The organism is Peteryoungia algae, assembly GCF_030369675.1.
Lineage (GTDB): Bacteria > Pseudomonadota > Alphaproteobacteria > Rhizobiales > Rhizobiaceae > Allorhizobium > Allorhizobium algae.
The window spans coordinates 3,242,501-3,300,171 of sequence record NZ_CP128477.1; the positions used below are offsets into that span (position 1 = coordinate 3,242,501).

At 59.1% G+C, this 57,671-nt stretch carries 45 protein-coding genes, 1 tRNA gene, 2 rRNA genes and 4 pseudogenes (2 of these 52 running past the window's edge); 24 read left to right on the forward strand and 28 right to left on the reverse strand.

Translation table 11 applies throughout. From position 1 onward, the window contains the following. The 3 genes from QTL56_RS15360 to QTL56_RS15370 form a co-directional block, all read left to right on the forward strand. A 23S ribosomal RNA gene (locus QTL56_RS15360) occupies positions 1–1,186 on the forward strand; it begins 1,607 nt to the left of the window's first position. 140 nt (positions 1,187–1,326) lie between these two features. After that, positions 1,327–1,441, forward strand: a 5S ribosomal RNA gene (gene rrf / locus QTL56_RS15365). A gap of 219 nt (positions 1,442–1,660) precedes the next feature. Further along, positions 1,661–1,737 (forward strand) — tRNA-Met (locus QTL56_RS15370). Between the two features lies 1 nt (position 1,738). On the opposite strand, the gene QTL56_RS15375 is transcribed toward QTL56_RS15370, so the two are convergent. From QTL56_RS15375 to QTL56_RS15385, 3 genes and pseudogenes are all read right to left on the reverse strand, one after another. Beyond that, entirely contained in the window at positions 1,739–2,158 is a 420-nt protein-coding gene (locus QTL56_RS15375; protein ID WP_245135532.1) for a hypothetical protein, read from the reverse strand. A 54-nt stretch (positions 2,159–2,212) separates the two neighbouring features. Next, positions 2,213–2,687 (reverse strand): annotated as a pseudogene (locus QTL56_RS15380) (transposase); the annotation flags it as partial. A gap of 716 nt (positions 2,688–3,403) precedes the next feature. Continuing rightward, positions 3,404–4,531: a helix-turn-helix transcriptional regulator gene (locus QTL56_RS15385; RefSeq protein WP_245133900.1), complete on the reverse strand. Its 1,128-nt coding sequence runs from the start codon at positions 4,529–4,531 to the stop codon at positions 3,404–3,406. 214 nt (positions 4,532–4,745) lie between these two features. Here QTL56_RS15385 and QTL56_RS15390 point away from each other — a divergent pair, with 214 nt between their 5' ends. Genes QTL56_RS15390 through QTL56_RS15400 form a run of 3 tightly spaced genes read left to right on the forward strand, consistent with a single transcriptional unit; the run spans position 4,746 to position 11,507 of the window. After that, positions 4,746–6,572: a ShlB/FhaC/HecB family hemolysin secretion/activation protein gene (locus QTL56_RS15390; protein WP_245133901.1), complete on the forward strand. Its 1,827-nt coding sequence runs from the start codon at positions 4,746–4,748 to the stop codon at positions 6,570–6,572. 10 nt (positions 6,573–6,582) lie between these two features. Then, entirely contained in the window at positions 6,583–10,977 is a 4,395-nt protein-coding gene (locus tag QTL56_RS15395; RefSeq protein WP_245133902.1) for a two-partner secretion domain-containing protein, read from the forward strand. 11 nt (positions 10,978–10,988) lie between these two features. Then, complete coding sequence (locus QTL56_RS15400; protein WP_245133903.1) at positions 10,989–11,507, forward strand: invasion associated locus B family protein; 519 nt, start codon at positions 10,989–10,991, stop codon at positions 11,505–11,507. On the opposite strand, the gene QTL56_RS15405 is transcribed toward QTL56_RS15400, so the two are convergent. Beyond that, positions 11,467–11,676 carry a hypothetical protein gene (locus tag QTL56_RS15405; RefSeq protein WP_245133904.1) on the reverse strand — a complete coding sequence of 70 codons (210 nt, stop codon included), beginning with the start codon at positions 11,674–11,676 and terminating at the stop codon, positions 11,467–11,469. The two genes, QTL56_RS15400 and QTL56_RS15405, sit on opposite strands and share 41 nt — an antisense overlap. Before the next feature lie 346 nt (positions 11,677–12,022). On the opposite strand from QTL56_RS15405, the gene QTL56_RS15410 reads away from it, so the two are divergent. Together QTL56_RS15410 and katE are read left to right on the forward strand one after the other, a co-directional pair. Beyond that, positions 12,023–12,526 carry a YciE/YciF ferroxidase family protein gene (locus tag QTL56_RS15410; RefSeq protein ID WP_245133905.1) on the forward strand — a complete coding sequence of 168 codons (504 nt, stop codon included), beginning with the start codon at positions 12,023–12,025 and terminating at the stop codon, positions 12,524–12,526. A 99-nt stretch (positions 12,527–12,625) separates the two neighbouring features. After that, positions 12,626–14,770 (forward strand): catalase, encoded by a 2,145-nt coding sequence (gene katE / locus QTL56_RS15415; RefSeq protein ID WP_245133906.1) that lies wholly within the window; start codon positions 12,626–12,628, stop codon positions 14,768–14,770. 106 nt (positions 14,771–14,876) lie between these two features. On the opposite strand, the gene QTL56_RS15420 is transcribed toward katE, so the two are convergent. Further along, on the reverse strand, positions 14,877–15,878 hold the full coding sequence (locus tag QTL56_RS15420; RefSeq protein WP_245133907.1) for a sensor histidine kinase: 1,002 nt from the start codon (positions 15,876–15,878) through the stop codon (positions 14,877–14,879). A 241-nt stretch (positions 15,879–16,119) separates the two neighbouring features. Between QTL56_RS15420 and QTL56_RS15425 the strand changes: the two genes are divergently transcribed. The 8 genes and pseudogenes from QTL56_RS15425 (at position 16,120) to QTL56_RS15460 (ending at position 21,906) form a co-directional block, all read left to right on the forward strand. Continuing rightward, a complete protein-coding gene (locus QTL56_RS15425) occupies positions 16,120–16,437 on the forward strand; it encodes a PepSY domain-containing protein (protein WP_245133908.1) in 318 nt (105 codons plus the stop codon). Positions 16,438–16,466: 29 nt separating this feature from the next. Continuing rightward, positions 16,467–17,078: a general stress protein gene (locus tag QTL56_RS15430; protein WP_245133909.1), complete on the forward strand. Its 612-nt coding sequence runs from the start codon at positions 16,467–16,469 to the stop codon at positions 17,076–17,078. Positions 17,079–17,184: 106 nt separating this feature from the next. Continuing rightward, positions 17,185–18,270 (forward strand): extracellular catalytic domain type 1 short-chain-length polyhydroxyalkanoate depolymerase, encoded by a 1,086-nt coding sequence (locus tag QTL56_RS15435; protein ID WP_245133910.1) that lies wholly within the window; start codon positions 17,185–17,187, stop codon positions 18,268–18,270. A gap of 337 nt (positions 18,271–18,607) precedes the next feature. Continuing rightward, positions 18,608–18,834: pseudogene (locus tag QTL56_RS15440) on the forward strand (hypothetical protein); the annotation flags it as partial. Positions 18,835–19,034: 200 nt separating this feature from the next. Continuing rightward, a complete protein-coding gene (locus QTL56_RS15445) occupies positions 19,035–19,268 on the forward strand; it encodes a DUF6894 family protein (protein ID WP_245133911.1) in 234 nt (77 codons plus the stop codon). A 241-nt stretch (positions 19,269–19,509) separates the two neighbouring features. Further along, complete coding sequence (locus tag QTL56_RS15450) at positions 19,510–20,595, forward strand: AI-2E family transporter (protein ID WP_245133912.1); 1,086 nt, start codon at positions 19,510–19,512, stop codon at positions 20,593–20,595. A gap of 165 nt (positions 20,596–20,760) precedes the next feature. Then, positions 20,761–21,373: pseudogene (locus tag QTL56_RS15455) on the forward strand (tyrosine-type recombinase/integrase). 188 nt (positions 21,374–21,561) lie between these two features. Further along, positions 21,562–21,906: an HNH endonuclease gene (locus QTL56_RS15460; protein ID WP_245133913.1), complete on the forward strand. Its 345-nt coding sequence runs from the start codon at positions 21,562–21,564 to the stop codon at positions 21,904–21,906. 325 nt (positions 21,907–22,231) lie between these two features. Here the strand turns inward: QTL56_RS15460 and QTL56_RS15465 are convergent, their stop codons facing one another. The 15 genes and pseudogenes from QTL56_RS15465 to QTL56_RS15535 all read right to left on the reverse strand — a co-directional run bounded on the left by QTL56_RS15465 (position 22,232) and on the right by QTL56_RS15535 (position 37,674). Beyond that, entirely contained in the window at positions 22,232–23,026 is a 795-nt protein-coding gene (locus tag QTL56_RS15465) for an iron ABC transporter ATP-binding protein (RefSeq protein ID WP_245133914.1), read from the reverse strand. Continuing rightward, positions 23,023–23,967, reverse strand: a complete 945-nt coding sequence (locus QTL56_RS15470; protein WP_245133915.1) for an iron chelate uptake ABC transporter family permease subunit — start codon at positions 23,965–23,967, stop codon at positions 23,023–23,025. The genes QTL56_RS15465 and QTL56_RS15470 overlap by 4 nt, the downstream gene beginning before the upstream one ends. Continuing rightward, positions 23,960–24,937, reverse strand: a complete 978-nt coding sequence (locus tag QTL56_RS15475) for an ABC transporter permease (RefSeq protein ID WP_229576907.1) — start codon at positions 24,935–24,937, stop codon at positions 23,960–23,962. The genes QTL56_RS15470 and QTL56_RS15475 overlap by 8 nt, the downstream gene beginning before the upstream one ends. After that, complete coding sequence (locus QTL56_RS15480; protein WP_245133916.1) at positions 24,937–25,848, reverse strand: siderophore ABC transporter substrate-binding protein; 912 nt, start codon at positions 25,846–25,848, stop codon at positions 24,937–24,939. Before QTL56_RS15480 ends, QTL56_RS15475 begins: the two co-directional genes overlap by 1 nt. A 77-nt stretch (positions 25,849–25,925) precedes the next feature. After that, the gene (locus QTL56_RS15485; protein WP_245133917.1) at positions 25,926–28,232 is read right to left on the reverse strand and encodes a TonB-dependent receptor; all 2,307 of its coding nucleotides are present in this window, start codon (positions 28,230–28,232) and stop codon (positions 25,926–25,928) included. A 138-nt stretch (positions 28,233–28,370) separates the two neighbouring features. After that, positions 28,371–29,342 (reverse strand): FecR family protein, encoded by a 972-nt coding sequence (locus tag QTL56_RS15490; RefSeq protein ID WP_245133918.1) that lies wholly within the window; start codon positions 29,340–29,342, stop codon positions 28,371–28,373. A gap of 193 nt (positions 29,343–29,535) precedes the next feature. Further along, complete coding sequence (locus QTL56_RS15495; protein ID WP_245133919.1) at positions 29,536–30,051, reverse strand: sigma-70 family RNA polymerase sigma factor; 516 nt, start codon at positions 30,049–30,051, stop codon at positions 29,536–29,538. A 480-nt stretch (positions 30,052–30,531) separates the two neighbouring features. Then, positions 30,532–30,851 (reverse strand): annotated as a pseudogene (locus tag QTL56_RS15500) (aldehyde dehydrogenase family protein); the annotation flags it as partial. A 146-nt stretch (positions 30,852–30,997) separates the two neighbouring features. Next, a complete protein-coding gene (locus QTL56_RS15505) occupies positions 30,998–31,909 on the reverse strand; it encodes a dihydrodipicolinate synthase family protein (protein ID WP_245133921.1) in 912 nt (303 codons plus the stop codon). Further along, positions 31,906–33,078 (reverse strand): L-rhamnonate dehydratase, encoded by a 1,173-nt coding sequence (locus QTL56_RS15510; protein ID WP_245133923.1) that lies wholly within the window; start codon positions 33,076–33,078, stop codon positions 31,906–31,908. Before QTL56_RS15510 ends, QTL56_RS15505 begins: the two co-directional genes overlap by 4 nt. Before the next feature lie 13 nt (positions 33,079–33,091). Beyond that, the gene (locus tag QTL56_RS15515) at positions 33,092–34,108 is read right to left on the reverse strand and encodes a 4-hydroxythreonine-4-phosphate dehydrogenase PdxA (RefSeq protein ID WP_245133925.1); all 1,017 of its coding nucleotides are present in this window, start codon (positions 34,106–34,108) and stop codon (positions 33,092–33,094) included. Continuing rightward, a complete protein-coding gene (locus QTL56_RS15520) occupies positions 34,105–35,385 on the reverse strand; it encodes a TRAP transporter large permease (protein WP_245133927.1) in 1,281 nt (426 codons plus the stop codon). The genes QTL56_RS15515 and QTL56_RS15520 overlap by 4 nt, the downstream gene beginning before the upstream one ends. Continuing rightward, on the reverse strand, positions 35,382–35,945 hold the full coding sequence (locus QTL56_RS15525; protein ID WP_245133929.1) for a TRAP transporter small permease: 564 nt from the start codon (positions 35,943–35,945) through the stop codon (positions 35,382–35,384). The genes QTL56_RS15520 and QTL56_RS15525 overlap by 4 nt, the downstream gene beginning before the upstream one ends. A gap of 66 nt (positions 35,946–36,011) precedes the next feature. Next, on the reverse strand, positions 36,012–36,242 hold the full coding sequence (locus QTL56_RS15530; protein ID WP_353958560.1) for a type 2 periplasmic-binding domain-containing protein: 231 nt from the start codon (positions 36,240–36,242) through the stop codon (positions 36,012–36,014). Between the two features lie 4 nt (positions 36,243–36,246). Continuing rightward, entirely contained in the window at positions 36,247–37,674 is a 1,428-nt protein-coding gene (locus QTL56_RS15535; protein WP_245133931.1) for a bifunctional helix-turn-helix transcriptional regulator/alpha/beta hydrolase, read from the reverse strand. 204 nt (positions 37,675–37,878) lie between these two features. On the opposite strand from QTL56_RS15535, the gene QTL56_RS15540 reads away from it, so the two are divergent. From QTL56_RS15540 to QTL56_RS15555, 4 genes are all read left to right on the forward strand, one after another. Continuing rightward, positions 37,879–38,832 (forward strand): helix-turn-helix transcriptional regulator, encoded by a 954-nt coding sequence (locus QTL56_RS15540; protein WP_229576894.1) that lies wholly within the window; start codon positions 37,879–37,881, stop codon positions 38,830–38,832. 193 nt (positions 38,833–39,025) lie between these two features. After that, on the forward strand, positions 39,026–40,012 hold the full coding sequence (locus QTL56_RS15545) for a hypothetical protein (protein WP_245133932.1): 987 nt from the start codon (positions 39,026–39,028) through the stop codon (positions 40,010–40,012). Between the two features lie 133 nt (positions 40,013–40,145). Next, the gene (locus QTL56_RS20900; protein ID WP_245135447.1) at positions 40,146–42,995 is read left to right on the forward strand and encodes a vWA domain-containing protein; all 2,850 of its coding nucleotides are present in this window, start codon (positions 40,146–40,148) and stop codon (positions 42,993–42,995) included. A 3-nt stretch (positions 42,996–42,998) separates the two neighbouring features. After that, positions 42,999–43,856: a hypothetical protein gene (locus QTL56_RS15555; protein WP_245133934.1), complete on the forward strand. Its 858-nt coding sequence runs from the start codon at positions 42,999–43,001 to the stop codon at positions 43,854–43,856. A gap of 378 nt (positions 43,857–44,234) precedes the next feature. Here the strand turns inward: QTL56_RS15555 and QTL56_RS15560 are convergent, their stop codons facing one another. Beyond that, entirely contained in the window at positions 44,235–45,443 is a 1,209-nt protein-coding gene (locus QTL56_RS15560; protein WP_245133935.1) for an MFS transporter, read from the reverse strand. Positions 45,444–46,212: 769 nt separating this feature from the next. Here QTL56_RS15560 and rnk point away from each other — a divergent pair. The 4 genes from rnk to QTL56_RS15580 all read left to right on the forward strand — a co-directional run bounded on the left by rnk (position 46,213) and on the right by QTL56_RS15580 (position 48,305). After that, entirely contained in the window at positions 46,213–46,632 is a 420-nt protein-coding gene (gene rnk / locus QTL56_RS15565) for a nucleoside diphosphate kinase regulator (RefSeq protein ID WP_245133937.1), read from the forward strand. A gap of 140 nt (positions 46,633–46,772) precedes the next feature. Then, on the forward strand, positions 46,773–47,312 hold the full coding sequence (locus QTL56_RS15570) for a GreA/GreB family elongation factor (protein ID WP_245133944.1): 540 nt from the start codon (positions 46,773–46,775) through the stop codon (positions 47,310–47,312). Between the two features lie 67 nt (positions 47,313–47,379). After that, on the forward strand, positions 47,380–47,994 hold the full coding sequence (locus tag QTL56_RS15575) for a DMT family transporter (protein WP_245133946.1): 615 nt from the start codon (positions 47,380–47,382) through the stop codon (positions 47,992–47,994). A gap of 38 nt (positions 47,995–48,032) precedes the next feature. Beyond that, positions 48,033–48,305 carry an EamA family transporter gene (locus QTL56_RS15580; RefSeq protein ID WP_245133948.1) on the forward strand — a complete coding sequence of 91 codons (273 nt, stop codon included), beginning with the start codon at positions 48,033–48,035 and terminating at the stop codon, positions 48,303–48,305. Between the two features lie 642 nt (positions 48,306–48,947). On the opposite strand, the gene QTL56_RS15585 is transcribed toward QTL56_RS15580, so the two are convergent. The 7 genes from QTL56_RS15585 to QTL56_RS15620 form a co-directional block, all read right to left on the reverse strand. After that, entirely contained in the window at positions 48,948–49,895 is a 948-nt protein-coding gene (locus tag QTL56_RS15585) for an ABC transporter permease (protein WP_245133955.1), read from the reverse strand. A 1-nt stretch (position 49,896) separates the two neighbouring features. After that, positions 49,897–51,375 (reverse strand): sugar ABC transporter ATP-binding protein, encoded by a 1,479-nt coding sequence (locus QTL56_RS15590; RefSeq protein ID WP_245133956.1) that lies wholly within the window; start codon positions 51,373–51,375, stop codon positions 49,897–49,899. A gap of 104 nt (positions 51,376–51,479) precedes the next feature. Further along, positions 51,480–52,418, reverse strand: coding sequence for a sugar ABC transporter substrate-binding protein (locus QTL56_RS15595; RefSeq protein WP_245133958.1), 939 nt, complete (start codon positions 52,416–52,418; stop codon positions 51,480–51,482). Between the two features lie 886 nt (positions 52,419–53,304). Further along, positions 53,305–54,048, reverse strand: coding sequence for an SDR family NAD(P)-dependent oxidoreductase (locus tag QTL56_RS15605; RefSeq protein ID WP_245133960.1), 744 nt, complete (start codon positions 54,046–54,048; stop codon positions 53,305–53,307). Between the two features lie 65 nt (positions 54,049–54,113). Continuing rightward, complete coding sequence (locus QTL56_RS15610; RefSeq protein WP_245133962.1) at positions 54,114–54,995, reverse strand: NAD(P)-dependent oxidoreductase; 882 nt, start codon at positions 54,993–54,995, stop codon at positions 54,114–54,116. 38 nt (positions 54,996–55,033) lie between these two features. Continuing rightward, positions 55,034–55,366, reverse strand: a complete 333-nt coding sequence (locus QTL56_RS15615; protein ID WP_245133965.1) for a cupin domain-containing protein — start codon at positions 55,364–55,366, stop codon at positions 55,034–55,036. 34 nt (positions 55,367–55,400) lie between these two features. Further along, positions 55,401–57,671: the 3' portion of a heparinase II/III domain-containing protein gene (locus QTL56_RS15620; RefSeq protein WP_245133966.1), read on the reverse strand. Its footprint extends 69 nt past the window's final position; the window shows 2,271 of its 2,340 coding nt (coding positions 70–2,340); its start codon lies off the right edge, out of view — the gene reads right to left on this strand; the stop codon is at positions 55,401–55,403.

Consider the following 57,671-nt stretch of genomic DNA (forward strand, 5'->3'; position numbering starts at 1 on the left):
CAAATTGCACGCGTAACTTCGGAAGAAGCGTGACCCCTTTATACGCAAGTATGATGGGGTGGCACAGACCAGGGGTAGCGACTGTTTATCAAAAACACAGGGCTCTGCGAAGTCGCAAGACGACGTATAGGGTCTGACGCCTGCCCGGTGCTGGAAGGTTAAGAGGAGAGGTGCAAGCTTTGAATCGAAGCCCCAGTAAACGGCGGCCGTAACTATAACGGTCCTAAGGTAGCGAAATTCCTTGTCGGGTAAGTTCCGACCTGCACGAATGGCGTAACGACTTCCCCGCTGTCTCCAACATAGACTCAGTGAAATTGAATTCCCCGTGAAGATGCGGGGTTCCTGCGGTCAGACGGAAAGACCCCGTGCACCTTTACTATAGCTTTACACTGGCATTCGTGTCGGCATGTGTAGGATAGGTGGTAGGCTTTGAAGCGGGGACGCCAGTTTCCGTGGAGCCATCCTTGAAATACCACCCTTATCGTCATGGATGTCTAACCGCGGTCCGTCATCCGGATCCGGGACAGTGTATGGTGGGTAGTTTGACTGGGGCGGTCGCCTCCGAAAGAGTAACGGAGGCGCGCGATGGTGGGCTCAGACCGGTCGGAAATCGGTCGTCGAGTGCAATGGCATAAGCCCGCCTGACTGCGAGACTGACAAGTCGAGCAGAGACGAAAGTCGGTCATAGTGATCCGGTGGTCCCGTGTGGAAGGGCCATCGCTCAACGGATAAAAGGTACGCCGGGGATAACAGGCTGATGACCCCAAGAGTCCATATCGACGGGGTTGTTTGGCACCTCGATGTCGGCTCATCGCATCCTGGGGCTGGAGCAGGTCCCAAGGGTTTGGCTGTTCGCCAATTAAAGCGGTACGTGAGCTGGGTTCAGAACGTCGTGAGACAGTTCGGTCCCTATCTGCCGTGGGTGTAGGAATATTGACAGGATCTGTCCCTAGTACGAGAGGACCGGGATGGACATATCTCTGGTGGACCTGTTGTCGTGCCAACGGCATAGCAGGGTAGCTATATATGGAATGGATAACCGCTGAAGGCATCTAAGCGGGAAACCAACCTGAAAACGAGTATTCCCTATCAGGGCCGTGGAAGACTACCACGTTGATAGGACGGGTGTGGAAGCTCAGTAATGAGTGAAGCTTACCGTTACTAATAGCCCGATTGGCTTGATCGTTCTCATTGACCATGCTCATCGGCCCGGAAAAACCGGGCGATGATGCCAAATACGTGTTCATCAAAAAGAGGTTCTCGCGATAAACCGCATGCGGTTTGCGACGACCTCACCAGCTTCTCAACAACATTGCCCTTAGCCGACCTGGTGGTCATGGCGGGGTGGCCGCACCCGTTCCCATTCCGAACACGGCCGTGAAACGCCCCAGCGCCAATGGTACTTCGTCTCAAGACGCGGGAGAGTAGGTCGCTGCCAGGTCTGCTAAAGGCAATGTTGTCCGGTTCGAATTCGAACCTGAAAATCTTCTCAAATCACGCATTCGGCCCTGCCGAAATCCAAGGGCCGCTCAAAGCGGTCCTTTTTGCTTGGTACAATGCCGAAAAGGGCGCAAATCCCCTCGGATTTGCACCGGTAGAGACGCAAACTCTTACGAGTTTGCTCTGTCGCGATAAATCCCTCCGGGATTTACGCTGGTAACGCGGGGTGGAGCAGCCCGGTAGCTCGTCAGGCTCATAACCTGAAGGCCGCAGGTTCAAATCCTGCCCCCGCAACCAATCAAAATTGCAAATCCTCCCAAGCTAAGTATTTACGTATTAGCTCCTCACCATAGCGGTCGAGGAGCTTTTGCTTTTTGTCCTCCGTGCCGAGTTCACCAGACAGCTGACGCGCCAGCACATCCTGATCCACCATTGCCTTGAACTTTGCTTCCATCATTTGCGCTGCCTCCATGGCAGCCAGGATGGACGCAATGCGACCATGCACCTCTAGCGCCAGCGGTTGACGGCCCGGTGTACTTACAATGACCACTTTCTGGATCAATTGCCGGATGATGTCGATCAGCGGCTGCTTGGTCTGGAGATCAGCGTGATCGCGCATCAGGTAAAGCATGGCGTGTATCACCGTGCGGACCGTGTCCTCGTTGATCTTGTCGCGCAGAGCTGCGAGGCGCTCTGCATCGCTTATGGGCTTATCCATGGAGGGCGCGCTCGCCAGCTGCCGCTCCAGTTCTTCCCGTTCTTCGTCGAGCCTGTCGAGCTGGTCTTCATGAAGCTTGCGATACCGTAGGCCTTGCCACTTTCGTCCCAGGCTTTCCGCAGAAGACCGATTTGCCGTTCGTCTTCAAAAGCCCGCTTGCTCAAGGGCATCCGGAGCCAAGCGTAAAAGCCGCTGGGATGGATGCGCAACAAGCGGCACATCGTTCGCACCGAAAATCGCTGTTGATGCTTTGCAACGAACGCGTACTTCACTTTGCATCCCTGGCGAAATACGCGGTCGCTTTTTTTAAGATGTGGCGCTCCTTGGTAACACGCGCCAGCTCCTTTTTGAGCTGCCTGATCTCTTTGGCCTGGTCGTTCCCTTGGTTGCTAGACGCTGAGGAGAACTTCTTCTTCCATTCATAGAGCGAGTGCGGGCTCACACCCAGCCGCTGCGAAACCTCCGCAACCGGATACCCGCGTTCCGTGATCTGAGGCGCCGCGTCCCGCTTAAACTCTTCGCTGAAAATTCGATTTGTTCATGATGATCTTCTTGCCTCAATTTAGGAAAGAAGGTGTCTACAAATCTCGGGGCTAGTCACTCAGTAGAGGGATTACATCTAAATTGCATTCCCGGAAGCTTTCGACCGCCCTTGGGGGCGGAATATCGTGCAATATCCAGTGAGGAACAGCAGTACCTCGATCGGGCCACACAGTTCGCAAGCTTGGAAGGTGCATACTCGTTGCTACAGGCGACCAAGCCGCAGACACTGTCCTTCGCATTATCCGACAGTGCAATCGGGCTGCTAAGTTGGATGACTAAGAAATTCGCGAGCTGGTCCTATTGCGACGGCGATCTCGAGACGGTATTTCGGCCGATGCGTTGCCAACGAACGTGTCGATCTACTGGTTTGGCAACACTGTCGACTCCTCCCTCCGAATATACAAGGAAAATGTCTTTCGCTCATTTTCCGAAGGAACTTCCGACGACACCCTGTTCATGGGTTGAGCGCGTATTCAACGTGCGCCGATGGACTGAAATGGCCAAGGGTGGGCACTTCGCCGCGCTCGAACAGCCCGTCCTCTTGGCCCGCGATATTCAGGACTCATTCCGTAAGCCGGCATCGTAACGTTGACCGGGCGGCGATTGCCGATGGTCGGCTCAAACAAGCTATGTTTGCCCTTGCGGTTTGAACCGCACCTTTTTCCCACTCTCCCACCTGCGTTGCGTTGGGATGCGACGGTTTCACTTGGCCGATTTATCGCTGAGCAGCAGGCGCACGAGTTCGGCTTGGCGGTGCACGCCGGTTTTTTCGAATATGTTGGACAGATGCATGCGCGCGGTGGAGACGGAAATGCCGAGCCGGTGCGCGGCGGCTTCGCGCCCGTCGCCTTTCATGATTTCGACGGCAAGGCTTGCTTCCCGCTCGGTCAGGCCGAAACGGGCGCGAAATGAAGCCTCCCGATTTGAGCGTTCCAGCATCCCATCAAACAAAAGCAGGATTGCCGCCGGGCGCAGGTGTCCCAGTGGTGACATTTCTTCGCCGCGCCAGGGGATCACCTCGATTTCCAAACCATCGCCGGCCTCACTATGAGAAAGGCGCAGGCGGCCGCCAGCCGGCTGACCAGGGATGGGATTGATGCACTGGCCGACCAGACGCGTCAGATGCTCGTGGGCACCCAGGGCTGAGACCTCCAGAAATCCGGATTTGAACTGGAGCGATGGACAGGCGGCGATGAGCGCTGTGGCCTCATCTTCGATTCTCACCACCCGCAACCGGCGGTCGACCAGGATCGCCCCCGACGCAGCGCGCTCGCCGCGGAGTGTCGCCATCGTGGCGACCTGTTCCTTCAGTCGCAGCGTCTCGATGATCCGCGTCGCTCGCACCAGATGCGGCGCGAGGCAGGCGAAAATCTCCATGGAGCCTGCTTCGAGATCCTCGCGTCCCGGAAACGGATGAAGCAGGCAACCCGTCCGCGCGCCATCGTCCGGACGCCCCCCGAGCCTGACGCCCGTAAAGGAAGCGCCTACGCCCACGTGGCGTAGAAAATCATTGTAAATACTGGTCCGTTTGATTTCCGCGACGCCAATCCGCTCCTGCGTTGCATAAGGCACGCCCGTCAGGGCATCGGCACCATACTCGCGGATCGGATTATGCGCCCACCAATGAGCCACGTATTCGCGCTGGAGAACAGGATCAACCCTTGGCGAAAAACCGACTGCCTGTTTGGTGATCGGGTCGAACAGATGGAAGATCGCGCTGTGAGCACAGCAAGCATCGGCCATACCGTTGAGCGTTTCGTCCCACGGTCGAAGGTCGAGCGCCGAATCGTAAATATTGCCGATGAGATCAAGGATGTTCCTAGCGTGCATTTGCTCTCCCGCGACGGTCTCCCAGTGACAACTCGTCGTGGCGTTTGGACAGTCGACCATACAGCTATTCGACTGTATTTTTACCAGCATTAGCCCACAATCCATCTCAACACTACGAACGAATGTCTGTAGCGGCTGCCCGCAAGGATGGGCCTGTGCGAAAATAACACCCAGTATAGACATCTGTCCGTGTTGCTTATGACCTCGTAAGGCTATGGCCATTCAGTTTTCACCTTTCGATTTATCGAAAAGGCTGACGCCTAAAAGAAATTCCAACGAAATAATTACGTTTTTTGGGGATCAAATGGGGATACGCGAAAGCTCCTTCTGCCGCGCTGTTTTTGCGTGCGGGTACGGGTTCCTTCTGACAATCGGTCCGATGGGCTGGAACCTTGCGCTCGCGCAGGACGCCGGGATGTTGTTGCGCGAGCAGGAGCGCCGGCAGGAGTTGGAGCGGTTGCAGAGGTTGCCCGTCCAATCGGGGACGTCTGCCGAAGCGGCACCCGCAGTACGGCGGGAGACCGGCGAGACCATCCTTATCAAGGACATCCTCTTTTCCGGCAAGATGGAATTGCTTTCGGAGGATGACCGCGCAGCTTTTGCTCTGAAGGCTACGGGTCAGCAATTGGGCGTCGATGGGCTCTATAATCTCGCGGATAGTGTGACGTTGCGCTTGCAGGAAGAGGGGTTTCTGCTCGCAAAGGCCATTCTGCCGCCGCAGGATGTTACTGAAGGTTTGGTGACGATTGAGATTGTCGAGGGCACGCTGGAAAGCGTTGCGTTGAAGCGAACGGCGAGCGTTCGGGCGAGGGAAGACCGGCTTAGGATCATCGCTGATTCCCATATTGCGGCGCAGGGTGTGAGACGTCAGGATCTCGAAGCGGCACTGTTGCGCATGAATGATCTTCCAGGCATCACTGCGCGGGCAAAGCTGACGCCGGGCGAGGCGCCGAATACCTCAATGCTTGTTGTCGATGTTGAACAGGCCCCTATTTTTTCCGGTCAGCTATCGGGCGATAATTTGGGATCAAGCTCAACTGGGTGGGTGCAGGCCAATGCGGGTTTTGCCCTCACGGATCTGACCGGCTATGGCGAGCTGATCCAGATCTTCGGCACATTCTCGCAAGGGCAGAAATTTGGGCAAGCCGCTCTCAGTATGCCGATTGGGGCAAGTGGTTTCACCGCAAGCGCCAATTACGGCTATCTCGACTATCGCAAAATTGATGATGTCGGCAGCGCACTTGATTTGCATGGCTCTGCCCATTTCGCGGGGTTGGGGCTGGATTATACGGCCATTCGCTCGCGCGATTTCAATCTGCGTTTCAACGCGGAACTGAACGGAAAGGCGCTTGTTGATGAAAGCCTTGTCGAGCGTTTGCAGGATAAGCGGGTGTATTCGGGGACGCTCGGGGTATCGGGCGATGCGCGGGACGTTTTCCTCGGTGGCGGCCTGACGTTTGGCTCTCTTTCCTGGACTTATGGCGACCTTGACCTTTCGCGCGAAGCATCGGCGCTCGCTGTCGATCAGGCCGGGCTGATGACGCAAGGCGGGTTTCATCGCGTGAATGCCTCGTTGGCGCGATTGCAAGACTTGTCGGGTGATTTCTCGTTTTTTGGGCGCGTATCCGGCCAGTGGACCAACAAGAATCTCGACAGCTCGGAGGATTTTTCGCTTGGCGGACCATATGGCGTGCGCGGCTTTGGTGTTGGCAGCGGCAGCGGAGATTTGGGCGCACTGGGCACGATTGAGCTGCGCTTCGATGCGCCAATCCCAGCCGAATACGGCGCATTGCAATTGGCGGGCTTTGTCGATGCCGGGCATGTGTGGGTGAACAAGGACAGTTTCAGCATTCCCGCCGCCAATGCCTGTGGTTGCAACGATTATGGCCTCGCCAGCGCTGGGATTTCCGCCCGCTGGACAAGCGAAAACATCAGTTTTTCAGCCAGTTACGCATATGCTCTCGGGGATGATCCGGGACGCGCGATTGGCACATCCAGCGACAATCAACGGTTTTGGCTTTCGGGCGGTATAGAGTTTTAGGGATAGCATTATGAATAGTCTTTACAGGCATATCTGGTCGAAGATCTTGGGTCGTGTGATTGTCGTTGCCGAATGTGTGTCGGGTGGCGGGGGCAAGAAGTCTTCTCGCAAGCGTAAGCTGATGTCCGCGCTCATGGCCTCCACGCTCTTGAGCAACGCCGCATGGGCGGATGGTTTACCGACCGGCGGACAGGTTGTGGCAGGGCGGGCGACGATTGTCAGCAATGGCACCGCCATGACGGTCAATCAGTCCACGGACCGGATGAGTGCCAACTGGCAGAGCTTTTCCATTGGCGCTGGCAACAGCGTGACATTCAACCAGCCGGGCGCAAACTCGGTAGCGCTCAACCGGGTGACGGGGCAAGATCCCTCGCAGATTCTCGGCAACCTTAATGCCAACGGGCAAGTGTTCCTGCTCAATCCCAATGGCATCGCCATCGGCAAGACCGGCAGCGTGCAGACCGGCGGATTTGTCGCCTCGACGCTGGGAATGAGCAATCAGGATTTCTTGAGCGGAAACTACCAATTCAACGGAACTGGCGGTGCCATCACCAATGACGGCAACCTCAACGGCCATGTCGTGGCGCTGATTGCGCCGACGGTGCGCAACAACGGCACTGTCACCGGCGATGCGGCCTTGGCCGCTGGTACCGATGTGCTCCTCGACTTCAACGGCGACGGCCTGCTCTCGGTTGAAGTGAAAGCCAACACGATGGCCGGGCTGGTAGAGAACAACGGCCTGATCCGCGCGGACGGCGGCGCGGCTATCCTCACCGCCAAGGGCGCGTCACAGGCGCTCGCCGGCGTGGTCAAAAATACCGGAATGGTGGAAGCCAAGAGAATTGGTCGCAAGAATGGCCGCATCCTTCTGCTGGGCGATATGCAAAATGGCGAGGTGAAAGCCAGCGGTACGTTGCGGGCAGAATCGGTTGAAACTTCAGCCGCCAAAGTCACCATAGAGGCGGATTTGAAGGTTGATACCCAAGGCGGACATTGGCTCATCGACCCCACCGACATCACGATCGATGCGGCGAGCGCGGCGGCCTATCAGACGGCGCTTGGCACGGGCAATGTCACGATCACCACGGCCGGCGCAGGCAGTGACACTGGCAACATCACCGTCAATTCTTCCATCAATTGGTCGTCCCACATCCTGACGTTGACCGCCGATAACAACATCACCATCAATGCGGCACTGACCAGCACCGGCACCACGGCGAGCGATGGTCTGGTGCTCAACTACGCGCAAACCACCAACGCCGGCGATTACACCATCAACGCGCCGGTTAATCTGGCGGCGGGCAGCCTGTTCCAAACCCAACACGCCGCCGACACGGCAGTGACATATACGGTCATCACCAGCCTTGGCGCGGCAGGCTCCACCACCAGCGCCGATTTGCAAGGCATGGGCGGAACCCTTTCCGGCAACTACGTCCTTGGCGCCGACATCGACGCCTCGGCGACCAGTGGCTGGAACGGCAATGCGGGTTTTGTGCCGGTGGGTGACGCCACCACCAACTTCACAGGCAAGTTCGACGGCCTCGGCCACACCGTCACCGGCCTGACCATCAATCGAACAACTAGTTACGTTGGGTTGTTCGGGTATGCTGATGGCGTAACCATCCGCAATATCGGCATGATCGGCGGCGATATCACGGGCGGTGCCAATGTCGGCGGGCTGGTGGGGGTAAACTCCGGCAGCGGCAGCACCATCACTAACGCCTATGCCACAGGAAGTGTGTCGGGTCAGAGTAATGTCGGCGGGCTGGTGGGGTATAACTACAGCAACAGCACGGTGACGGGCAGCTATGCCACGGGCGCCGTGTCGAGCACAGGCGCGGGCAATGTCGGCGGGCTGGTGGGGTTAAACTACAAAGGCACCATCACCAACTCCTATGCTACTGGCAGCGTGACGGGCACAGGCGACTATGTCGGCGGGTTGGTGGGGTCTAACTCTTTCTACAGCACTGTGACTGGCAGCTACGCCACGGGCGCAGTCAGCGGCAGCACCAATGTCGGCGGATTGGTGGGGTATAACTACAGCAGCAGCATGGTGACGGACAGCTATTCCACGGGCGCCGTGACGGGCATAGGCGACTATGTCGGCGGGCTGGTGGGGTATAACTACAGCAGCAGCACGGTGACGGGCAGCTATGCCACGGGCGCCGTGACGGGCACAGGCACAGGCAACAATGTCGGCGGGCTGGTGGGATTTAACTACACCAGCAGCACGGTGACGGACAGCTATGCCACGGGCGCCGTATCGTCGAGCACAGGCGCCAATGTCGGCGGGCTGGTGGGACATAACTACAGCAGCACGGTGACGGGCAGCTATGCCACGGGCGCAGTCAGTGGCAGCATCCATGTCGGCGGGCTGGTGGGGTTCAACTCCGTCGGCAGCATCACCGATAGTTTTTGGGACACGCAAACCACAGGTCAAACCAGCAGCGCTGGCGGCACCGGCAAAACAACGGCGGAGATGACTACAAAATCCACCTTTACTGATGCGGGATGGAATTTTTCAACTATCTGGGGCATCAAGACATCCGAGAATTCCGGCTATCCGATTTTACGGGCGCTGAGCCCTGGTATGACCTTCGGCACGGCTCTCACCATCACCCTTGGCGATCTCACGAAAATCTATGGCGATGCCAACCCGGCGCTGGGCAGCTTCACCCTTTCCGGGTGCATATCTTGCATCACCGGCATTGATTGGGATGCGTTGGTCACGGCTGGAACCGATGTCGGCACCTATGCTTACAGTGACAGCGTGCTCAATTACACATGGGGCAGCGGATTCAACGCCAGCGACTATGCTATAAGCTTTGTCGATAACACCGGCCTGATCGTCACCCCGCGCGTGCTCGATCTCACCGGCACCCGCATTTATGACGGGGACACAGCGCTGGCAAACTCCGTCTTCACTCTGGGTAATCTCTATAATGGCCAGACGCTAACCCTTTCGGGCAGCGGCTCCATGACAACCAAGCATGTTGGAACGGGGAAGGCCCTCATCCTGTCAAGCCTCGCGCTTGGCAACGGTACGGGGAGCGCCTCCAACTACACCCTGCTAGGGGGCACCCATACGGTCGATATCACTGCGGCGACAATCTCCGCCATCACCGGCCTCACCGCCAGCAATAAGACCTATGACGGCACGACGGCGGCAACGCTCAGTCTGAACGGCGCGGGTTTCACGGATATGATCGCGGGCGATGTGCTCACCGTCGCCACCAGCGCGGGCGCGTTCGATAGTGAGAACGCGGGAGTTGGCAAAACCGTCAACATCACCGGCCTGACGCTTGGCGGCACCGACGCTGGCAATTACACGCTTAGCCAAAATACGGCGACGACCACCGCTGACATCGCCAAGGCGGGGCTGACGCTCACCCCCAACAACGCTTCCAAGACTTATGGCAATGCGCTCAGCTTTACAGGCAGCGAGTTCACGCCAGTCGGCCTCCAGAACGGCGAGACCGTCGGCAGCGTGACCTTGGTGAGCACGGGTGCCACCAGTCTCGCAGATGTTGGCAATTATGCCATCACCGCTTCCAGCGCCATTGGCGGGACGTTCGACATCAACAACTACAATGTGACCTACAACACCGGCACATTGACAGTGAACCAAGCCATCCTGACGGCGTTGGCAGGTGCGGTCAATGATGCCAGCAAGACCTATGATGGGCTGGCATTCTCTGGCGGCAATGGTGTCGTATTCACAGGCTTTGTTAATGGCGACGATCAGGATGACCTCACCGGCACATTGGCTTATGGCGGGAGTTCCCAAGGTGCGGTGAATGCCGGCAGTTACGCCATTACTGCATCCGGCCTGTCTTCGATAAACTATAACATCAACTGGACACAAGGCACGTTGACGGTCAACCCGGCCGCGCTGAGTGTGACGGCCATCAACGCCAGCAAGACCTATGACGGGTTGGCGTTCACCGGAGGCAATGGCGTGAGCTATGCTGGCTTCGTCAATGGCGAGACGGCCAGCGTTCTGGGCGGCAGGCTCGTCTATGGCGGCACGGCGCAGAATGCGGTGAATGCGGGCAGCTATACGCTGACGGCCTCTGGCCTGACCTCCGGAAATTACGCCATCACTTATGTCGATGGTGGCCTGTCGGTTAGCGCGGAGATCGTCAGTTCGTGCTCGCCTTCGGGGGCGGGAAACTCGGGCGTCTGCGGCGCGGTCCCCGCGCCCAACGATCCCGGTTGGATCACTGACAACGATGTCCGGATTGAGATCGTGCAAACGGCGCAGACCGATATGTCTACGGCGGCAGCGAACCCCACGGATTCCACCGATGAGCAGGAGGAGACAACCCCTTCTCAGTGCCGTTCGGACGCGGCGGGCGAAGATGGTGCAAGCCAGGCTTGTCAGAACGAAACCCAGACACATTGAAGGTAGTTTGCATGCGAATCGGACTTTCTACCCTGACCATTTTCATGGCCACATTTTCCGCCATTGGCACCCACGCCGCGCCGCTTCCCGGTGGGGCGGGGAGCCTTACGGAGAACTATCAGGATTGGGTCGTCGCCTGTCAGGCGCAAAACAATGCCACCGCCTGCGTCATGCGGCAGGTGCAGAGCAACAGCCAGACCGGTCAGACTATTCTGACCGCCGAATTTCGCGCTGTTGACGGCGATGCTCTGGAAGGAGCGTTGCTGCTGCCTTTCGGGCTGGTGCTTTCACAAGGCGTGGCGGTGAAGATTGATGAAACAGAGGCTTGGCCGCTTAGTTTTTCCACCTGTCTGCCCCAAGGCTGCCTCGCGCTCATCAGCTTCGACGCCAGCCGCATCGCCAGCCTGAAAGCCGGAACAGCGCTGAATCTGACGGTCTCAGCCATCAGTCCGCTCCAACCCATCGCCTTCAAAATCTCCCTCAAGGGATTCACAAATGCCTTGGGCCGCATCGCGGAACTATCCAAATGACCCTTGCTGAGTTCTTCCTCATTTGTCGCTTTGAATAGCCCCGTGAATAGTGGCGCTTGTCGGTGGACAGGGAGCGTCCGACATCGACGGATTCCGTGAACTTGCTGTCCTCGTCACGGCGCAAATAGCGCTTGTCGGTTCCGGTATCGATGAGTTCACGCTTCCACATACCTGTCCTCCTGTTTGTCAGTGAGATCGCGGCGGACCGGTTGGGTGCTCGCCTGGCGCTTCGTTGCCCGCAGCTGCGTTCACTATCGCGGTCGTGTCCGTTTGACACGCTCTGGCGTAAGAGCGATTCGCGGCTCCCTGATGATCAGCGGGAGCGCCTCGTCAGCGAACTAATGTCCGCGCGACTGGCGGTCCGGGATGCAAAGGACAAGCCTGAAGAGATCGCATGCTGACTTCGCCCTAAATCGCGCAGAAATAAGCCCCCGTCGGCTGTCGCTACCTGGGAACCATTGAGACATTGAAAGGTTGGGCACCCGATACGTCACAGATTTGAACGGATTCCCCCAATGGCTACCGAAAAGACTTTGTCCGACCTGTTCCTTGATACGCTCAAGGACATCTATTTTGCCGAAAAGCAAATCCTGAAAGCGTTGCCCAAGATGGCGCGCGCAGCCCAGTCCGAAGAGGGCAAGGCTGGATTTCTAAAGCATCGCGAGGAGACCCAGGACCAGATAGAGCGTCTGGAGCAGATTTTCGAACTGCTGGGCAAGCCGGCCCGTGGCAAGACCTGCGAAGCCATTCAGGGCATCCTCGCCGAGGGCGAAGAGATTATGGAAGACTACAAGGGGACGGCTGCTCTTGATGCGGGTCTCATCGCATCGGCACAGGCTGTCGAGCATTATGAAATCGCCCGCTACGGAACTCTCAAGTCCTGGGCGAAGCAGCTCGGTCTGAAGGAAGCGATCCCTTTGCTGGATGCCAATCTTCAGGAAGAGATTGCGACCGACCAGAAACTGACGGCTCTGGGCGAAACGTCCGCAAATGCCAAGAGCATGAAGAAGGCCAGCTGAGCCGTCTCCGATCTCTGCGAGACCGCCCCTTGAGGCGGTCATTCGTTTCTTAAGCAGCTTTCCTTGCCACCATCAGAGCGCGTGCTCCAGGAGTTCTTCATGGCCAAGACATCAACCCGTGGGTCCGTTGGGTCCAAAACTGCGACTGTCCAGATCCACGACCAGACGATGCAGCGCGGCGAAGGCGGCGAACTGCATCAGATCGCCGAGGATGACGCGCCCCCGCTGACGACAGCTCAGGGCAGCCCGGTTGTCGACGACCAGAATTCTCTTCGCGTCGGGGCACGCGGTCCGCTGGTGATGGATGATTTCCATTTCCGCGAGAAGATTTTCCACTTCGACCACGAGCGCATCCCCGAGCGCGTGGTGCATGCCCGTGGCTATGGTGCGCACGGATATTTTGAAACCTACGAGTCTCTTGCGAACTATACCAAGGCCGATATTTTTCAACGTGCGGGAGAAAAGACCGAAGCCTTTGTCCGTTTCTCGACGGTTGCTGGCAACAAGGGTTCCGCCGACCTTGCCCGGGATGTCCGCGGCTTCGCGGTTAAGCTCTATACCCAGGAGGGCAACTGGGACCTGGTCGGAAACAACATCCCGGTTTTCTTCATCCAGGATGCCATCAAGTTCCCGGATCTGATCCATGCCGCCAAACAGGAACCCGACCGGGCCTTCCCGCAAGCGCAGACCGCCCATGACACTTTCTGGGATTTCATCAGCCTGACGCCTGAGAGCATGAACATGGTCATGTGGATCATGTCGGACCGGACCATTCCGCGCTCCTTTCGCTTCATGGAAGGTTTCGGCGTTCACACGTTCCGCTTCGTCAACGCGAAGGACGAATCCACCTTCGTCAAGTTCCACTGGAAGCCGAAGCTGGGTCTCCAGTCAGTGGCCTGGAACGAGGCCGTCAAGATCAACGGTGCCGATCCGGATTTCCATCGCCGCGATCTCTGGCAATCCATCCAGTCCGGCAATTTCCCGGAATGGGAATTGCAGGTTCAGCTCTTCGATCAGGAATTTGCCGACAGCTTCGACTTCGACGTGCTCGACCCGACCAAGATCATCCCCGAAGAAATCCTCCCGCCTGTCGCCATCGGCCGGCTGGTACTCGATCGCATGCCCGACAACTTCTTTGCGGAGACCGAGCAGGTAGCCTTCATGACGCAGAATGTGCCGCCGGGCATTGATTTCAGCAATGATCCGCTGCTGCAGGGCCGCAATTTCTCCTATCTCGATACGCAGCTCAAGCGTCTAGGCGGGCCGAACTTTACTCATCTGCCGATTAATGCGCCCAAATGTCCGTTTGCGACCTTCCAGCAGGATGGTCACATGGCGATGCGCAATCCGGTTGGCCGGGCAAATTACCAGCCTAACTCCTTTGGCGAAGGTCCGAGGGAAACACCGACGCGCGGCTATCGCCATTTCCCGGCTGAAGAGCAGGGAACGAAGGCACGTCTGCGCCCAGAGAGCTTTGCCGACCACTATAGCCAGGCGCGGCAGTTCTACATCAGTCAAACGCCCCCGGAGCAGCGCCACATCGCGGCGGCTCTGACCTTCGAACTGAGCAAGGTGGAAACCGCCGTGATCCGTGAGCGCATGGTCTCCCACCTTCTCAACATCGATGAGACGCTGGCCAATACCGTGGCGCAAAAGCTCGGTTTCCAGTCGATGCCGAAAGCGGCGGATGCCGCGATGCCAACACGGCAGGATCTGGAGCCAGCGCCATCGCTCAGCATCGTCGAACGCGGCCCGCAACGCTTCGAAGGCCGCAAGCTCGGCATCCTGATCACCGATGGTGTCGATGCAAAGCTGCTGAAAAATCTGACCAAGGCGATCACGAAGGAAAAGGCCGTGTTCGAGCTGATTGCCCCGAAGGTCGGTGGCGTCAAAGCCTCGGATGGATCGTGGGTGGAGGTCCACCATATGATCGATGGCGGGCCATCGGTCCTCTTCGACGCCGTCGCCCTCCTGACATCGCCAGAGGCAATGGATGACCTCGTCAAGGAAGCAACCGCACGGGATTTCGTCGCGGATGCATTCCAGCACTGCAAGTTCATCGGCTACGACCCATCGGCCATGCCGCTTCTCGAAAAGGCCGGCATTGCGGATGCGCTCGATGAAGGCGTGATCGACTTGCCCGGTGATCAAGGACTTGATGGGTTCGTATCATCGCTTGGCAAGCTCAGGGTTTGGGGGCGAGAGCCGTCCGTTAAGCTGGGCAAGGCGTCCGTACCGAAGTAATCGGTTTGGCCCCCGGCTCATGGGGGCCAACCATCACCTATGCCCCAAGATCGGTTTAGTTCGTCCCCCAGATAGCTGCCTTATCTGGAGTGACGCGCGGGGTTTCTTAGTGTGCCAGATCACTCACCCGCATTCTCAAGGTCACCATTATCCCTCCTGCGGTCCGATCGTATACGATTGACCCACCGAGATGACCACCCACGGTTCGTTGGAGCAGCTTGCTGCCATACCCCTCAGGTGAGTTTTTCGGCACATCCTCGCAGCCTTGCTCGCTCCATAAGATCTCCACATCCTCCTCGACGGTAGAGCCGGAGATATCGAGCAAGCCTTGCTCGGCTGATAACGCACCATATTTCAGCGAATTGGTCGCCAGCTCGTGGATCACAAGGGCAAGGCTCGTAGCCGCCTTCTCTCCGATCCCCATACGAGGAACGGCAACACGAATCCGACCTGCAAAGGCGCTCAGGTCGTCATACGGCGCCAAAAGCACCGAAAACAGATCGCCGAGCAGAGCGGCACTTCCCTGGCCATTGGGGAGGGGTCTGACCAGATCATGGGCCCGCCCCAGCGCCGTCAGCCTCTGGGTCAATTGCTTCGCCATCTCCTCTTTAGTCTCGGTCGTCCGCGACGTGATCGTCGTCAGGCCCGACGCCAGAGCGAGAAGATTCTTCACCCGGTGGCTCATTTCGCCGGCGAGCAGCTCGTGACCCTCCTCCGCTTGCTTGCGCCCCGTGACATCGAGAAAGATCCCCGTCATCTCCCGGGCGGCGGCGTCTCGGTTGCCCCCCAAGCCTCGCGCAGAAATCCAGCGCACGTCCGATGTGCTCGTCAATATTCTGAAGTCGATTTCGAACTGACCTTCGACGACACGTGTGGCAACGAAGGCTGCCCTGACGCGGTCTCGGTCGGCAGGATGTACCTGCGCGGATAAGTGTTCAAAGGTGAGCCCGTTTGCCAGCGGAAGATCCCAGAGCTCAAAGCCTCTGGCATCCATGACGAATTCGTCGTTTTCAACAATCCATGTCCAGAGAGCGACCCCGGCAGAATCGATGGCACTGCGGAGCGCACGTGCATCCCAGTCGCTGCCAATTGGACCGCTATTGCTCAATCGAAGCTCTCCCGCTCAACGGTGCAGCTCATCAATCCACAATCCGTAGATGACTTTACAGCTAAAAGCCCATCGGTGACCAGTCGGTTTTCTCGTTTGCACATCCGCGCCACGAGGATCGATCATCAGATGCGAAATGTCGCCACAAAAGCCAACAACGGCAAAATGAGCCGGAACTTTAATCACGCCGTTGTGTTCTTGCTGCGGTACCTAGCAACTAGGTCTGCAAAGAGGAAACCCCATGAAAAAGATGATTTTCGCGGCGGCGCTCGTATGCGCCTCGGCAGTGTCTGCCTATGCCCAGACCACCACTGTTCCTGCGGCCGACGGCGACACTCCTGCCGTTGCGACACCGGATACGCCGAATGCTGCAGCCCCGGTAGAGGGCGCTAACTCCTTCACAGAAGAACAAGCGCGGGAGCGCATTGAGGCCGCCGGCTACACCGGCATTGCCGACCTCATGCTTGACGACCAGGGCGTCTGGCAGGCCACGGCAATGAAGGACGGCAAGTCCTTGTCGGTGGCAATGGATTACCAGGGCAACGTCGTCTCGAAATAATTCTGCAGAGCGGAGAGAAAGGTCATTCCATGAAAAACATTACCGGACTTTTTGACACCTACAATGATGCAAGCGCGGCCGTCAGTGCTCTGGAAGCCCGTGGCGTCCGGTCCGACGACATCAGCATCGTTTCCAATAATGCCGACAACCGTCACACACATGAAGACAACGACAGTGGCGCTGCAGAAGGTGCCGGCACCGGTGCCGGTATTGGCGCTGTGGTTGGGGGCGCGGGCGGTCTTCTGACGGGACTCGGTATTATGGCCATCCCAGGTGTTGGCCCGGTCGTTGCGGCCGGTTGGTTGGCCGCAACTGCAGCCGGCGCCGTTGCCGGCGCGGTTGCTGGCGGTGCGGCTGGTGGCCTTATCGGCGCACTGATGGATTCCGGAGTTTCTGAAGAAGAGGCCCATGTCTACGCCGAAGGTGTTCGCCGTGGGGGCACGCTCGTCACAGCTCGCGTGGATGACAGCATGGAAGTTGAGGCGGAAGCGATCCTCAAGCAGTCCAATCGCGTCGATCCGATGGCGCGCCGCCAGGCCTATTCGGAGCAGGGCTGGACGAAGTTCGATCATTCCGCTGACCCCTACGGCCCGGCGGAAATCGAACAGGAGCGCGACCGTTATCGGGGTCGCACTCTCTAATTCATGCCAATCGGGGATCGGCTTACGCCGGTCCCCGACGTCGTTTTAAAACATCATCTATCAACAGGGATGTCGGTTGGCTTTCCGGAACCCCAGAAGGTCACCCATGCGTAGCATTTCCGATACCATCGAGCGATTGGCTCGTGCCCGCGCGCAAACGCAGGGCCCCGTCGACCAGCCAAATAAGCTGACCAGGCTGGCCGAGCCTGCGCAAAACCCCGGCCAGCTCACCGGCTGGTATCAGTGCCCGGACGGTCCAGTGTCCCCTCCCGCCCTCGTGGTCGTTCTGCATGGCTGCACACAGACGGCAGCCGCATATGATCACGGGTCCGGCTGGTCGCGGCTCGCCGAAGACTATGGTTTCGCGGTTCTGTTTCCGGAGCAATCCCGCCAGAACAACGCCAATCTCTGCTTCAACTGGTTCCAGGGCGATGACGTCACTCGCGACCACGGCGAGGTCCTGTCGATCCGTGAGATGATCGCGAGCATGATCGACATTCATGGTGTGGATTCGCGCCGTGTGTTTGTCACGGGCCTTTCGGCAGGTGGCGCCATGGCCAATGCACTTCTCGCTTCCTATCCCGAAGTCTTTACAGGTGGTGCGATCATCGCCGGCCTTCCCTTCGGCGTGGCCTCCACGGTGCCGGAAGCTTTCGACCGAATGCGAGGGCACGGAATTCCACCCGCGACGACGCTCGACGCCAAACTCAGGAGCGCATCCCGGCACGATGGACCTTGGCCGACCGTCTCTGTCTGGCACGGGACGACTGACAATACAGTCTCTGAGGCGAATTCCCGGGCAATCATCGATCAGTGGCGAGGGGTCCATGGCGCGGACGTTGGATCGCGCGAAGCTCAGCTCGTCGATGGCGGTCATGCGCTGGAAACCTGGAAAGATGCATCCGGCAGAAACGCCATCGAGCACTACCGGATTGTCGGCATGGGTCATGGAACGCCAATCGATGCAACCACCGGATATGGCAGATCTGCCGCATATATGCTCGACGCCGGGATTTCGTCGACCGTGCATATCGCGCGCGCCTGGGGGCTGACCCCATCCTTCGAGCGGCGGGAAAGGCCGGAAACGCCCGATGCCTCACAGGTCGCCGCACAGCATGGCCCACTCTTGAAGCCTGATGGCATACAGGAGGTCATCGAGAGTGCATTGCGGGCCGCAGGCCTTATGAAATGAGGTCATCGGCGGCGACTGGTTGGCTGAAGAGACCCTAGGCAGTGCCAAATTGGAGCTCGCAGCCTCGTGAAGGATCCTTGCGGTCGTAATTGCGCTGTTCCGGGAACTTCCTGGCTTCCCATAGGTTGCCCCAACATAAGTTCCTGCAAGATCTGCCGTCGACATGTGCCGGTCGTTCGCGATTGAAAGACGAGTCTATGATGAGATTTTCTGCTTGGTTCCTGCCGACCGCTTCGGCGCTCGTCCTCGCCTCTGGAAGCTTCGCCTATGCTGACGAAGCAGCCTTATTGTAGTCTGATGCAGGAAGTTGGAACCGCATGGGCATCGTCAAAACGCGGGCCAATTCCCCGGAGCGGGCACCGGCACTGCCAGACTGGCGGTAAGCGCGCCGGAAATACCATCAACTTCGGGATTACATGGGTGAAGGAGGTCAATGGCGATCGGCGTGCACAGATGACCATCGAAAGGATCGGCGACACGGGCATAAGACTGACAACGGTCGATACCGATCCCAAGACTGGCAAATCCATCGTCACGGGCCGTATTGATTTGCGTCGCACCTGAGGCCGTCTCGCATAGACTTCGTCGTTTTGTTTGCCCGCGACCAGTCCTATGTCGTCGGTCTCACCCTTGTGACCTCGGATGCAGGCTGACAGCCGCTTTGACCAGAAGGGACAGCACCGTCTGGCGGTTGTTCGGAGGCTTGTATTGAAGGTGTCTGGCTATTGGACTGGAACCTCCCAGCGAGATTGGAATTGAACGCTATGCAAAGATATTTCTTTCACATTCGCGAACGAAATGAACTGGAGCTTGATGTCGAAGGCGTCGAGTTTGCAGACGACGCCGCCGCTCGAATGGGGGCTATATCCGCTGCAAAGGAAATGGTTGTTGAGGCCGTGGTCGGCGATGCAGAGATAGATGGCCGCCAGCTTGAAGTTATGTCGTCAGGGGGTGATCTGGTGGCGGTGGTCTCACTTCAGTCCGTCATCAAAATCTAAGTGTGGCGTTGGCGGCTGCTCGATGGGCAGGATGGGTGAGTGCACCAAGCGACTTCACACGACCCCGTGTTGGGCATTTCGTTGGGCGACTATCCTCGATCATCTGAACCGGAGATAGCTGATCTTCGCGAGCGTTTTGGTGGCATGATGGGAAAGACGCCTGACCGCAGGTCACCTAGGTACCAGATCTTGAAAAATGCCGTCTCGCTCTCCAGAGCCGCGACAGAGGGAGCACGCCAGAATGTCAATCCAAAGAGCAAGCTTTTACGCGCTCCTGATCATGGTGACGGTGGCGTTCGTGTGGCTTCTGATACCCTATTACACAGCAGTTCTGTGGGCCGTGATCCTGGCAATCCTGTTCTTTCCCGTCCACAAGCGGCTTGAACGATTGCTTGGCGGCCGTTCCACGATCGCGGCGCTTCTTACCCTGTTTCTATGTATCTGCCTCGTCATCCTGCCGGCCCTCGGCATTCTGGCATCCCTCATTCAGGAAGGTTCAAGCCTCTACCAGCGCATCAGCAGCAATGAAATCGACCTGAATGCCCATCTGCTGCGGCTTCAATCCATCCTGCCTGAATTTCTCAACAACTGGCTGACCTCACTCAAGCTCGATGGCTTTGCAGAAGTGTGGACGAAGCTCTCATCCGGATTCATGGAGGCGGGGCAGTCGATTGCCGGGGGGGTGTTGAGCTTCGGACAGAACACGCTGCAGTTCTTCATCAGCATGGGACTGATGCTCTATCTCCTGTTCTTCCTGTTCCGGGATGGCGCTTCGCTGGGACGGACCGTGCGTCACTCCATTCCGCTCAGTGACGATTATACGCGTCAGTTCATCGACAAGTTCGCCGCCGTTGTTCGCGCCACCGTTCGAGGTAATATGATCATCGCGATCACCCAGGGCGCGATCGGCGGCTTGAGCTTCTGGGCTCTGGGCATTGAGGCTGCACTGCTGTGGGGCGTCGTTATGACCTTCTTGTCTATGCTGCCTGCCATCGGTGCCGCGATCGTCTGGGTGCCGGCTGCGATATGGCTGTTCCTCATTGGCGCGTGGATCAAGGGCATCCTGATGGTGGTAATCGGGGCCTTCGTGATAGGGCTCATCGACAACCTCCTCCGTCCTCCTTTGGTGGGGCAGGGTGCCCGGCTGCCGGATTATGTCGTCCTGATTTCGACCGTCGGCGGAATCTCCCTATTTGGCCTCAGTGGCTTCGTTATCGGCCCCCTGATCGCTGCCCTTTTCATCTCCGCGTGGTCTCTGTTCACGCTGCAACAGCAGGAACCCACCTCAGCTTCCGTTGGTAGAAGGATCGAGGATAGAGGCAATTGAGGCGTAAGGAAGAGGTCAAAGCTGGCATTACCGATCGGCTGGCAGCATATGTCGACTGCTTTTCGGTCAACAGCGACCAGAACCGACAGGCTGCTTCTGGCCCCGTCATCTAACTGAAAGGCGCGCGTTCTCCCTGTGGCCAATGGTGGCCATAGGAGAACTGAAATGGGTATCTCGCGATATGATCCTGCCGCACTGGGTCGACCGGCTTGGAGCGCGGGTAAACAAGTTGGTATCAAGAAGCCCCTTAAGCAGCGCCAGATCTGGGCAGTCCGCTTCTTTCTCGATCGTGAAGGAAGGATGCGAGATCGGGCGCTTTTTGATCTTGCCATCGACAGCAAGCTCTGTGGCTGCGATCTGGTAAAGCTGAAAATCGGGACACTCATAACTGGCCACGACATTCGAACTCGGGCGATGGTCGTCCAGCAAACGACTGGACGACCCGTGCAGTTCGAAATCACAACTGAGGTCAGAGCTAGTCTGCTTGCCTGGCTTCAACGAAGGGGAGGAACCGTCGATGACTATGCCTTTCCCAGTCGCGTCGACCACGCTGATCATCTCAGCACTCGGCAGTACGCCCGACTGGTCTACGAGTGGGTGACGGCGATCGGGTTTCGTCGGGAGGATTGCGGTACGCATTCCCTGCGGCGAACGAAGGCTGCCATGATATACAAAGCCACCGGCAATCTTCGAGCGATCCAGATCCTACTTGGCCATACCAAGATCGCCCGTCGACATTGGGGACGCATTAGAACTAGCTGTGCGAACTGAAATCTGAAAGCGGACGGCCCCGCACGTCGTGGGGTCGCTCCTTTTTCCGGAGAGCCCCTCGAAGGATTCGATCCGGTTCGCGCCCTCAAACAAGCCATACGGTTCTGATGGTTTCATGCTACTGGCGTGCGCGTGCGACACTAGCATCCATCCTCGGGAACAGCATCCGGGGTCTCCACCAGGAAAGATCGAGCCTTGGCCCGCAAGAACAGAGACGAGCTAGCTTTTGGGGACGAGCCTACGCCAGAGCCCGTGTTCTGTCCGATGTGCGAGCGCGTCATCCCGGAGGATCAGAGAGACGAGCATCATCTTGTTCCCAAGAGCAAGGGTGGAAAGAAAACCGTTTGCCTGCACCGTATATGCCACGATCAGATCCATTCGATCTTTACCGATGCTCAACTCGCCAAGAAGTTTTCCACGATCGAAACAATCTTGGAAGACCCTGCGGTGCGGACATTCATCACGTGGGTGAGAAACAAGCCTCCTGGCTTTTCGGATCGTGCAAAGGAAACACGGCAGTCATTCCGTCGAGGCCGCTAGCCGCAACAGGAAAAAGTTCCGGCTAGAGGCGAATGCTGCCGTGGCGAGAATGCGCCTTCGTTTCGGACGTTTGGCCGCAATAGGGTCTTTTCCATAAGCGGACACTCGCTTTGCCGGGCGATTTGGCAACACACCCACCGTCTTTGTAGGCGCTTCACTCTGAACGTTTCTGCCTGCTAGATACTGCTGCCGGGAATGGGGTCGCATTCCCGCGCAGTTCAACAGGAGTGTCCTCAGCCGTCAGCATGCTTCCTGCCTGAGGCGAGCATTTGGCAGCAACAGAGTTTTGTGGTTCCTTGGACCTATGGTGTGGTCCTCAAACCCATCAGGTCGGGCCGGACGCACCTGTCGCATCTGGTCGCTGCGTGTAGTGTAGTGCAAACCGCATTCCGCCTGCCTCAACCACCGCGACAGGAAAATCGTAGATCCCCTGTAGCACGTCCGTGCGCATGATGACGTCAGGCGTCCCGTCGGCTGCGATCCGGCCATTCTTCATCGCAATGATCCGGTCGGCGCTGGCTGATGCGTGGTTGATGTCGTGCAGCACGACGACGATGGTTCGGCCGGCTTCGTCGACGAGCCGGCGCAGTTCCAGCATCAGTTGGCGGGCGTGATACATGTCGAGATTGTTCAGGGGCTCGTCGAGCAGGATATAGTCGGTCCCTTGCGCATAGGTCATCGCCACCATCACCCGCTGCCGCTGGCCGCCGGACAGCCGATCAAGCGAGCGGTTGGCAAGGTCTTCGAGCTCGAAGCGGGCAAGCGCCTCCTTGACCATCGCCTTGTCCTCAGCCGTCATTCGCCCGCCGCCATGCGGAAACCGGCCGAAGCCGACCATTTCGCGCACGGTGACGCGCGGCGGCTGGCCGATATCCTGCCTCAGGATCGCGAGTTTTCTGGCGAGAGTTTTGCCGGGTGTCGAGCCGACCGGAAGCCCGTCGATGGTGACGGATCCCTGCTGCAGTGGCAACAGCCGGGCGGCTAGCGAGAGCAGGGTGGATTTGCCCGCCCCGTTCGGGCCGACCAGGGCGGTTAGGCCACCTCTCGGCAGAACGAGATCAATGCCATCCAGCACGCGCTGGCCCTCGCGATAAAGGCTGACGGATTGGATTTCGATCATCGGGCTCGCCTCGCAAACAGAAACAGGATGAACACAAGGCCGCCGAGGAAATCGACGACCACAGAGAGCGTGCCGGCCTGGCCAAGCCCGTGCTGCAACAGCGTCTGCCCGCCGACCAGCACGATCACGCCGAGAAGCATGGCAACCACGAAGACGGAAGCGTGCCTGCGGGAGGATGTGAGCCGCTCGGCAAGCGCTGCGATCAACAGGCCGAAAAAGGTGACGGGCCCGACAAGCGCGGTGGCGACGGCGACCAGCAGTGACACGGTGATGAGCTGCACCAGCACCACCCGGTTCCAGTCGAGACCGAGGCCGATGGCCGTGTCACGTCCGAGTGCGGCGATGTCCAGCAGATGGCGGCGCGAGAATAGGAAGCCGCCGGCCAGGAGCGTGACGAGCGTCGCAATGGCGAGCAGATCGGTGTTCGGCGCGGAGAAGTTCGCATACATCGCCCGCTGCGCCACGGCGAATTCCTGCGGATCTATCAGCCGTGCCAGAAGGTTCGTCAGGCTACGAAAGAGCCCGCCGATGACGACACCCGCGAGCAGCATCAGCGTCAGATCCATCCGGCTTTTCAGCGCCGGCCAGAGGATGAGCATGGCGAGCAGCATCAGGGCGGACGCTTCCATGCCGAATTTCAGATGCGGCGAGAGCGAGACATAACCCAGCCCGCCCAGCGCAAAGACGAGGGCCGCCTGACCGAACTGGTAGAGCGCGTCCAGCCCCATGATCGAGGGTGTGAGGATGCGATTGCCGGTGATCGTCTGGAAGGTGACGGTCGAGAGCGCGATGGCAACCGCGACGGTCACCAGCGCCGCAAGCCGGATCCCGCGCAGCTCCAACGCAAAAGCGATATTGCCGCGCAGGTTGACCGTCATGAAGGCGATGATGGAGGTGAGCGCAAGACAGAGAATAAGGCCGATAACGATCCGGTCACGCATCGCGGCGCTCCCGCAGGATGAACCAGAGGAAGACCGCCGGTCCGATGACACCCATGACCGTGCCGACAGGGATCTCGTAAGGAAAGCGCATGACGCGCCCGGCGATGTCGGAGGCGAGCACGAGGATTGCCCCGCCGAGTGCCACGAGCGGCAGTGTGCCGCGCAGATTGTCGCCCGAGAGGCGCGAGATGAGATTGGGCACGACGAGGCCGACAAAGGGGATGAGCCCGACGACGACGACCGAGAGCGCCGACATGACGGAGACCAGCACCAGCCCGATCTGGGTCATCCGGCGATAATCGATGCCGAGGCTGGTCGCCTGGTCCTTGCCGAGCGCCATGATCGTCAGCCGGTCGGCGATCACGGTGGCCACACCGACGATAACGAAGGCGACGAAGAGCAGTTCGTAACGGCCTTTCAGCACGCCGGAGAATTCGCCATTGGTCCAAATGTCGAGATATTGCAGGAGATCGGTTTGCCAGGCGACATAGGTGACGGCCGCTCCCACTACGCCGCCATAGACAAGGCCGAAGAGCGGCACGAGATGCGGCTGTTCCGGCGGCAGGCGGTGCGCGGTGGCGAGGAACAGAGCCGTGCCGATGAGCGCACAGCCGCTGGCGACCAGCGCTTTTACTCCCAGGCCGGCAGCCGGCAGAAAGAGCGTCACGATCAGGATGCCGAGCGCTGCACTCTGGGCGGTGCCCGCGGTCGAGGGCTCGACGAAGCGGTTGCGCGTCAGCGTCTGCATGATCTGGCCGGCGACCGCCAGCCCGGCGCCGCAGAGCACGGCGGCAAGCGTGCGCGGCAGCCGGCTGATGGCCATGAGATCGCCAAAGGGCATCCCCCCCTCGGTGCCGGACAACGACAGCTCCTGCACGCCGATCGCAAGGCTCAAGACGACGAGAAGCGCCAGGCAGAGCCCGGCGCCGATCATTGCGCGACGATGGTGTGTCTCAAGTTTGGCAGACATCACTGGCTGGCGGAGAATGCGGCCTCGATGGTGGCCAGGACCCGTTCGGTAGCCTTCAATCCGCCGGCGGCGATGTAGAAATCGGCCGACGGCAAATAGATCACCTGGCCGGTCTTCCAGGCTTTGGTCTCGGCGACCAGCGCATTGTCGAGCGTTGCCTTGGCATTTTGGTCATTGGCGCCAATGGCGGCTGCCCGGTCGAGCACCAGCAGCCAGTCGGGATTGGCTTTGGCGATGAATTCGAAGGAGACCGGCTCGCCATGGGTGGCGGCTTCAACGTCGTCCACGACGGCTGGTAGGTCGAGCGCCTTGTGCACCCAGCCGAAGCGGGAATCGATACCGTAAGCTGTGATCTTCGGCCCGTTGGTCATCACGATCAGCCCCCGGCCCTTGCCCTGAACGGCGGCCTTGGCGCGGGCGAGCGCTGCGTCGAAATCGGCAACGACCTTTTCGGCCTCCGCCTGCTTGCCGAAGATCGCACCATAGGTCTTGGCCCGCTTACGCGCCTGGTCAATCACGTCGATGCCGTCCATGGTCATGTCGAGCGAGGGCGCGACCTTCGACGTTTCCTTTTCCCTGCCGGAAGAGCGACCGCCAACGATGATGAGGTCAGGTGCAAGCGCGCTCAAGGCTTCGAGATTGGGCTCGAATATGTCGCCGACGACCTCGGCCTTGCCCTTCAGGTCCGAGAGTTCGGAAAGATAAAGGTTTTCCGGGATGCCGGCCGGCATCACGCCGATCGCCAGCAGCGTATCAAGTGCTGCAATGTCGAAGACCGCAATCTTCGACGGTGTTTCCTCGACGGTGACCTTGCCAGCATAGGTCTCGACGTCGAGTGCAAGCGCCGGCAGGGTGGCGAGGACGAGGCCTGCGGCAATCAGTGCGCGGCGGGTCAAGGGGCGAATAAACATGGTCGTTTCTTCCTGATGTCAGATGGTCATGGGTCGCCCTCCGCCGGTTTCGCGACGAACAGCAATGTCTTTCGGGATCAGAAGGTCGCCTTGACTGACAGCAGGAAGGTGCGGCCCTGCTCGTATAGGGGCTCAACATTGCCGAATTCCTGGCCATAGGTGGCGCGGCTCGCATAGGTCTCGTTGAAGAGGTTCTGCACTTCTGCGCGGAACGTCATGTGAGAGAGCTGTTCGGGCTTCCATTCTGTGTAGATGTTGACGACTTCATAGGCCACATAGGTGCTCGCGCCGTCTTCGAATTCGGGTGCAAACTCCATGTCGCCGCCGACTGTCAGGCCCCAGTCGCTGAAGGTGTGAGCTGCTGAAATGGTGATGATGTCGCCAACTGGTGTGGTGAGGTAGTTGCCCGTGTCGGAATCGGCCGGCAAGCCATCGATTTCCGCATTCACCCGTGTGTACTTCACCTTGATGAAGCCGTCGGTCCAGTCATAGCCTGCCCCCACTTCGAAGCCCCAGGTCTCGACGTCATAATTTTGGTTGGCCCGCGCAGCAGCCCATTTCGCCACGCGCGCATCCTGGATCATGCTGCGGAAAAGGCTCCCCTCGGCAGTGAAGCCGTCATGGTGGAATTCGAGCCCGGCGGTCGCGTTATTGGCAGTCGTCACCTCCGGCCCCTCTAGGCCATAGTTCCAGGCGGGGTTCATGATGAAGGCTTCCGCAAGCGGAATACCCGCCCAGACATGGCTTGCACCGGCCTTGGCCGTCAGGAAGCTCGTCAGGTCGTATTCCACGGACGCATTGCCGCTGAGACCGGCATGGTCCCACTTCTCGCCCGTCGTGCCCTCGAACCACTGCTTGTCGGCGCGTCCGCCAAAGGACAGCCGCATGGCATCAACAGGCTCGATCCGCACCTGTGTATAGATGCCGACGTTGCGCGCGCGTTCGGAGGCGTCCTCCGTATATCCGAGCGGCTCGCTAGCGGTTTCCAGTTCGATCTTGTCGCTGTAGAAGTCCAGACCGGCGACAATGTTGCCGTTTTCCAGCGTGAACTTGTTCTCGAACTTGCCGTTCAGGCTGCCGCTCTCGCCCTGTCCGTCATAGGAAGCGCCCACGCCACCGCCGGCATTGTAGAAGATCGGCGTTTCGACCGAGCTGTGGCTGTAGGCCAGCCGCACAGTTGGGTCCCACCAGCCTTCCGGCGTTGTATCCGTATAGGTGAAGACGGTATTGTCGCGTTCAAGCTTGTAATTGCGATAGGCCGGCTCCCAGGGACGCCCGGTCGTGACCACGCTGGCATTTGCGCGGTAAGGCCGATCTGCGTCGTCGCGCACCCGCTCATGACTGATCTCGAAGCGATCGCCGCTTTCGGCCTCATAGGCCAGCTTGCCGAGGCCGCTCAGGAGGTTTGTCTCGGTGCCACGGACCTCATCGCCGTTTCCTGCTTCGTAATTGCCGCCTTTGCCATAGTTCAGGAAGCCGAGAAACTCGAAGCCATCCTGCATGGCCCAGCCGCCAAGGCCGGTGGTGAAGGTATTGCTGTTCGAATTGTAGGTCTCCGACACCATGCCGCCGAAGCCGTTTTGCGTGAGCAGGTCTTTGACATCTTTCGTCTCATAGGCAATTGAGCCGGCCAGAGCGCCCGGGCCTACATCGGCAGGTGCGATGCCGGCATCGACGTCGACGGCCTTCAGCAGCGATGGATCGATCAGGTTTGTGGCATTGTGATGGAAGACGCGGTTGTTCTGACGGCTGCCGTCAATGCTGACTGCGAGCGTCGTTTCTTCCAGCCCGTTGACATAGACCTTCTGCGAGGTCGGGATCGAGCTTCCGACGCTCACCCCCGCTTCGTCGCGGAAGACGTCGGCGACGCTGGTCGGATTGCGCGCTGCGAGTTCTTCGGCACCGATGTTGACGGAGCTGACGCTGGTCTCGGCCCGCTGGCCGGTGACATTGATCTCACCGATCACTGTTGAACCATCGGCTGCAGGCGCGCCACCGGTGACACCAGAAGACTGGTCGCCGACGACGACCGTGCCATTGCTGATGCGCCAGGAAAGTCCGGTGCCGGACAAAAGCTGCGACAGGGCAGCTTCGGTCGAAAGCGTCCCGGAGACGGCAGCGGAATTCGCGCCGCGGGCCGCCTCTGCCGGCAGAGAAACCTGCAGGCCGGATTGGCGGCCGAAGGCCCTCAGCGCATTGGCAAGCGGTTGTGCCGGAATGACATAGGCGCGGGTCGCCGCACTCACCGGCGCCGTCTGCGCCACGACGGGCATCGTGAAAGGTCCGGCCAGAAGCGCAAACGCGCAGGCGGTTGTGGTCATAAGGCGGCGCGACTGTGCCCCGATCAAGGCGCCGCGATCCGCAGTAAGTCTTGTCACTGTCATACTTGTCCCCATACTCAACCGGCTTAAGCCGGGTTCGAGATTAAATACGAGTGAAAGTGACAAGTTTTTCAGGCGGCATTCATCTTTTTGCGATGGTTCGCGAAATATTGATCAAGATACTGAATTGCAGCGATTATTTCAGCGACTTGAGACGATGCGCAGATAGGGAGACGCCGCCCGCACCTGAAGACCGAAGGCGGCAGCCAGTGCCGTTAGCGCCCGGTCTGGATCGCTCAGGTCATAAAGGCCGGTGACCCGCAGCGTGGCGAGGTCGCTTTCCGGCAGCATGATCCAGGCTGGATGCTGGCGCTGGATGAGCGCCACGACATCCCCGAGCGCCTGATCGGTGACGGACAGGCGTCCCTCGCGCCAGAGTGCGATATCGCCGGGGTCGACCCGGCTCAGTTCCGCTTTGCCGCCCCTGCGGTCGACTGTTGCGACGTCACCGGGCGCAAGCGTCAGCTCCGTGCCGTTCTCTACCCCCTGAGGGCGTAGCGCAATCGACCCATGTGCCAGTTCCACGCGCGTGCCATGGCCTGTGTCGCGCACGCTGAAGGCTGTGCCCAGCACCCGCACGGAGGCGTCCTGTGCATCCACGACAAAGGGTCGGGTGGCATCCCGCTCGACCTCGAAGAAGGCTTCGCCGGCCAGTAGTCGGACATGCCGCGCCGTCCCGTCGACGTCATCCGCTAGTGCCGTATAGGGCGCGAGCGTCACCCGCGATCCGTCGGCCAACGTCACGATCCGTGTTTCGCCGGCGCCCGTTAGAAAATCGGCTTCGAGGCGGATCTGCAGCGCCGGGCCGAACAGGGCTACGACGAGACCGGCGGACATCAGGCAGGCCGCTGCGAGCCGAAGGCTGCGGCGGGACAGGCGCAAACCGATCGGTGAAACCCGCGATGCAGGCGAGGGACGTGTGCTCTGCAGCGCGACATCCGGCAAGGCTGCGGGGCGATCGCCAAGGGCTGCCCAGGTGCGACAGATCCGTGTCCAGGCCGCGGCATGGGTTTCTGACGCCTGCAGCCAGTCTCCCCAGGCCGCCATCAGCGCGGGGTCTGCCGGCGTGTCGCGCAACAGCATGAACCAGTCCATCGCTTCTTCGAGGAGCATGGTGCCCTGCTGTTCTGGCTGATCCGTGACACTCACCGCTTGGCTGTTCCCTGGTTGCTTGGTTGCTCCGCACGCGGGCCTAGACGGCATTGCGCGTGGTCTTTCGATGTGTCCGTCTTGTGAGCGAACTTATCTGTGCCTGCTGGATATACGATTGGCTGGATGTCCTTTTTCACGTGCGCCTCGACATTTTTCAATGGCTCCCCCGGTCAAGCGACAGGGCTATCTTCACCATGCCGGCGCGGATCAGCCGGTGGGCCGTCGCGACTGAAATCTTCAGCTCGCCGGCGATTGCCTCCAGCGTCCAGCCCTCGATCCGGTAGAGTTCGATCGCGCGGCGTGTCTCTGGCGGCAATTCCTCCAGCGTCTGCGAGGCAACCCTTGCCTGATCTGCGAAAAGAACTGATTCCTCCGGTGTGCCCTGTTCCTGCGGCAGGATCCAGAACGGCGGATCGACCTCTCGGCCGCGCGTCTCGATGGTACGGCGCTTCAACTGGTCAAGAGCGAGATTGCGCACGATGCTGTAGAAATAGGACAGGACCTGGCGCGGCGCATAGTCATCCGATTCCCTAGGCTTCAGCCGCAGAAAGGCGTCCTGCACGATATCCTCTGCCTGATCACGGGATCCCAGCAGCCGGGTGGCATAGTCCACCAATGCCGACCTGTGTTCCAGGAAAAACGCGATCTGGCGCGGGGTCTGTGCGCTCATAGTCCTAATGCGGTTGAAAGTTGATAGAAAAGGTATGCTTTCCTATCGCGCAACCACGGTTAAGGCAATTGGCAGTTATGCGCACGCCGCATTGCGGACCTGCACGCCCCCCGGCTTTCCTAAGCAGGGGCTGGCGGAACGTGCTGCGCGTTCCGCTCACCGCCACATTAAGGTAATGATTCCCGCTTTGCGCTGTCATTTCGGTCTTTGTGCAGCTCTCGATCCAACCCGAAAGCGGTCGTTCGCTTTTGCCCGGTCAGAGGCCTTGAATCGGTGAGAAGCCGCCATTCCCTGCGATTTGCGTCGATGACAGCTTCGCTGACGAGCAAATTGTGAATATCTTGCGTCCGAAACCTCAGCTATTTCCGTTGGCTATCGAGGTAGCAGTGCCTCCGGCATGTCCTGATAGCAAACAGGCCGCCGGAACCTGCGGATTGACAATGTACCAACCGAGGTCGCACCAAAGTTGGTGCTCGCAGGCTGGCCCACAGTGCGGCCGCGTTCACCTTGCAGCCGCCCGGCAGGAAGACCTGTTTCCTGCGTGCCGATCTCCGTAATCTGGTCGCCGCGCGCCTCGATCTCGTCTGCAATTGCGTTCAGGAACTCCGCGCGCGCCTCCCGCGTGGAATAGCCATAGGTCCAGAAGGCGTCTTCTGCCGCAATGCAGGCGCGGTCAATCAGCTCCGCGGTGCCGATGCTGAATTCGTGCGCCGGGCCATCAGCGGGCTCCGAGCGGAGGTCGCATCGCCTGCGATCCAGTTGCCGGCGATCAAGTGCTTTCCGTGAGGAGTAAAAGACATGTATTTTCCAATCTTGTTTGGCTTGCGGCGCGCCCAGTCCGGGCGCCGCGCTTCACAGCACCGCCCGACTAGCAGGACAATGCTCTGAGGGTGTGTTGCTGAATGTCGTTATGGCAGCAGCGCCGGACGCCTCTGCGCGTCCGGGACTAACGGCCCCAGTTCAGCACCATGGGCTCCAGCGGTTGCAACAGGTCGATCATCCGCTGGCGGATTGCCGGATGCAGCGGCGGGATCGGATGTCGGCAGAACTCGGACCTGATGACGCCACCCTCGACCATGGCCGCCTTGCAGGATTGCCATCCGCATTGCCGGTTCTCATGGTTGATGGCCATCGCCACCCGCCCATAAGCTGCAGTGGCGCCCTCAATGTCGCCGGCATGGTGCTTCTCGATGACCGGTTTGATCTGATCAACAATCATGCCGCTGGTCATCGACCCCGTCGCACCGGCGTCGAGATCAGCCAGCAGGGTGATGCCTTCCTCGCCATCAAACGGCCCCTCGATGGCGTCTCCACCTTCGGCGATCAGCGCACGCAGCTTGTTGGCGGCCTTCGGGCATTCGATCTTGAACAGGCGCACTTCCTCGATCTCCCGGGCCATGCGCACCAGCAGCGGCACCGGTAGTTCAACGCCCGACAGCGGCGCGTCCTGCACCATGATCGGGATGCCCACCTCGCCTACCATGCGGAACTGCTCGAAGGTTTGCTCGGGCGTGCCTTTGAGAAGCGCACCGTGATAGGGCGGCATCATCATGACCATGCTCGCGCCGAGCGATTTTGCAAAACGCGCCCGCTCGACGGCAATCTGTGTCGCATAGTGGCTGATCGTCACGATCACCGGCACGCGGCCAGCCACGTGCTCGAGGCTGACGCGGGTCAGAATCGCGCGTTCTTCATCCGAAATCAGGAACTGCTCGGAGAAGTTCGCCAGGATGCAGATGCCATCGGCACCCTGGTCGATGAGGCAATCGAGAACACGCTTCGTACCTTCGAGGTCGAGCGTTCCGTCCTCGTGGAATGGTGTGGGTGCGACGGGCCAGATACCGGTGTAACGGGTCATTCCACGATCTCGAAGTTCGAGAGATGCTTGTCGCTGATGGTGATCCCCAGACCGGGTTTGTCATCGTCGAGTTGAAGGAAACCATCGACGGCTTCCGGATCACCTTCAAAGATGTAGTAGAACAGCTCATTGCCCACCTCGACATCGAAAACTGGGAAATACTCGCTGATCGGGCAATTGGTGTTGGCCATTGTCAGGTGATAATTGTGCATCTGGCCTGCATGCGGGATGACAGGGATCTGCGCGGCCTCGGCGATGGCGTTGATCTTCTGTGCCGCAGTGATGCCGCCGACCCGGTTGGTGTCATATTGCAAGACGCTGACGGCCTTCTTGTCAATCAGATCCTTGCAGCCGATCACGCTGAATTCGTGCTCGCCGCCCGAAATCGGCACGATGCCCATAGCGTTGAGTTCGGCATAGCCTTCCACGTCATCGGCGATCACCGGCTCCTCGAGCCAGCGCGGCTCGTATTTCTCCAACTTTGGCAGCATGCGCTTGGCGTAATCCAGGTTCCAGCCCATGTAGCATTCGAGCATCAGGTCGTTGTCGTAACCGATGACTTCGCGCAAGGCTTCGACGCGCTTGAGATTCTCGCGCATGCCCGCCATGCCGTCCTTGGGACCGTAGCCAAAGCGCGACTTGTAACCCGTGTAGCCGTTCTTCATGGCTTCTTCGGCCTCGGCCTGCATGCTCTCGACCGGGCCTGCGTAAAGCTTGGAGTAGTAGACCGGGATCTTCTCCTTGGTCCGGCCACCAAGCAGCTTGAACACGGGCTTGCCCACCAGCTTGCCCATCAGGTCCCAGATGGCGACGTCTATGGCGGAAATTGTCATTCCAATGCCCTTGCGACCCCAAGCATGGGTGCGCCGGTACATTTTTTCCCAGATATAGGCGTAGTCGAACGGATCTTCGCCGATCACCAGAGGGGCATACCAGTCGTCGATGGCCTTCTTGACGACGGTCGGCGCGAGCGCCGCATTGCCGATACCGATGGTGCCGTCTTCAGTCTCGATTTCGCAGGTCAGCCACTGGTGAAAGCGGAACGACGCCATCGCATCGCCCTTGAGCCACAGCGCATCGGACGCATTTGTGCAGAAATTCCCGGTGGGCGGCACAGTCGGGCCGGTCCAGTTCCAGACCCGGGTGCGGACGGATTTGATCTTGGTCATGTGCGTTTCCTTGTCAGGCGGCGGCGCGGTTAGCGCGATGATTAAGGGCCATGCGGACGAGCAGGTTGAAGGCCTGCAGGGTGGCGCCGACATTTGCCTTGTTCTGGCCGGCAATGTCGAAGGCGGTGCCATGGGCAGGCGTGGCGACAGGAATTGGCAGGCCGCCGGCCACGGTCACGCCACGGTCGAAGCCCATCAGCTTGATGGCGATCTGTCCCTGGTCGTGATACATCGTGACCACCGCATCAACCTCGCCACGTTGGGCCTTGAGGAACACAGTGTCCGATGGCCACGGCCCAGTGACATATTTTTGCTTATCCTGTGCTGCTTTGACGACGGGCTGCAGGATGTCGATTTCTTCGCGACCGAACTTGCCATTATCGCCGGCATGCGGATTGAGGGCTGCAACGGCAATATGCGGACGGGCGTTGCCGGCACGCTGGCAGGTGTCCTCTGCGAGACCGATTGCCTTTTCCACGGCTTCCGCCGTGATCCGTTCAGCGACGTCGCGAAGACCGATATGGCTGGTGACACGGGTGGTCATCAGATTATCGAGAACGTTGATCTCGCTGTGATAACCCTTGAAGCCGATGTGGCGGGCTATGTAGCGGTGTTCATCCTCGGCGTTCAGGCCTGCACTGGTCAAAGCCGCCTTGTTGAAGGGGCCGAACAGGACGCCGTCCACCTTACCCGCCATGGCCAGGTCCAGCGCCTTGTCGAGGCAACGCAGACTGCACTCTCCGCCTGCAACGGTGACTTCCGCGATTCTTACATCCTCCGGAGCAATGGTCTGCATCGGAAGCCAGCTCAGCCCCTCCTGCGTGTTGACCCCTGCCTCATCGATCTGCGCTAGGTCGACCGTCATTCCCGCCTGCTGGGCACCTTGTTGCCAGACATGCTGATCGCCAATCAGCACAATGTCGGCGGCGTCCCTGACGCCCTCCTGAGCCAAAAGCTTGAAGATCAGTTCCGGTCCGATCCCGGAGGGGTCTCCGGGAATGATGGCAATACGTGGTTTCTGGTCGGTCATTGGATCAACCCTGTGAGTGCGAGAGATACCTGCGGCACATACGTGACCAGCAAGAGGATGAAGGCGAGGACGCCGATGAACGGAAGGTTGGTGCGGGAGGTCTCCCAGATCCCGGCCTTGGCAATCGAGCATGAGGTGATCAGCACCGAGGCCACGGGCGGGGTCTGCTGACCGATGGCGAGATTGAGCGTCACCATGATGCCGAAATGCACGGGGTCGATCCCGACGGCATTGACCAGGGGCATAACCACCGGCACCACCAGGATGATTGCTGCAGCACCGTGCAGGAACATGCCGAGCACCAGAAGCAGCAGATTGAGCAGCGCCAGCACGATCAGAGGGTTTGTCGTAAGCTCGGTGATCTGTTGCGCCAACTGTTGCGGGACCTGCGCTTGGGTGAGGAACAGCCCGAGTGCCGCCGATGTGGATACAAGCAGCATCACGACGCCGGTCTGGCTGACCCCTTCAAGCATCACCTTGCGCAGCCGCGTGACATCAAGATCGCGGTAGATGAAGATGCCGATGACCAGTGCGGCGAGAACCGCCAGTCCAGCACCTTCGGTCGCAGTCACCACACCGGAGAAGATGCCGCCAAGAATGATCACCGGCATCAGCAGTGCCCAGATGGCCTCCTTGAACGACCTCCAGACATGGCAGAGGTCGAAGCCTTCGGCACGCGGCAAATTATAGCGAACCGCCAACACGTAGGTGACCGCCATCAGCAGGACACCGCCCAGGACGCCCGGCACGACACCGGCGACGAACAGCTTGAGCACGGAGGTTTCGGCAATCGCGCCATAGAGGATCATCGGGATCGACGGCGGAATGATGATGGCCAGCGACGCTGACGAGGATGTGATTGCCGCGGCAAGGGTTCTGGAATAGCCGCGTTTCTTCATCTCGGGGATCAGCACTGTGCCGGTGGCTGCAACATCGGCGACGGCGGAGCCGGAAATTTCGGCAAAGACCATCGAAACGCCGATATTGACCATTCCAAGGCCGCCGCGGACGAAGCCGATCAGCGAGGTGACGAAGTTGATGAGCCTGACTGAAATGCCCGAGGTGTTCATCAGGTTTCCAGCTAGGATAAACAGCGGAATGGCGATCAGCGGGAACGAAGTCGAGCCGGAATAAAGCGCGATCGCCATATCGTAGAGCGTGGCGCCGCCCGGTGTCAGGACAAGTCCACCCACGGCAACGATCCCGATGGCGACGGCGATCGGCACATTGATCAGGATTAGGGTGATCAGGGCGGCTGTGGTTGCAAGAAGGATCATTTGTGGTCGTCCTTTCCGAACGCGGACGCGTTCTCGCGCTCAGCTTCGGCAATGGCCTGTTCGATTTCGGCATGGTCGGCATCGATGCCTGCTGCGGCATTTCTGAGAGCGCGCGGCATCGTCAGGAAGGTTCCGATGATCATCAGCGCGGCGGAAACGGGTATGATCGACTGTACGATATCCAGCGTCATCCAGCGGATCGAGAGCAGCGAATCCCACTTGGCGGCCGCGAGCACCGCGTTGCCGTACCACGCGACGATGGCGAAGAAGCCGATCACCAGGAACTCGGATGCCAGCGCAAGTGCGACCGCAGCATATTTCGGCAGCGCGGTAACGATGCCGCCGAAGCTCATGTGCTGGCGCAGAAACAGCGCATAGGTGGCGCCAAAATAGGTGAGCCAGGCCAGAAGAACGATGGCGATCTCGTCGTACCAGGACGGCGACGAACCGAGATAGCGCATTGTGGCCGAATAGATGACCGACAGCGCCAATGCGATCAGCAGTGCAAGACAGATCGTCTCGATCACCCACAGAAGCGCTTTTTCAAACTTTGCGACCATGAAACAGGTTTCCTCCCAAAAAAAAGGAGCCGACCGGGATTATCCGGCCGACTCCGCACCGCTTTTTTACTTGGCCAGAGCCTGCGCGCGGCTCACCAGTACGTCACCGCCCTCCACCTGGCTTGCGAAAGCCGCGTAGACCGGAGCAGACGCTTCGATGAACGCTTTCTTGTCAGGCTGGTTGACCTCGACGCCGGCCGCCTTGACCTTGTCAACGAGCTCGTTGTCAGCAGTCTCACCTTGGGAAAACGACCAGTCCTGGACCGAGGCAGAGACGCTCAAGGCAGCTTCCTTCACCTCATCAGGCAGACCATCCCAGGTGCCCAGACCGGTTGTCAGATAGGGGCGCGAGATTGGGATCGGTACAGGTTGCGTAATCGAGAGGTCGAGTGCGATAGGCGCGCTCGATATACCAATCGACGCCATAGGTCTGGATCATCCGATGAGCCTGTTTGGCCATCAGGTCGACGAGCCACGGCAACATCCCGACGAGCCGCATCATTGCCTGTTGTGTCGGCTGCAATCGCCGGATGCCGCTGCGATCAAGGACGCCCGTATAGCCGATGGCGATAAGCGCGTGGAACCGGTCTGGGCGCAGGCTTGCTTCAGCGAGCAGCGGCAAGATGCCGTTGCTCAGCCCGATCGCAATGCAGGGTGCCTTGACCACATGGTCGAGAAAGCCACGAAGCGCGGCGAGATTATCTTCCAGCGGAGATAGATTGGAATGCTGGCTGGAATTACCGAAGCCCGGTCGGGAAAGGGCCAGAAGCTTGATGCCGGCATCTCGCAATTGGCCTTCGCTGTCGGGTGGCAGGAGATAGCACATCGGTAGACCGCGGCAGAGAATAACGGGTCGACCATCGGGGTCACCGAGCCACGTCCAGGCGATGCAGCGCCCGTCCGGTAGGCTCAGCATCTCTTCGCGGCCAAGCGGGTCCCTCCATGTATCGGTCTTGCCCTGACGGTCCTGAATGGCCCGCCCGGCGGTCATTGCGAGAAGCCGCATGAGCTCGACCTGTGAGGGTGCCTCAGTCTTTGCCATGATGCTCTTGAGCTGGGTGCGCACCGTCAGCAATGAAACATTGCGAGCGGCAGCGGTGGCGGCAACGTCACGGACACGGAAGAAGATCCGCGCGATTTCTATTTCGGCGGCCGAGAGCCCGAAGGCTTGCGCGAGCATCTCTGAAGCGCGATCGGTCCACTCGATTTCCAAGGAACGAATGGCGACGAAGGCGGCGCCGTCGAACTTCGCAGTGAGAAGCCACGCCTCGGCCAGGATGGGATCACTGTTATCCAGCGGGGTCATCCGGAGAATGGCCTGCGAGCGATTGGCGCGCTTGTTCGCTGCGCGCATCATGGTCCGAAAGGTTTCCAGTGATCGCGGGTCTACTCTGTCCAGATCAAGGAAGCTTCCCTGTCGGGCTCCGAGAACGGATGCCCCTTCGGTATTGGTGACGACGACGCGACCTTCGGGGGACAGCACGAGTGCCGGACCGGGCACATCCTGCACTGCGCGTGCCAAGGGGTCGTTCTCGGCGGGAATGTCGAGGCCGTCGAGGGTTGTGCGTGCCAAGGCAAGTTGCGCCAGAAGCGCGCCCGACAGTTGCTTCGAAGCTTTCTCATCATCCGGAATGCGACCGAGTTTCGCCTGCCAACTATCGATCATGGCGTCGAAGGCCTCCTGATCGACAATGGCGCGATAGGTGTTCGAGATGATATCGAGGTCCACGTCTGCATCTATCATCGCGGTAGCAACCGGCCCGTCTTTGCGGTCTATGGCTGCCTTCACAGGATGATTTGAACGTGCCCCATCTCTGTCCATGGGCTAACCTCCGCCAAAACCCTTGATCGGGATGATACGCCAAATGGTGTATGCGACAAATGACGGGTATCACTACAAGGGCAGGGGAGACGAGCCATAGGGGAGGTCATCATGCCATTGCTGTCCATTCGATCGCAGGATTTCGACCGGGCAAGCCGCGTCGATGCGTTTCGCAATGTCGTTGCCAGTATGACCAAGGTGGACTTCATTCCGGATGACCGGCAGCATTTCAGTTCGGAGACATCGATCGCCGTCTTGCCCGGTGTGATCATCGGGCATGGTCGGCATTCTGCGTCGAGAGCCATCCGGACACGAAGCCATGCTGCGGAGTGTAGCGACGACGTGATGTTTCATATCCCGCTTGCCGGCGGTGGCACGATCTCGCAGATCGGTGGAAACGAAGAGGTTTTGCGTGCCGGAACTGTCTATGTCGATCCGGGCGACGTCCCCGGGACCGTGCGGTTCGGTGGCCAATACATGGAGGGCATTTATGTCTCCATTCCAAAGGCCCATCTCGGAATGGCTGAGGCAGGGCTTCAGGCGGCACTCAGGCGTTCTGCACCGCTGACACCGCAATGGCGGCTTTTTCTCAACTACGCCCGCAGTCTGCATGCCGAACTGCCAGCATTGGCCCCCGAAGAGGCAGCCCAATGCGTGGCGCATGTCCAGGATCTTGCTTTGATGGCCCTGGGGGCGACGCGGGAGGCGACCGAGATTGCCGCCGGGCGCGGCGTGCGGGCCGCACGATTGAAGGAAGTAAAGAGAGAGATCGAGCAAAATCTCCTCTCGGCTGAATTGAGTGCCGACGGTGTCGCAAGCCGGCTGGGCTTTTCATCGCGCTATCTTCGCGCCCTCTTTGAGCGGGAGGGAACATCCTTCCGCGACTATGTGGCGAGCCGCCGTCTGGCGCGAGCCTATCGCATGCTGTGCGACCCGGCTTTGCAGCATCTCAATATCGCTCAGATCGCCATGGAGGCAGGCTTTGGGGATCTGTCCTGGTTCAACACTCGTTTCAAACAGACCTATGGCATGACACCAAGGGATGTGCGGGCCGGACTCGCATAGCCGCCTGACAGGGAAGAGGCGGGACCAGCTTTAGTCCGCCTTGGTGCCCGTCTCTGTGTCCTTGTGCCATTGCCCCCGCAAATGGGTGCCGTCAGGCCCAAGACCGAAGCTTCATCGAAATCTACTGTCGATCCTGGCGGCCATTCCCTTGCCAGGACATGCCCCCTCGTGACCTTTTTGAGGATCAAGCTCTATGTGGAATTTCAGTTTATCGGGTGCTCTGGCGCTCATGGTGCGCACTGCTCCCTTTCTTTTCTTCCGGATGGCCGTCTACTTCGCCTTGGCTTGCGCCTATGTGATCGCGACCGGAACGGGGGGCGCGGTCGGTTATGGCGTCGGCCAGTTTGGAGACGCTGACTTCCTGGCGACCAGCACAGTATTTGGTGGATTGGCTGGCTTTGGCCTGGTGGCGGCGATCGTCTATCTTCTGCGAGAATATCTGCTCTATCTCGTCAAGGCGGGGCATATCGCCGTGCTCGTGGAACTGATGGACGGTCGAGCTCTGCCTGCGGGCGAAGGACAGGTGACCTATGGCAGCCGGATGGTGCGCGAACGCTTCACCGAGGCGAGCGTTCTTTTCGGTATCGACCAACTCGTCAAGGGTGTGATTGCCGCCATTGCTGGACTCATTGAGGGGATCGCGTCGCTCCTCCCCATTCCCGGTCTCGATACGGCAGCCCGCGCTTTCCGGAGTTTCCTGAAGATCGCTGTCGGCTTTACCGACGAGGTGATCCTTGCCCATGCCCTGCGAAGCCGTGCAGCCAATCCATGGGCTTCGGCGGAAGAGGCCCTTGTCCTCTATGGGCAGAACTACAAGATTATGTTGCGCAATGCAGCCTGGCTCGCGGTCATCATCTACGGCCTATCCTTCATCGTGTTCCTGCTGGCGCTCGCGCCTGCTGCTGCACTTGTCTATCTGATGCCCGGCACGCTTAGCGCGGGCGGCGTCGTCTTTGCTCTATTATTCGCCTGGGCCTTCAAGGCAGCCTTGCTCGAACCGCTCGCCATCACCTGCATGCTGCAGGTCTTCTTCAACACGACCGAAGGACAGGTGCCGGATCCGCAATGGCGGGCACGTCTCCAGGACCTGTCGGGAAAATTCAGAGACATCGGCAGCAAGGCTGCAAGCTGGGCATCGGGTCGGCAGACACCTGTCCGCCCCCTTGCGGCATCGGCTTGAGAGGAACAGATCCATGAAAAACGCTTTGCTGAAAACCGGCAGTCTGCTTGCAGGGCTATTGCTTGTTCAGATCCCGACGGGACAGGCCGAAGACGCGCCACGCACGATCATCGTCATGGATGGCTCGGGCTCGATGTGGGGACAGATCGACGGCCGTGCCAAACTCGAAATCGCCCGTGAAACCGTGGCAAACGTGCTCGGCAAGATCCCGGCCGACCGGGAACTTGGACTGGTGGCCTATGGCCACCGCAAGAAGGGTAGTTGCGACGATATCGAACTCATGGTCCCTGCGGAAAAGGGCACCTCGGACCGCATTCTCGAAAGCGTCAATACGATGCGCTTTCTGGGAAAAACGCCGCTGAGCGAAGCCGTCCGTCAGGCGGCCATATCCCTGCGCTATACGGAGGAAGAGGCAACCGTCGTGCTGGTCACAGACGGCTTGGAAACCTGTCAGGCCGACCCTTGCGCTCTGGGCAAGGAACTGGAAGCGGCAGGCCTCAATTTTACCGCCCATGTCGTGGGTTTCGGATTGAGCAATGAGGAAGGCGCTCAAGTTGCCTGCCTCGCAGAAAATACCGGCGGACGTTACATTCAGGCCAGCAACGCGAAGGATTTGACTGATGCGCTGACACAAACGGTCTCTGCACAAAAGACTGAACCAGAGCCCGCGCCTGTTGCAACACCAAAAGCAACGATTTCAGCCCCATCGACTGCCGCGATCGCGACCAATGTTGATGTCGATTGGACAGGTCCAAATGGCCTGGAAGACTATCTTGAAATCGTGCCTGCAACGACGCGCGATGCCGCAAGTGGCAGCCGGAACTACGCCTATGCGAAAGATGGCTCACCAGTGCGCATTGTCGTCCCAGCCAGCGAAGGCGACTATCTCGTCCGCTACATCTGGAACGGGCCCGATGGTCGCAAGGTGCTCGCCACAGCGCCATTATCGGTCACCGATTCGGAATTTGCGCTTGTGCTGCCGGAAGGCGAAATCCAGATGGGTTCTACCATTTCGGTGCGTTGGAAAGGCCCGGATGGTCCCGGAGACTATTTGGCAATCCGGAAGGTCGGTAACGCCGAGGCGGGCGATATCAACTATGCCTATACCAGGGACGCAAACCCTGCCGAAATGGTGGTCCCAAATGTCTCGGGAGACTACGAGCTTCTCTATATTGTCGAGGGAACGGGAGAACGCCGATCTGGTGTTTCCGTTCCTCTCAGGATTGTCGAGGGCGAGGTGTCGCTGAAGGCGGCACCTGCCGTTCGTCCTGGCGCAACGGTCCCCGTGCTTTGGGTAGGTCCCGGAAGCAGCCTGGATTACATTGATATTGTGCCCTCGAACCATACGGAACCGAGTGGCGAACTGACCTATGCCTATATTGGCGGCGCAGGACCAGGACCCCGTGAACTAGGGGCACCAATGGAGCAGGGAAATTATCTGATCCGCTATCTGTCAGAGGGCGCTGGCGGACGCCGGGTACTTGCCAGCATCCCACTCACAGTGGACCCGAACGCACCAGATATCTCAGCCATTCCGATGGTAGAGGCGACATTTCAGGTGCCTGCTGATTTCGCCGGAACCGCGATCCAGTGGTCGGCTGCGCCCTTGCCGGGCCAATCCATTGCTCCGGAAGGCTGGGCTATGAATGACTTCGTGACCGGGCCGGTCACGGAGCAATTTGAACCCGGGATATATGCTGTTCGCGGAGACGCCGCTGACGTCGTCTTCACGGGCGAGGTCACCATCGCTCCCGTTGGCGAGAACCGCTTTGTGATTCTCCCGGATGAGACGCAGTCTCCGGCGGGAGCTGTCGATGGTGCTCCGCAAGATACCGGGTCTGACGGCAACGGCGAGGACACCGGATACCTCTGCGACGGTCCGGCACCTTGCCCCATCACGGACGGGAAGACCGGTCTTGCCTTCATGCTGCCCGCTGGCTGGTGGACGGATTATCCCACGACCGAGGGATACACCAGTGGCGCTGAGGCGGCAGGTGACGTCTTTGCCCCGCGCGTCAATTTCTTCCGGACGGGCACAGACGATGCGCTGGTCCTCGGCCCCCGCCAGTGGGTTGCCATGAACGGCCCATGTGAAGATGTTGGTGCACTCGGTCAGTTCTGTATGTTTCAGAGCGCGGATCCGCAGGTGCTGGCCGCTTATCAGCTCGTCAAGGCGACGTTGAAATGGGAACCACCGCAAGGCCAAGCAACTCTCCGCGACGGCTGCGCTGATGATGACGGCCATGGTCCGGACGCTTGCGAGAACTGGATGGAGGCGGGTGCGAAAGTATTTTCGGACTACCCGCATCGATGCCTTCCGGGTGACCGTTCAGTGCAAAACTGCGACATGCGCGATGGCGAGACCAATCTCTTCTTCCATCTGCCGGAGAACTGGGTCGCGGAGGTGGAACCATCATCCCCCTTTCCGCTCGCTGAGTTTGCACAGCAGGCGGGTTCAGCCCATTCGATCTGGCTCAATCCGAAGGATCGGCCTCTCGGCGATCGGGGCTGTTTCCTGACACGGGTCGGGCAAGTGTGCCTGGATCCGGACAGCGCAGATGAAACGCTGGATGGTGTGCGGCAGACCCTGCAGTTTACGCTGACGACAGGTGAGGTCCTGCGCCGCTGCGGCGACGAGGATTGCGACTTTGCACACCCAAATCCCGCATTGTCGGGCAGGCTACCGGCGCTCTGGTCGGTCGAGGTCGGGCGCCCGCTCCCGGACGGTCGTATTTCTACCTGGTTCTGGGATCGCGATCCCGCAGGCAATTTCAAACTCGTCGGTCTCAATCAGCCGGGCGGTGGGAATTGCCTTGAGGCCGGGGCAGGGCAGATGCTCTGCGAGTTCACCCCCTACATCTCGACGGACGAGTTCAACCTCATCCGCAAAAACCTCAAGGTCAGTGCACTTGCGGCATCCGGGCCCAGAAAGCTTGCGCCCGCCGAATTCGAGCGTGCCCTCTCCATTGTCAGGGGGAACTGAAACATGCGCCGCCATGTCATCGCGACAAGCCTTTTTCTTTTGGCAACTGCCTCGCTTTCTTTTGCCGCGGAGGATTGCAACAGCCCTATCATCTCCATTGATGCAAACGGACAGGCGGAATTCATTTCCCCTGACCGGCAAGTGAAGCGCGAAATGGAGAGCTTCTTTGGTGCGTCGCCGAGGCCAGACTCGATCCTTGTTGTAGACGCCCGAACCCGCCAGGGCACATGGATCGCGCAAACGGAACTGCCGTTGGTCTTGGTAGGGTTCGGCGCCAAAAGCGATGGCTACCTCTATTCCGGTCCAAGCCACTGCCTGCCGCCCGGATTGCCCGTCGATCTGCCGGACAACAGGCGCCAACCGGAGGAGCTTCCACCGGGCAATCCGCCGCTCGAACTTTTCCCCGGCATCGAACCGCAGTCCGGTCTCTGGCAGGCGCGTCTTGGCGAAACGCGGCTTGATGAGTGCCCGGCCCTGATGCAGCAGGTTTTCCCGAAATCGCTTGGCGCCCTACCTACGGAATGGTTGGCGCCGCGAATACTCGAATTCGAGGTGCCTTTCCATCCAGACCAGCTTGAAATGTCTCGCCGACTGTCGGCCGAAGGGCTGAACTCGATTGCTTGGCGCAATGCCGGGGAGAATGCCTGGACAACCGAGGTGTTTCCTGAGCTTTTCGGCCAGTTACCCGCAGGACAGGGGGCAGGCAGTAAGATGACCTGGCGCCTCACGCTCAAGAGTGAGACGGAGATAGAACATCTCTCGACCGTCCAGATCGTTTTGCCGAAGGAAGCCGCCGTGTTGGGCGGGAGTGGCAACTGTCGCATGATCAGTCGCAATTACTGGATCAGGGTTTCTGATTGATCGGAAAGATTGGGAAGCGCTGGTCCCTAAGGCAAGCGAAGAAATCGGAACGCGGTCGTATTATCATCCTAGAAGAGGACATATACTGCCGTGAGGATACTCAGCCACTCGCTGCGCATCCGCGGCCCGAGGCTCGAAAGCGTCTTGAATAAGCCCGCTTCCTTTCATGCATGGATCAAAGAGATCCGATGCACTGACCCGGAAAGCTGACAGAAACCTGGAGGGTAGTCTCGGGCTGTTGTGATGCCGAGGTTCAGGTAAAGCGAATAAGAAGCCGCCAGCTTGATAGAGGCTCTGCCTAGTCAACGGCTCTCGGGGTCCCCAGCCAACTCTGCAAGACCCGGTTCAAGGCGTTTGACCGCGTTCCAGAGAGACCATTTATATGCTTCTGTGCTCAATCTTTGGCAGACACCATGCAAAAAGCCCCGCAAGTGGCAGAAATGAGCAGATAAGGTAGACCGTTTCCACGCCATAGCGATCGGCGAGGACGCCCAAGAGTGCGGCGGCGATGCCACCCAGACCAAAATTCAGGCCGTAAAACAGCCCCCCAATGAGGCCGATGCGGTTCGGTAATAGTTCCATCGCGTAGATCAGGATGGAAGCAAAAGCGCTGGCCATGATGAGATTGATCATCACGGTCAGAATGCCAGTCCATAACAGATCGACATGAGGAAGGATTAGGGTCAGCGGCAGTGGCCCGAGCACTGAAATCCAGATGATGCGGTATCGGCCGATCCTGTCCCCCACGATGCCTCCGATCAAAGCTCCGGCAGCTGATGCGAGCAGGAAGATGAACAGCATCATCTGGGCGGACGGGATGGAAAGATCAAATTTTTCCATGAGGTAGAAGGTGTAGAACGAGCGGAAACTTTCGCCGTACGCGTTCTTCGTGAACATGAGGAAAGTCAGGACGGCAAGAGCCGTGGCGACCGACGCCGGAGCTTGGCGTACGCCACCTTCCTTGCTAATTCCATTCGCTCGCGTGGCCGCGAACACGGCGCTGATCGCCCTCTGTTTGGATCCAATCCACATTAGAAGTGCCATGGCAAGCAGCGCGAGAACAGCGAACCAAGAGAGGCTGGACTGGCCGAAAGGCACGATCAGGATAGCGGCGAAGACAGGGCCGAGCGCTCCGCCCGCCTGGCCGCCGACTTGAAAAAGCCCTTGAGCCAGTCCCTGCCTTCCTCCCGCCGCATAACGCGCCATGCGGGTCGCTTCAGGATGGAATATGGAAGACCCGATTCCGATGAGTGCGACGGAGGCCAGGATGATCGCGTAGCTGTGTGCAAATGCAAGGCTGATGATCCCTGCCACCGTAAACATCATCCCCACGACAGGCGAGTACGGCGCGGGATGCTTGTCGGTAACGAAGCCTATCACCGGCTGCAACAACGAGCCAGCAATTTGAAATGTCATGGTGATCATACCGATTTGTACGAAATTGAGCGCATAGGCTTCTTTCAAAATCGGATAAGCCGCTGGGATCAAGGATTGCATGAGGTCGTTCAGTAGGTGGGTGAGACCCAGAACGACAAGCACGCCGATGTAAGTATTGGAACGGCGAGTGGCGGAAGCAGTGACTGTCATGATGACTTCTGTGTTTTACCGAGAATCACGCCATCCAGTAGAGGTGGCGATGAGATGTCCTTGTTTATACGTTGAAAATCGGAACGTCACGACAAATGCACAACGGCTGACATGATGAGGTTGCATCGCTCCGAAACCGCGCCTCACACGCACGCTGGGACCAGAACTTGGTCCCCCGTGCAGTCGCCATACTTCGTAGCAGACGCACGAGGTACGACGATCGCGACCGTTCCGAGATCTGCAAAGACACAACTCCAGTAATTGGGGAGCAATCGTCTTTCCTTTCGTGCGTGTTGGCCATTTCGCCCCTGATTTCACCCAATCAGCAAAAACGATGAAGACGGTGCAATGATACGCGCCAATTTCGCTCGATTCGACAGACCTACATGGGAAGCTAGCCCTTGTGTTTAATTGATAGAAGTCAAAAAGCTCCGAGGTCGAGTTTGTCTCCACAGATGGCCTGTGTCTTCGGCATCAGATCGCCCGTCCTGTAACGCCGGTTGATGATGGACCGGCTATGCTTGACTTCCTTGTCCGAGCCCGCCATCTTTTGATCATGTTGATCGAACGCTTCCATAACATCCGCTCACGGATGTGCCTCATCGCAGGCATCTGACCCCCGGCCCAATCGCGTCGCGATAAGGTCGTGGGGCATGGGTAGCGTCCCCGCTCGGGGCAATGGGCTACGAAGCGACACTCAATCCCAGTTTTATGTTTTAGAGCGGTGCGCCGGATGCGCGACCGCGCGTCTTGTACAGGAGGCCCGAGCATGGCTCTCGAAAAGAAACGGCAACGCAAGCCGGCAATCGTTCTCACCCGGACCGATCATGGAAGGCTCTACCGCCTCGCGGAGGCCCATGCCGGACGGAACCCGGATGTTTCCGAGGAGCTTCTTATCGAGCTCGACCGTGCGCGTATCGTGCAGGACGCCAAGATCGGCGCGAATGTCGCACGCATGGGATCGAGGATCCGCTTCACCAGCGATCTCGGGGAAGACCGCAGCGTCACGCTGGTCTTCCCAGCTGAAGCGGATATTGCGGCGAACAAGATCTCCATCCTGACGCCGATCGGCGCGGCCCTGATCGGTCTTTCGACTGGTCAGTCCATCGATTGGGTGGCACGGGACGGGCGTTCGCACTGCCTTCATGTCGAAGAGGTGGCATCTCCTGAATTGGTCGATCCGGCATGATGTTGCCCACAGTTTCCCGCCTCGCGATCAGGGGAGGTTGTCTCATCGCAGGATAGGCTCCCCTGCGCGATGTTCGCGCAGGGGTATCTCCCGCTCATGTCGATGGACGCGCTGGCGACGGCGCGATGGAGAACTGCGAAATGTCGAACAACACTTACATACTGACCACAAAGGATTTCACCATACTCGAGGCCATGGCAGACAACTGGCAGGGCCGAAATGATCGGCTCGTTGGGCTTTTCCGGCACAAGATCCAAAAGGCCATCGTCGTGTTCCGCGACGATCTTCCGGGGGATGTCGCCAGCATCAACAGCCGTGTGCGCTTTCGCGTCCGCGGCGGCGAGAGCGATATCCGGGTGATCTCGACCGGCCAGGCAACTGGCCCGGTCGGCCTGTTCCTGCCTATCACGACACTGCGTGGCCTTGCTCTACTCGGGCTTCGCCAAGGCCAGGAGATCGAGTTTGAAAATACGAATGGTGTCCCAGAGACCATGTTGCTGGAAGCCGTGGAATACCAGCCCGAGGTATCGCGGCCGGAACGGCAGATGTTTGGTCAGGAGCCGGTCACGAGCCTGCAAAGACCGCACTTGCGTCTCGTGTCGGGCGGCATGGATGGACTCCACGGTGAGCTGATCGGTGCTTCGGACGGTTTCGACGATCCGGGTCCTTCGGCGGCCTGACTCCCATTCATCACTCTCTCGGACGCGTGCTTTTTTCGGGCACGCTTCCGACCTGAAAGAACCGAACATGCATAAAATCACGCAGTTTCAACATTCCGATTTCATCCAGGGGCTCTTCTGGATGGCCCTTGGCATGATCTCTTTCGTCGGGATGTCCGTCGGATCGCGAGAGCTTGCCAGCACGCTGTCGATCGAACAGGTGCTTTTCTTTCGCGCGCTGATCGGCCTCTGCGTCATCGTCGCCTTCGGCCGGATGTTGCTGCCGGAGCTGCGTCATGCAAAGCTCTTCAAACTGCATCTTGCGCGCAACCTCGTGCATTTCATGGCCCAGTATCTCTGGACGATCGGCGTCGTCATGCTGCCGCTCGCTTCCGTGTTCGCGCTGGAATTCACCATGCCGATCTGGGTTGCCCTGTTTGCCTTCTTGTTTCTGCACGAGAAGTTGACGAGGCCAAGGATCGTCGCAACGATCAGCGGCTTCATCGGCGTGCTTGTCATCATCCGTCCCGGTATCGGGACGGTCGAACCGGCCGCGGGTCTCGTCCTGATCGCCGCCGCCGGTTACGGACTCTCGCTGATTTTCGTCAAAAGGCTGACGCGCGACGTCTCGCCGGCTGCGATCGTCGTCTGGATGATCCTCATCCAGCTGCCACTCGGCCTCGGGGCCTCGGGGCCTCGCTGACCGACTGGCGGCCGGTGCACGCAGCCGATATTCCCTGGATGGTAGTTGCCGGTCTCGGCGCTCTCTGCGCCCATTATTGCCAGGCGCAAGCCCTGAAGCGCCTTGATGCGTCCGTTGCCATGCCGATTGATTTTCTGCGGGTGCCGATGGCAGCCGTCGTCGGCTCCTATGCCTATGGCGAGGCGATCGACCTCTGGGTTGTCCTTGGCGGTGCCATGATCGTGCTGGCCAACTATCGGACCGTGATGACGGAACGACGCGCCGGAGTGGGATCGCTTTCCGCCGGCCCGGCTCCTCCAGGATCAGTGTGATTGCCTGGTGTTGGCATCTCGTAAAGGGTTCGCCGACACCATGCAGAACCTATTCGCCGCGAGTCAAAGGAATTGAATGTAGCAACGTGTAGCCAGCCTGTCCGTAGAATGTCCGGTGGAGCAGCCTGCCCGTAGTTCCATAATTCGACCTTAGCCCACAAAAGGCTAGTTCTCGACGCGGGCTTTTTACAAGTCTCGGTTCAAATCCTGCCAGCGCAACCAATCAAAATCGAAATTCTCCCAAGCCAAATATTTACGTGTAAGCTCCTCACCATAGCGGTCGAGGAGCTTTTGGCGTTTGAGCGAATAACTTGAACTTCAAATCCGCCGAGCATTTTCGGGGATATAGGCCAAAGCCTCACCACGCGGAGACCTAGCCGCGACGCGTAGGCGGAGATGCATGCGCCAGATCTGCAGCTCTGCCACAAGATGCAGATGCCCCGGCCCGTTCTCCATCTGAAGCTCACCGCCTGATTGTGTGGCGGATTTGCCTGGCTGGTTTATCATATCGTCGGTTAACCGGTAGTGCCCCTCGGGCCGGCTCGAAGCAACGCGGCCCGACCGGAAATCACGGATGGCTACGAAAGATCCAGCCAGACAGCGCAACCGGATCGCATCCCAGCAACACGCCGGATACGGATGCTAGCGATTGCCGGAGCGCAAATTGGACATCATCACGGCGAAAACGATGATGGTCCCAATGACGATGCCCTGCCAATAGGGATCGACATCGATGATGTTCAATCCGTTGGATATAACAGCCATCAAAAATGCGCCGACAACCGTGCCCATGACATTTCCGCGCCCGCCACTCAGCGACGTGCCACCAATGATGACCGCCGCAATTGCGTTCAATTCGTATCCCACTCCCGCAGAAGGAGGCGCCGCACCGACGCGCGCTGCAAACACAATGCCTGCAATGGCACAGCAGAACCCGCTGAGTGAATAGGTGACAATGCGCACGAAGGGGATGTTGATGCCCGAAAGCCGCGCGGCTTCTTCGTTGCCACCAATCGCATAGATTTCGCGTCCAAGGCGGGTGTATTTCAAGAGGATCACCGTGGCGATCACCATGACAAGCGAAAGCAAGATCGGGAAGGGTATGCCGATGATCTTGCCGTCCGCGATCCACAGAAACGGTGATGGAAATGACATCGACGGATTGCCGCTCGAGATCAGCAGAACAACGCCCCGCGCCACCCCCATCGTGCCGAGTGTTGCAATAAAGGCCGGGACCTTGCCGTATTGGATGATCACGCCATTCAGTGTACCCGCCGCGACAGTCAGCACTATCGCAATGAAGGCGGCCAGAACGATGTTCATCTCGTTGGCTATGCCCAAGACAGCGGTGACGGAAATCGTCAGCGCCAGGAGCGAGCCAACCGAAAGATCAATTCCGGCCGAGATGATCACCACGGTCATCCCCAGGGCGATGATCAGGTTGATCGAGGCCTGTTTGCCGATGTTGAATACATTGCCGACCGTCCAGAAATATTCCGATGAAAACGAAAGGGTGACAACGATTAAGAACAGCGCAAATGCCGCAATGATCGGTTGGCGGTTTTCTTTGAAGATGCGATCGAAATTCATGCTAAGCCCCTGCGATTGCGGCCAGAATCCTTTCCCTGTTCAGGGCGGATCCGGTCAACTCCTCTACGATCCTGCCCTTGCGCATCACCAATGCGCGATTGCAGATCCCACTGATTTCTTCGATTTCGCTTGAGGCGACGATGATGGTATTGCCCGCTTCGGCCAGCTTCGCGATCATCGAATAGATCTGAAACTTTGCGCCGACATCGATGCCGCGGGTTGGCTCGTCAAACAGCAACACCAGACAATCGCGCATCAGCCATTTGGCAAGCACCACCTTTTGCTGATTGCCGCCGCTGAGGTTGACGACACGGTTGCGCGGATCGCCGGGCCGGACTTCCAGTTTAGCGAAGCTGTCTTCTGCGTTCGTGGCCTCGGCACCAAGTGCCAAAAACGGCGTCGAAATCTTATCGAGCGAGGCAAGACTGATGTTGTGCGCGCAGCTGAGCGGCAAAACCAGACCCTGTTCTTTCCGACTTTCCGGCAAGAGGCCGATGCCCCGCGCTATCGCCTGTTTGGGGGTCTTGGGCGCAAACGCCTGGTCTTTCAGACACATCGAGCCCTGCGTAGGCTGGCGCGCACCAAAAATGGTTTCAACCAATTCCGATTTGCCCGCACCGACAAGCCCGGTGATCCCCAGGACCTCGCCCTTGCGGGCGGCAAAGCTGATATCTGCAAAACCAGGGCCGCTCAGCGCGTCCACCTTGAGATAAACCTCGCCCAGTTCAGCGGTTTTCACAGGGTAGTGCTCGGCCAATTCAGCGCCGATCATCTTGGTGACGATATCGGCAATGCTCAGGTCCTTGGCAGCCTCGGTCGAAATGCGCTTGCCGTTGCGAAAAACCGTGACGCGGTCGCAGATCTGTTTGATTTCATCCAGCCGGTGCGAGATGTAGATCACGGACACCCCCTGCGCGCGCAAGCTGTCGATAAAGCCGAACAGCAGCCGCGCCTCGGCCTCCGACAGTGACGAGGTCGGTTCATCCATGATCAGGATCTTGAGGTTCTGCCGGCGCAACACCTTCAGGATTTCAATCATCTGCCGCGTGGCAACGCCCAGATTGGCCAGAACATCCTTCGCCTGCGCATTGACGCCGAAGCGCTCTAGCAGGGCGCTGGCATTGCGGTTCATCTTGCCCCAGTCAACCAGCCCGTAGCGGCGTGGATATTCGCCAAGGAACAGGTTCTCAGCCACAGTCAGGCTCGAAACCAACGAAAACTCCTGATAGATCACACCAATACCAGCGGCCTGCGCATCGGCGGGGGTGTGGAAATGCACCTCCTTGCCGTTGATCGAGAGGCTGCCGGAATCCAGGCGGTAAGCGCCGGTGATGATCTTGACCAAGGTGGATTTTCCGGCGCCGTTCTCACCCAGCAAGGCGTGTACTTCGCCGGCGGCAAGGTCGAAATCGACGTCATCAAGGGCAAGAACCCCCGGAAACTCCTTGGAAACGTTCCGAACTTTTAGAAGCGATTGCATGGGATTGCCTTGTTGGATCGATGGACAAGGGGTCGGAAAGCAGCAGTTTCCCGGCCCCGTCACTCACGTTCGGACGCCCGACGCTGAGGGCATCTCACCAACAGTCACTTGATGTATTGATCGACTTCGGCTGCCGTCACCAGCTCGGGGTTGATGTAGGTCTCTGGCGCGATGCCGTCCTTGGACTTGCCGTTCTTGACATAGGCAACAGCGGCATCGATGCTCAGCTGCACCATTTTGCGTGCATCCATGCGGATGGTTGCCGCAACATCGCCTGCCTTGATCGCGGCATAGCCGCCCTGTTGGCCGTCGTAGCCCACAAAGATGATATCGTCACGACCGGCCGATTTGGCAGCGCGTGCCGCACCTACCGCAAGGTTGTCAGACTCCCCAAACACGGCGTCCACTTCCGGATGCGCCTGAAGGATGTCTTCCATCACTTTCAGACCCTCTTCTTCGGTCCAGTGAGCGCCCTGCTGTGCCACAACTTCAAGGCCCGGGTGAACAAGAGCGCCAAGCTCAAAACCCTTGGTGCGCAGGATCTGAACCGGATTGCCGGTCTCGCCCTGGATCAGGGCAATCTTGCCAACGCCGCCCAGTTTGGAGGCGATATAGTCGACCGCCATCTTGCCGCCCTGGCCGTTGTCCACGCCGACAAAGGTCACCACATTGGTCGTGTTCAGGCGGTTGTCCATGTTGACGACCGGGATCCCTGCTGCCATCGCCTTGTCAACGACCGGAACCAGTGCCGTCGTGTGACCCGCGACCAGAACGATGAAATCCACTTTTTTGGTGATCAGGTCTTCGATGATGGAGATCTGACCTTCGTAGTCACCGAAGGAGCCTTCGGGCGCATAGGCTTTGACGTCAGCACCGATTTCAGTTCCGTAGGCGACCGCTTGATCGGCCATTTCGATCTGGAAGGCGTTGGTCGTGAGATCCATCACCACAATCGCGCCCTTGAGGCTGTCCGCATAAGCGGCGGTCGTAAGCAGTAGTGCGCCCGCGGTCGTCGCAAGCCCTTTAATAAACGTTTTGAACATGTTCCATCCTCCCCTGACGATCTGCCTTGCCGCCTCCTCGCGCCAAGATCAGTCCATTTTCAATGAGTTTAGTCTTACGGCGGCCTCCCCATAACTGGCGCTGCAATTGCCGCCACCTATCTCTTCTTCGCCCGGAGGCTTTCGAATGATATCGTATGGTTTTGAATGCCGACGGAATATTGATCATTGATTCAGAAATGTGTCAATCATATTGTGAATAGGCGCGTTTACTGCTTCGTTGTGTCGATTGGGCCTGCGTTTGCTTTCGAATTGTTTGCTTTGTGCTCGGCCTGGGAATCTAAGGTCCACAAAATCGCGCCGAAAAGCCGCGAACCGTTTTTCTGCTTCTGCTGTGGATGAAGGCGCCAGGGGCAAGGATCGACCTGAAATACTGAACTTCCTCAGGGCTTTGCCGGGGTCCAGGCATCGCAGGAAATGGGCGGCATGAAGCGGTTACGGCTCACGCAAGCGCTGATCATCAGGATATTGAGATAGCAGAGGTTGGGCGCGCAGACGGCCGGTCGCAGAGGCACGCAGGGCATCTCGGATGCAACATTCGCTCCTGGAAACGGCGCGGAGATGACCAGCATTGCCATCCTGGAATTGGTCCAGGTAAGTGAGGTCGACGGGGACTATATCGCCCCAGGCAGGCCGATGCAGAACGTTATCGTTGAAAGCCTGGACGGCAGCGTCCGCGATGAAGGGGAAGCAGGCATCGGGTCGTTTCGGTTCATGGGTCCTTCGGGGCCCCGATTGAGGCTCCGAAGGGGATAACGCGATGAGCGCAGCGAGGCTGGCCATCCTGGATGGGCGCGGACAGTCAAACCCCGCCCGCGACACTCAGCTTCCACTTGAATCCATCAAGGAAAGCGTCCGCCGACATTGATCAGGAGAACAATATTCCGCCATTGATGTCGAAACTCGCCCCCGTGATGAACGAGGAGTCGTCGGTTGCGAGGAACAATACGAGATTCCCGACATCGTCCGACACGCCCTGCCGCTTCAATGGCGCCGCAGCCTCGAACCCACGACGTGCAGCGTCCGCCGTATGGATATTGTGGAAATCCGTGTCAATCATGCCGGGGCAGAGCGCGTTTACGCGTATTGCGGGGCCCAGCTCCTTCGCCAAACCGCGCGTCATCGACATGATCGCGCCCTTCGACGTGGCATAAGCTATCGCTCCAGGACCACCGCCATCGCGTCCTGCCTGGCTCGACATATTCACAATCGCGCCAGACTTCATGTGGGCGAGACTGGCCTTGATCATCAGGAAGGTACTGGTGAGGTTCAGGTCCATCACAGCCTGCCAGTGATCCAGCGGCATTTCGGCCACCGACTTGCGCGCGATGAGACCCCCTGTATTGTTGACGAGCACATCGATGCCACCAAAGGCTTCCACCGTGCTTGCCACCAGTGCATCGACATCGGACGGTTTGCTCAGGTCGCCCTGCACCGCGATCGCCTTGCCGCCCAAGGCTTTTATTTGCGACAGCGTCTCATCGGCCCCGGCCTTGCTGGCGAAATAGTTGATCGCCACATTGGCGCCTTCGGAGGCCAGCTTGACGGCACAGGCTCGCCCCAGATCGCGTCCACCACCTGTGACAATTGCAGTTTTTCCCTGAAGTTTCATTATTTTACCTTGCTCTCGATTTGGTCAGTCGTTCTGTGCGATTTCATGCCGCGCGCCTGTGGCGATCAATTTCCGCGGGTGAGGAAGTAATCGAAAATCTCCGGCACATTGCCCTGACCCATCCCCGCATCGACAGCGGCTTGCAAATTGCGGGCAGTGCCTTCGGCGATCTCGGCCCGGACGCCGATGTCCTCCGCCATCTTCAGAAAATAGCTCAGATCCTTGTTGGCGTTGTTGATGGAGAAACCCAGGTCGCTGACCCCGTCGACCGCATAGTTCTTGCAAAAGGTCATGAAGGGCGAGCTGGATGGTCCGGTCGACATGATGTCGTAGAGTTGCTGGCGATCGACACCGGCGCGATCCGCCACCGCAAAGGCCTGGCTCATCGTGCAGACCGTGGTCATTCCCATGAAGTTGTTGATCAGCTTTGTCGTATGGCCGGCGCCGAGTGCCCCGAGATAGAAGACGTTCTCTCCCTGCTGCTCGAGCACCGGCTTGACCTTGTCGAAGGTCTCCCGGTCACCGGCAGCCATGATATTGAGCAGGCCATCCTTCGCATGGGCGGGAGTTCGCCCAAGGGGCGCGTCGATCATGCCGGCACCCTTGGCCGCCAGATCCTTGCCGATCCGGCGGGTCGAAGCCGGTATGGAGGTGCCGAAATCGATCAGCACGGCGCCGCTGCGGATCCCCGTCAGGATGCCATCGTCGCCATAGACAATCTTCTCGACCACCTCGGATGTGGTAAGGCAGAGCATGATGATGTCGCTCGCTTCCGCGAGCTGTTTCGGCGATCCAGCCTCTTCGGCGTTGCCGCGCTCCAGGACCGCCTTTACGGCATCCTTGTTGAGGTCCATGACGACCAGGCTGAAGCCCTTCTTCTGAAGGTTTTCAACCATGTTTCCGCCCATGAGGCCGAGGCCGATGAAGCCTATGGTGGGTTTGCTCATGTCGTGCTCTTTCCTGATTGGTTAAGCGCCTGTCGGGATCAAAGAAAATCCTCCCGATGTGGGGTGAAGATATCCAGCAGCGTGCCCGCCTGGAGGCAGGTGGCCCCGTGCATGATGTTGGGCTGCTTGTAGAGGGAATCGCCAGCCGAGATGTAATAGGTCTCGTCACCCACCTTGAATTCGAATTTCCCCGAAATGACGTAGGTGATCTGCTCATGGGGGTGGCTGTGCAACGCTGCCACGGTGCCAGTCTCGAAATGCGCTTCGACGCACATCAGATTGGTGTTGTAGGCCGCCACTACTCGCTTCAGTCCGCCCCCTGCGTCGGCAACCGGGTTTTCGCTTGCTGGGAAATAGTTCTTGGTAGTCATGGTGTTGCTCCTGTGGGGGCGCTTTTGACGGCCATCAGATACTCGTCCCCGCCAGCTTCTTCACCACGACCTTGAACGTGTTCTCGTCCGCATCGGTGAAATAGAGGTCGGCGTCGTAGCCCTGATCGTCGATGAAGTGGAAGATCCGCCGGGGTGCGTCCTTCGGATACGGTACCAGCAGGGTCACGATCCGGTGGCGATTTGCCTTGGGAAAGCGGGCTGTCAGGCAGGTGCTGACCGGCAGTCCCTCGACTTCGGCCATGTCGACGCCAGGGAAGCCCGTTTCCTGGCTAATGACGGGAGGCCCACCCTCCGACCAGAGGATCTCGCCATAAAATCCCGCCCGTTTCCCGGTATTGCGGAATGAACTTTGCCCCAGTTGGAAGGGTTCATTGGCGTGCAGCAACCAATCGATCTCGACCGGCTCGGTCGCATTGATCGAATCGACGAACACGAAAAAGCTGTCATTGAAGAAATACACTTCACGCTCGACGCTGGTGACCTCGGGCGAAACCAGTGCATAGGCGGCGGTCGCGTCACCCTTTATGTAGATGTGGTCGCCCCGATCCTCGGCGAGACTGATGTTGCCCGTCGACTTGATCTGGAGCGCCTTGTTGCGATCGGCATACTGGCCCTTGCCGTTGATCAGGATCGCGTTTTTCGATCGTGTCTGTTTTCGCCACGCCTGGTGCATGGTGCTGTTGAACGCGACGTAGTGGCCCGACTGTATTGCCAGATCTTCCCCGAAGGCAGACAGGCAAAAGGCATTCTGATCGCCATGGCTGTGGCTGATCGAGCCGAACGGGCTCGACTTGAAGACGAACTGGATATGCTGGTCGGGATCGCCCATGCGATGCTGTATGGCGGCCCAGCCTATGCCCTTGAACCAGCGGAGCTTGTCCGTTTCGGACGGGGGAGACGCCTGTACCTCTGGCCAGTCGTGGCGATAGACCAGGTCATCGAAGTTGAAGTCCCACCAGCCCCAATTGTAGAACGCCATTTCCGTGCCGGGATTGGTGCGGCAGATTTCGTCATAATACCACTGATAGGCCCCGTTGCCCGTCACACCCGCAAACTGGCGGAGGTTGTAGCCGATCTTCACCGCCGGCAGGTCACCCATCGTGCTGTCATCCCCGAAGGTTGCCCGCCGCGTGTCGGGTGCCTTGGTAAAGAGCGGCATGTCACCGGTCTTCTGGAAGAAGGGACGGACGTAGAGACTGATACCCGTATAGTTCTTCAGCACATTCGCAGCATCGATCAGATAGGCCATGCCGGTCATCCAGTAGTGAGGCCCTTCGGCCCAGCCTCCCTCGGGATCGCCCCACGGCGAATAGACCGTGAACAGAAATTCAATGGAATAATCGAGCCATTCCCGCGCTTCGGGTTCCTCATCGAGCATCGCGATGGCGGCCGGCACCAGCACGGCGGAGACCGCCCGTACGGCATGGCTGTCATACGGGAACAGCTGGATATTGGCATTCCTGATGATGTGATCGGCAATTTCACGGGTCCGAACCAGCAGCGCTGCACGCACTATCTCGCGTTCCTCTGCCGTCAGTTCGCCATGCAGCCAGTCATATCCCCAGGCCAGAGCCAGGGTGACCCGGAACGCCCACTCGTCGGTATAGGCTCTGGATGTCGTGCCTGCGGGGTCCCATCCGGCGACCGCCAGAAGCCATTCCTTGGCGCGCGCGAGCATCGCCGCATCTTTTGTGACATGGCCTCCAATTGCGAGGTGGCGGATCGCATAAATCAGTTCCTGGCAATCGATATAGGTCTGACGCCAGATCGGAGCCACGCGCTGATGGCCGGGATAGCCAGCCGGCTCGTCCATGACGGGCCGCTCCATCCATGGCCTGACACTCTTCTCGTAGAATGTCGACCAGCCGCAATGGGCCGGATCGGCGGCAACAACCGCGCTGAATTCGGAAAGCGCTTTTGGCCCGAGCCAGAGGCGCGGGTGGGCCTTGTCGACGTGATCATAGCGGGAAGCCCGCCCGGGAAGCGGCGTTTCCGGCAAGTCGGCCGCAAGATCAAAGCTGCGGGTAGCGCTCCATTCGGTCGCCGGCATGCCCTTGCTTGCGTCCCAGACGGCATAGGACCAGTGATAGGTGCCGGGCTCGAGTGCCGCGTCGGGGGTGAAGAAATTCAGCGGAATATCGGTAAACATCCGGGTCGTCTTGCCCGGAAATGCGGGATCGGACGACAGGCGCAGCACGTATCGCGCCTCGTCCTCGACCACCGGAAGCCAGGTGAACCGGGGTGGATTCTCTACCAGCGTGTCACCAGCGTTAGGCGCGTACTG

Bases quoted from the DNA above. Each gene is read 5' to 3' on its own strand.
- QTL56_RS15375 (WP_245135532.1), bottom strand. From the start codon at position 2,158: ATGGATAAGCCCATAAGCGATGCAGAGCGCCTCGCAGCTCTGCGCGAC.
- QTL56_RS15385 (WP_245133900.1), bottom strand. From the start codon at position 4,531: ATGCACGCTAGGAACATCCTTGATCTCATCGGCAATATTTACGATTCG.
- QTL56_RS15390 (WP_245133901.1), top strand. From the start codon at position 4,746: ATGGCCATTCAGTTTTCACCTTTCGATTTATCGAAAAGGCTGACGCCT.
- QTL56_RS15395 (WP_245133902.1), top strand. From the start codon at position 6,583: ATGAATAGTCTTTACAGGCATATCTGGTCGAAGATCTTGGGTCGTGTG.
- QTL56_RS15400 (WP_245133903.1), top strand. From the start codon at position 10,989: ATGCGAATCGGACTTTCTACCCTGACCATTTTCATGGCCACATTTTCC.
- QTL56_RS15405 (WP_245133904.1), bottom strand. From the start codon at position 11,676: ATGTGGAAGCGTGAACTCATCGATACCGGAACCGACAAGCGCTATTTG.
- QTL56_RS15410 (WP_245133905.1), top strand. From the start codon at position 12,023: ATGGCTACCGAAAAGACTTTGTCCGACCTGTTCCTTGATACGCTCAAG.
- katE (WP_245133906.1), top strand. From the start codon at position 12,626: ATGGCCAAGACATCAACCCGTGGGTCCGTTGGGTCCAAAACTGCGACT.
- QTL56_RS15425 (WP_245133908.1), top strand. From the start codon at position 16,120: ATGAAAAAGATGATTTTCGCGGCGGCGCTCGTATGCGCCTCGGCAGTG.
- QTL56_RS15430 (WP_245133909.1), top strand. From the start codon at position 16,467: ATGAAAAACATTACCGGACTTTTTGACACCTACAATGATGCAAGCGCG.
- QTL56_RS15435 (WP_245133910.1), top strand. From the start codon at position 17,185: ATGCGTAGCATTTCCGATACCATCGAGCGATTGGCTCGTGCCCGCGCG.
- QTL56_RS15445 (WP_245133911.1), top strand. From the start codon at position 19,035: ATGCAAAGATATTTCTTTCACATTCGCGAACGAAATGAACTGGAGCTT.
- QTL56_RS15450 (WP_245133912.1), top strand. From the start codon at position 19,510: ATGTCAATCCAAAGAGCAAGCTTTTACGCGCTCCTGATCATGGTGACG.
- QTL56_RS15465 (WP_245133914.1), bottom strand. From the start codon at position 23,026: ATGATCGAAATCCAATCCGTCAGCCTTTATCGCGAGGGCCAGCGCGTG.
- QTL56_RS15470 (WP_245133915.1), bottom strand. From the start codon at position 23,967: ATGCGTGACCGGATCGTTATCGGCCTTATTCTCTGTCTTGCGCTCACC.
- QTL56_RS15475 (WP_229576907.1), bottom strand. From the start codon at position 24,937: ATGTCTGCCAAACTTGAGACACACCATCGTCGCGCAATGATCGGCGCC.
- QTL56_RS15480 (WP_245133916.1), bottom strand. From the start codon at position 25,848: ATGTTTATTCGCCCCTTGACCCGCCGCGCACTGATTGCCGCAGGCCTC.
- QTL56_RS15485 (WP_245133917.1), bottom strand. From the start codon at position 28,232: ATGACAGTGACAAGACTTACTGCGGATCGCGGCGCCTTGATCGGGGCA.
- QTL56_RS15490 (WP_245133918.1), bottom strand. From the start codon at position 29,342: ATGCTCCTCGAAGAAGCGATGGACTGGTTCATGCTGTTGCGCGACACG.
- QTL56_RS15495 (WP_245133919.1), bottom strand. From the start codon at position 30,051: ATGAGCGCACAGACCCCGCGCCAGATCGCGTTTTTCCTGGAACACAGG.
- QTL56_RS15505 (WP_245133921.1), bottom strand. From the start codon at position 31,909: ATGACCCGTTACACCGGTATCTGGCCCGTCGCACCCACACCATTCCAC.
- QTL56_RS15510 (WP_245133923.1), bottom strand. From the start codon at position 33,078: ATGACCAAGATCAAATCCGTCCGCACCCGGGTCTGGAACTGGACCGGC.
- QTL56_RS15515 (WP_245133925.1), bottom strand. From the start codon at position 34,108: ATGACCGACCAGAAACCACGTATTGCCATCATTCCCGGAGACCCCTCC.
- QTL56_RS15520 (WP_245133927.1), bottom strand. From the start codon at position 35,385: ATGATCCTTCTTGCAACCACAGCCGCCCTGATCACCCTAATCCTGATC.
- QTL56_RS15525 (WP_245133929.1), bottom strand. From the start codon at position 35,945: ATGGTCGCAAAGTTTGAAAAAGCGCTTCTGTGGGTGATCGAGACGATC.
- QTL56_RS15540 (WP_229576894.1), top strand. From the start codon at position 37,879: ATGCCATTGCTGTCCATTCGATCGCAGGATTTCGACCGGGCAAGCCGC.
- QTL56_RS15545 (WP_245133932.1), top strand. From the start codon at position 39,026: ATGTGGAATTTCAGTTTATCGGGTGCTCTGGCGCTCATGGTGCGCACT.
- QTL56_RS20900 (WP_245135447.1), top strand. From the start codon at position 40,146: ATGTGGGGACAGATCGACGGCCGTGCCAAACTCGAAATCGCCCGTGAA.
- QTL56_RS15555 (WP_245133934.1), top strand. From the start codon at position 42,999: ATGCGCCGCCATGTCATCGCGACAAGCCTTTTTCTTTTGGCAACTGCC.
- QTL56_RS15560 (WP_245133935.1), bottom strand. From the start codon at position 45,443: ATGACAGTCACTGCTTCCGCCACTCGCCGTTCCAATACTTACATCGGC.
- rnk (WP_245133937.1), top strand. From the start codon at position 46,213: ATGGCTCTCGAAAAGAAACGGCAACGCAAGCCGGCAATCGTTCTCACC.
- QTL56_RS15570 (WP_245133944.1), top strand. From the start codon at position 46,773: ATGTCGAACAACACTTACATACTGACCACAAAGGATTTCACCATACTC.
- QTL56_RS15575 (WP_245133946.1), top strand. From the start codon at position 47,380: ATGCATAAAATCACGCAGTTTCAACATTCCGATTTCATCCAGGGGCTC.
- QTL56_RS15580 (WP_245133948.1), top strand. From the start codon at position 48,033: ATGGTAGTTGCCGGTCTCGGCGCTCTCTGCGCCCATTATTGCCAGGCG.
- QTL56_RS15585 (WP_245133955.1), bottom strand. From the start codon at position 49,895: ATGAATTTCGATCGCATCTTCAAAGAAAACCGCCAACCGATCATTGCG.
- QTL56_RS15590 (WP_245133956.1), bottom strand. From the start codon at position 51,375: ATGCAATCGCTTCTAAAAGTTCGGAACGTTTCCAAGGAGTTTCCGGGG.
- QTL56_RS15595 (WP_245133958.1), bottom strand. From the start codon at position 52,418: ATGTTCAAAACGTTTATTAAAGGGCTTGCGACGACCGCGGGCGCACTA.
- QTL56_RS15605 (WP_245133960.1), bottom strand. From the start codon at position 54,048: ATGAAACTTCAGGGAAAAACTGCAATTGTCACAGGTGGTGGACGCGAT.
- QTL56_RS15610 (WP_245133962.1), bottom strand. From the start codon at position 54,995: ATGAGCAAACCCACCATAGGCTTCATCGGCCTCGGCCTCATGGGCGGA.
- QTL56_RS15615 (WP_245133965.1), bottom strand. From the start codon at position 55,366: ATGACTACCAAGAACTATTTCCCAGCAAGCGAAAACCCGGTTGCCGAC.